Origin of the sequence: Halorubrum sp. GN12_10-3_MGM (genome assembly GCF_005435235.1) — an archaeon.
GTDB classification, from domain to species: domain Archaea; phylum Halobacteriota; class Halobacteria; order Halobacteriales; family Haloferacaceae; genus Halorubrum; species Halorubrum ezzemoulense.
Window position 1 is genome coordinate 1 of sequence record NZ_SGUB01000021.1, and the last position, 57671, is coordinate 57671.

The 57671-nt window shown below is 57.0% G+C and carries 50 protein-coding genes and 3 pseudogenes (1 of these 53 running past the window's edge); 18 read left to right on the plus strand and 35 right to left on the minus strand.

Features of this window, described 5'->3' with window-relative positions:
* Positions 1-10: 10 nt before the first annotated feature.
* The 4 genes from EXE47_RS13915 to EXE47_RS13930 all read right to left on the minus strand — a co-directional run bounded on the left by EXE47_RS13915 (position 11) and on the right by EXE47_RS13930 (position 3237).
* Entirely contained in the window at positions 11-151 is a 141-nt protein-coding gene (locus EXE47_RS13915; protein ID WP_137708469.1) for a DUF2080 family transposase-associated protein, read from the minus strand.
* A gap of 157 nt (positions 152-308) precedes the next feature.
* Positions 309-506: a hypothetical protein gene (locus EXE47_RS13920; protein ID WP_080508721.1), complete on the minus strand. Its 198-nt coding sequence runs from the start codon at positions 504-506 to the stop codon at positions 309-311.
* 155 nt (positions 507-661) lie between these two features.
* Positions 662-1156 carry a DUF3592 domain-containing protein gene (locus EXE47_RS13925; RefSeq protein WP_089309411.1) on the minus strand — a complete coding sequence of 165 codons (495 nt, stop codon included), beginning with the start codon at positions 1154-1156 and terminating at the stop codon, positions 662-664.
* Positions 1157-1605: 449 nt separating this feature from the next.
* Positions 1606-3237 (minus strand): ATP-binding protein, encoded by a 1632-nt coding sequence (locus EXE47_RS13930; RefSeq protein WP_089309406.1) that lies wholly within the window; start codon positions 3235-3237, stop codon positions 1606-1608.
* 83 nt (positions 3238-3320) lie between these two features.
* On the opposite strand from EXE47_RS13930, the pseudogene EXE47_RS13935 reads away from it, so the two are divergent.
* A pseudogene (locus EXE47_RS13935) lies at positions 3321-3449 on the plus strand (IS6 family transposase); the annotation flags it as partial.
* Between the two features lie 834 nt (positions 3450-4283).
* On the opposite strand, the gene EXE47_RS13945 reads toward EXE47_RS13935, so the two are convergent.
* Complete coding sequence (locus tag EXE47_RS13945) at positions 4284-5960, minus strand: ATP-binding protein (RefSeq protein WP_049933025.1); 1677 nt, start codon at positions 5958-5960, stop codon at positions 4284-4286.
* 80 nt (positions 5961-6040) lie between these two features.
* A complete protein-coding gene (locus EXE47_RS13950) occupies positions 6041-7429 on the minus strand; it encodes an RNA-guided endonuclease TnpB family protein (RefSeq protein ID WP_241988225.1) in 1389 nt (462 codons plus the stop codon).
* A gap of 233 nt (positions 7430-7662) precedes the next feature.
* On the opposite strand from EXE47_RS13950, the gene EXE47_RS19385 reads away from it, so the two are divergent.
* Together EXE47_RS19385 and EXE47_RS13965 are read left to right on the plus strand one after the other, a co-directional pair.
* Positions 7663-8247, plus strand: coding sequence for a DUF3592 domain-containing protein (locus tag EXE47_RS19385; RefSeq protein WP_089309408.1), 585 nt, complete (start codon positions 7663-7665; stop codon positions 8245-8247).
* Positions 8248-9623: 1376 nt separating this feature from the next.
* Positions 9624-10025, plus strand: coding sequence for a DUF5684 domain-containing protein (locus EXE47_RS13965; RefSeq protein WP_049933027.1), 402 nt, complete (start codon positions 9624-9626; stop codon positions 10023-10025).
* Positions 10026-10380: 355 nt separating this feature from the next.
* Here the strand turns inward: EXE47_RS13965 and EXE47_RS13970 are convergent, their stop codons facing one another.
* Positions 10381-11907: a DUF6498-containing protein gene (locus EXE47_RS13970; RefSeq protein ID WP_137708470.1), complete on the minus strand. Its 1527-nt coding sequence runs from the start codon at positions 11905-11907 to the stop codon at positions 10381-10383.
* Positions 11908-13029: 1122 nt separating this feature from the next.
* On the opposite strand from EXE47_RS13970, the gene EXE47_RS13975 reads away from it, so the two are divergent.
* Both EXE47_RS13975 and EXE47_RS13980 read left to right on the plus strand, forming a co-directional pair.
* Positions 13030-13446, plus strand: coding sequence for a hypothetical protein (locus EXE47_RS13975; RefSeq protein WP_199237905.1), 417 nt, complete (start codon positions 13030-13032; stop codon positions 13444-13446).
* Positions 13447-13579: 133 nt separating this feature from the next.
* Positions 13580-14335, plus strand: a complete 756-nt coding sequence (locus tag EXE47_RS13980) for a hypothetical protein (protein ID WP_089309343.1) — start codon at positions 13580-13582, stop codon at positions 14333-14335.
* A 92-nt stretch (positions 14336-14427) separates the two neighbouring features.
* On the opposite strand, the gene EXE47_RS13985 is transcribed toward EXE47_RS13980, so the two are convergent.
* The 4 genes from EXE47_RS13985 to EXE47_RS14000 all read right to left on the minus strand — a co-directional run bounded on the left by EXE47_RS13985 (position 14428) and on the right by EXE47_RS14000 (position 17311).
* Complete coding sequence (locus EXE47_RS13985; RefSeq protein WP_049933029.1) at positions 14428-14994, minus strand: PH domain-containing protein; 567 nt, start codon at positions 14992-14994, stop codon at positions 14428-14430.
* On the minus strand, positions 14987-15622 hold the full coding sequence (locus EXE47_RS13990) for a PH domain-containing protein (protein WP_049933030.1): 636 nt from the start codon (positions 15620-15622) through the stop codon (positions 14987-14989). The genes EXE47_RS13985 and EXE47_RS13990 overlap by 8 nt, the downstream gene beginning before the upstream one ends.
* Positions 15623-15931: 309 nt before the next feature.
* The gene (locus tag EXE47_RS13995) at positions 15932-17161 is read right to left on the minus strand and encodes an RNA-guided endonuclease TnpB family protein (RefSeq protein WP_089309344.1); all 1230 of its coding nucleotides are present in this window, start codon (positions 17159-17161) and stop codon (positions 15932-15934) included.
* A 3-nt stretch (positions 17162-17164) separates the two neighbouring features.
* A complete protein-coding gene (locus EXE47_RS14000; RefSeq protein ID WP_137703633.1) occupies positions 17165-17311 on the minus strand; it encodes a DUF2080 family transposase-associated protein in 147 nt (48 codons plus the stop codon).
* Between the two features lie 591 nt (positions 17312-17902).
* On the opposite strand from EXE47_RS14000, the gene EXE47_RS14010 reads away from it, so the two are divergent.
* The gene (locus EXE47_RS14010; RefSeq protein WP_129452611.1) at positions 17903-18463 is read left to right on the plus strand and encodes a hypothetical protein; all 561 of its coding nucleotides are present in this window, start codon (positions 17903-17905) and stop codon (positions 18461-18463) included.
* Between the two features lie 44 nt (positions 18464-18507).
* Here the strand turns inward: EXE47_RS14010 and EXE47_RS14015 are convergent, their stop codons facing one another.
* The 3 genes from EXE47_RS14015 to EXE47_RS14030 form a co-directional block, all read right to left on the minus strand.
* Positions 18508-19002 carry a hypothetical protein gene (locus tag EXE47_RS14015; RefSeq protein WP_049933032.1) on the minus strand — a complete coding sequence of 165 codons (495 nt, stop codon included), beginning with the start codon at positions 19000-19002 and terminating at the stop codon, positions 18508-18510.
* A gap of 157 nt (positions 19003-19159) precedes the next feature.
* Positions 19160-22072, minus strand: coding sequence for a PAS domain S-box protein (locus tag EXE47_RS14020; RefSeq protein WP_089309346.1), 2913 nt, complete (start codon positions 22070-22072; stop codon positions 19160-19162).
* Between the two features lie 1466 nt (positions 22073-23538).
* Entirely contained in the window at positions 23539-23958 is a 420-nt protein-coding gene (locus EXE47_RS14030) for a DUF5518 domain-containing protein (protein WP_080508647.1), read from the minus strand.
* A 180-nt stretch (positions 23959-24138) separates the two neighbouring features.
* Here EXE47_RS14030 and EXE47_RS14035 point away from each other — a divergent pair, with 180 nt between their 5' ends.
* The 4 genes from EXE47_RS14035 to EXE47_RS14050 all read left to right on the plus strand — a co-directional run bounded on the left by EXE47_RS14035 (position 24139) and on the right by EXE47_RS14050 (position 29730).
* Entirely contained in the window at positions 24139-25683 is a 1545-nt protein-coding gene (locus tag EXE47_RS14035; protein ID WP_089309348.1) for a bacterio-opsin activator domain-containing protein, read from the plus strand.
* A 147-nt stretch (positions 25684-25830) separates the two neighbouring features.
* Positions 25831-26175 (plus strand): winged helix-turn-helix domain-containing protein, encoded by a 345-nt coding sequence (locus tag EXE47_RS14040; RefSeq protein ID WP_049933035.1) that lies wholly within the window; start codon positions 25831-25833, stop codon positions 26173-26175.
* A gap of 28 nt (positions 26176-26203) precedes the next feature.
* Complete coding sequence (locus tag EXE47_RS14045; protein WP_080508648.1) at positions 26204-27127, plus strand: CPBP family intramembrane glutamic endopeptidase; 924 nt, start codon at positions 26204-26206, stop codon at positions 27125-27127.
* A gap of 1211 nt (positions 27128-28338) precedes the next feature.
* Positions 28339-29730, plus strand: a complete 1392-nt coding sequence (locus tag EXE47_RS14050; protein ID WP_158413994.1) for a sensor histidine kinase — start codon at positions 28339-28341, stop codon at positions 29728-29730.
* Positions 29731-29764: 34 nt separating this feature from the next.
* Here EXE47_RS14050 and EXE47_RS14055 read toward each other — a convergent pair whose 3' ends face one another.
* The 3 genes from EXE47_RS14055 to EXE47_RS18520 all read right to left on the minus strand — a co-directional run bounded on the left by EXE47_RS14055 (position 29765) and on the right by EXE47_RS18520 (position 32116).
* Positions 29765-30037, minus strand: coding sequence for a hypothetical protein (locus EXE47_RS14055; RefSeq protein WP_089309258.1), 273 nt, complete (start codon positions 30035-30037; stop codon positions 29765-29767).
* 146 nt (positions 30038-30183) lie between these two features.
* Complete coding sequence (locus tag EXE47_RS14060) at positions 30184-31530, minus strand: hypothetical protein (RefSeq protein WP_089309259.1); 1347 nt, start codon at positions 31528-31530, stop codon at positions 30184-30186.
* Positions 31531-31951: 421 nt separating this feature from the next.
* Positions 31952-32116 carry a hypothetical protein gene (locus EXE47_RS18520; RefSeq protein ID WP_155120059.1) on the minus strand — a complete coding sequence of 55 codons (165 nt, stop codon included), beginning with the start codon at positions 32114-32116 and terminating at the stop codon, positions 31952-31954.
* A gap of 511 nt (positions 32117-32627) precedes the next feature.
* On the opposite strand from EXE47_RS18520, the gene EXE47_RS14070 reads away from it, so the two are divergent.
* A complete protein-coding gene (locus EXE47_RS14070; protein ID WP_089309260.1) occupies positions 32628-33665 on the plus strand; it encodes a HAMP domain-containing sensor histidine kinase in 1038 nt (345 codons plus the stop codon).
* A gap of 93 nt (positions 33666-33758) precedes the next feature.
* Here EXE47_RS14070 and EXE47_RS14075 read toward each other — a convergent pair whose 3' ends face one another.
* The 4 genes and pseudogenes from EXE47_RS14075 to EXE47_RS14090 form a co-directional block, all read right to left on the minus strand.
* Entirely contained in the window at positions 33759-34331 is a 573-nt protein-coding gene (locus EXE47_RS14075; RefSeq protein ID WP_089309274.1) for a response regulator, read from the minus strand.
* A 202-nt stretch (positions 34332-34533) separates the two neighbouring features.
* Complete coding sequence (locus tag EXE47_RS14080; RefSeq protein ID WP_241988224.1) at positions 34534-35322, minus strand: DUF4097 family beta strand repeat-containing protein; 789 nt, start codon at positions 35320-35322, stop codon at positions 34534-34536.
* A 614-nt stretch (positions 35323-35936) separates the two neighbouring features.
* Entirely contained in the window at positions 35937-36218 is a 282-nt protein-coding gene (locus tag EXE47_RS14085; RefSeq protein ID WP_049933141.1) for a helix-turn-helix transcriptional regulator, read from the minus strand.
* A gap of 142 nt (positions 36219-36360) precedes the next feature.
* Positions 36361-36720: pseudogene (locus tag EXE47_RS14090) on the minus strand (zinc ribbon domain-containing protein); the annotation flags it as partial.
* A gap of 156 nt (positions 36721-36876) precedes the next feature.
* On the opposite strand from EXE47_RS14090, the gene EXE47_RS14095 reads away from it, so the two are divergent.
* Positions 36877-37407, plus strand: a complete 531-nt coding sequence (locus EXE47_RS14095) for a winged helix-turn-helix domain-containing protein (protein WP_049933140.1) — start codon at positions 36877-36879, stop codon at positions 37405-37407.
* A gap of 21 nt (positions 37408-37428) precedes the next feature.
* Here the strand turns inward: EXE47_RS14095 and EXE47_RS14100 are convergent, their stop codons facing one another.
* On the minus strand, positions 37429-38649 hold the full coding sequence (locus EXE47_RS14100; protein WP_089309263.1) for an acyl-CoA dehydrogenase family protein: 1221 nt from the start codon (positions 38647-38649) through the stop codon (positions 37429-37431).
* A gap of 199 nt (positions 38650-38848) precedes the next feature.
* Between EXE47_RS14100 and EXE47_RS14105 the strand changes: the two genes are divergently transcribed.
* Positions 38849-39916 carry a phosphotransferase family protein gene (locus tag EXE47_RS14105; protein ID WP_089309264.1) on the plus strand — a complete coding sequence of 356 codons (1068 nt, stop codon included), beginning with the start codon at positions 38849-38851 and terminating at the stop codon, positions 39914-39916.
* Between the two features lie 29 nt (positions 39917-39945).
* Here EXE47_RS14105 and EXE47_RS14110 read toward each other — a convergent pair whose 3' ends face one another.
* From EXE47_RS14110 to EXE47_RS14140, 7 genes are read right to left on the minus strand one after another with little or no spacing between them, the layout of a single operon-like run.
* Positions 39946-40755: an SDR family NAD(P)-dependent oxidoreductase gene (locus EXE47_RS14110; protein ID WP_089309265.1), complete on the minus strand. Its 810-nt coding sequence runs from the start codon at positions 40753-40755 to the stop codon at positions 39946-39948.
* Complete coding sequence (locus EXE47_RS14115; protein WP_089309266.1) at positions 40752-42401, minus strand: long-chain fatty acid--CoA ligase; 1650 nt, start codon at positions 42399-42401, stop codon at positions 40752-40754. Before EXE47_RS14115 ends, EXE47_RS14110 begins: the two co-directional genes overlap by 4 nt.
* Positions 42394-43107, minus strand: a complete 714-nt coding sequence (locus EXE47_RS14120) for an ABC transporter ATP-binding protein (RefSeq protein WP_049933134.1) — start codon at positions 43105-43107, stop codon at positions 42394-42396. The genes EXE47_RS14115 and EXE47_RS14120 overlap by 8 nt, the downstream gene beginning before the upstream one ends.
* Positions 43104-43877 (minus strand): ABC transporter ATP-binding protein, encoded by a 774-nt coding sequence (locus EXE47_RS14125; RefSeq protein ID WP_049933132.1) that lies wholly within the window; start codon positions 43875-43877, stop codon positions 43104-43106. The genes EXE47_RS14120 and EXE47_RS14125 overlap by 4 nt, the downstream gene beginning before the upstream one ends.
* The gene (locus EXE47_RS14130) at positions 43874-45052 is read right to left on the minus strand and encodes a branched-chain amino acid ABC transporter permease (protein ID WP_049933130.1); all 1179 of its coding nucleotides are present in this window, start codon (positions 45050-45052) and stop codon (positions 43874-43876) included. Before EXE47_RS14130 ends, EXE47_RS14125 begins: the two co-directional genes overlap by 4 nt.
* The gene (locus tag EXE47_RS14135) at positions 45049-45942 is read right to left on the minus strand and encodes a branched-chain amino acid ABC transporter permease (RefSeq protein ID WP_049933129.1); all 894 of its coding nucleotides are present in this window, start codon (positions 45940-45942) and stop codon (positions 45049-45051) included. Before EXE47_RS14135 ends, EXE47_RS14130 begins: the two co-directional genes overlap by 4 nt.
* Before the next feature lie 16 nt (positions 45943-45958).
* On the minus strand, positions 45959-47284 hold the full coding sequence (locus EXE47_RS14140) for an ABC transporter substrate-binding protein (RefSeq protein WP_049933127.1): 1326 nt from the start codon (positions 47282-47284) through the stop codon (positions 45959-45961).
* Positions 47285-47482: 198 nt separating this feature from the next.
* On the opposite strand from EXE47_RS14140, the gene EXE47_RS14145 reads away from it, so the two are divergent.
* Positions 47483-48844: an NAD-dependent succinate-semialdehyde dehydrogenase gene (locus EXE47_RS14145; protein ID WP_089309267.1), complete on the plus strand. Its 1362-nt coding sequence runs from the start codon at positions 47483-47485 to the stop codon at positions 48842-48844.
* 93 nt (positions 48845-48937) lie between these two features.
* On the opposite strand, the gene EXE47_RS14150 is transcribed toward EXE47_RS14145, so the two are convergent.
* From EXE47_RS14150 to EXE47_RS14160, 3 genes are all read right to left on the minus strand, one after another.
* Complete coding sequence (locus EXE47_RS14150; protein ID WP_089309268.1) at positions 48938-50611, minus strand: hypothetical protein; 1674 nt, start codon at positions 50609-50611, stop codon at positions 48938-48940.
* Positions 50612-50871: 260 nt separating this feature from the next.
* Complete coding sequence (locus tag EXE47_RS14155; protein ID WP_089309269.1) at positions 50872-51762, minus strand: DMT family transporter; 891 nt, start codon at positions 51760-51762, stop codon at positions 50872-50874.
* A gap of 720 nt (positions 51763-52482) precedes the next feature.
* A complete protein-coding gene (locus tag EXE47_RS14160; protein WP_089309270.1) occupies positions 52483-53835 on the minus strand; it encodes a restriction endonuclease in 1353 nt (450 codons plus the stop codon).
* Between the two features lie 116 nt (positions 53836-53951).
* Between EXE47_RS14160 and EXE47_RS19230 the strand changes: the two genes are divergently transcribed.
* Entirely contained in the window at positions 53952-54077 is a 126-nt protein-coding gene (locus EXE47_RS19230) for a hypothetical protein (RefSeq protein WP_255509803.1), read from the plus strand.
* A gap of 172 nt (positions 54078-54249) precedes the next feature.
* A complete protein-coding gene (locus tag EXE47_RS14165) occupies positions 54250-54678 on the plus strand; it encodes a desampylase (RefSeq protein ID WP_089309271.1) in 429 nt (142 codons plus the stop codon).
* 50 nt (positions 54679-54728) lie between these two features.
* Here the strand turns inward: EXE47_RS14165 and EXE47_RS14170 are convergent, their stop codons facing one another.
* The 3 genes and pseudogenes from EXE47_RS14170 to EXE47_RS14180 all read right to left on the minus strand — a co-directional run bounded on the left by EXE47_RS14170 (position 54729) and on the right by EXE47_RS14180 (position 56686).
* Positions 54729-55001 carry a hypothetical protein gene (locus EXE47_RS14170; RefSeq protein ID WP_241988221.1) on the minus strand — a complete coding sequence of 91 codons (273 nt, stop codon included), beginning with the start codon at positions 54999-55001 and terminating at the stop codon, positions 54729-54731.
* A 61-nt stretch (positions 55002-55062) separates the two neighbouring features.
* Positions 55063-55812: pseudogene (locus EXE47_RS14175) on the minus strand (RNA-guided endonuclease InsQ/TnpB family protein); the annotation flags it as partial.
* Between the two features lie 217 nt (positions 55813-56029).
* A complete protein-coding gene (locus tag EXE47_RS14180) occupies positions 56030-56686 on the minus strand; it encodes a helix-turn-helix domain-containing protein (RefSeq protein WP_089309272.1) in 657 nt (218 codons plus the stop codon).
* Between the two features lie 211 nt (positions 56687-56897).
* On the opposite strand from EXE47_RS14180, the gene EXE47_RS14185 reads away from it, so the two are divergent.
* Together EXE47_RS14185 and EXE47_RS14190 are read left to right on the plus strand one after the other, a co-directional pair.
* On the plus strand, positions 56898-57077 hold the full coding sequence (locus EXE47_RS14185; RefSeq protein WP_049933472.1) for a hypothetical protein: 180 nt from the start codon (positions 56898-56900) through the stop codon (positions 57075-57077).
* A gap of 87 nt (positions 57078-57164) precedes the next feature.
* Positions 57165-57671 carry the 5' end (the start) of a nitrogen regulation protein NR(II) gene (locus EXE47_RS14190; RefSeq protein ID WP_089309273.1) on the plus strand. It continues 561 nt past the right edge of the window, so 507 of the gene's 1068 nt are visible here — the first part of the coding sequence; the start codon lies at positions 57165-57167; its stop codon lies off the right edge, out of view.

Here is a 57671-nt window from a genome sequence, read left to right on the forward strand (position 1 = left end):
AGCGCATTGACTATTCGTCGGGGGTTGAGGTTCGGACGATTTTCACGTCTGCACCACGCCATCGCTTCGGAACGAGAACGTGTGCGCCGTTGCCGGTCGGCTTCACCTCTCCCTCGATGACTTCGTGACCTTCTAGTTCGTGTCTATCCATCATTTGTGTTTAAACATTATTTCAACTTAACTCTATCGGTGAGGTGGTTAGGCAGCGAGTACGAACGTGTTTGAGACGTGATGACGGCGGTGTATCCCCTCCCTACTCGCTCCCGCTGGTCGCTCCTTGAGGAAGGGGGCTTACCGCCTGTATTCTGCTAATACCGAAGATATGCTCCGCTACCGACACAGATCGTGGCGATGAGTAATAATCCACCACTGAGAACACCCCTCAGCCTACCTGAAACTCCAGAGCTTTCGACGATGTTGAACGCCCCTTGAAACACGATTAGTTGGAATACTAGTAGAAGACTTCCCCCGGAGACCAACAACTGGCTCTTCGAGCTTCTGTCCATAGTTCAGCCAGCATCCGGCAATTGTATAGGTGTTACCTGTACTCTCTGGCTCAGAAACAGATAATGTTCCTAGGTTTAACGCTTACTATTCCTGATCAACAACGAATATATTCTGCTCCACCCCCACGGATTACCCTCAGCGCAGTTCCAGCGTGCTAGAGTTTCCTTACGGCGGAAACCGCGGCGAAGAGGGTGAATAGTCCACCGAGTACAATCGCAATGATCGGTGCGTTCGACGTTTGATTTTTCAAAAACGCATCTCCCGGCTCGTCGGGAGAAACATATGCGGTTGTCTGTGCCCCCTGTTCGTACTCCTCAATGGCTGATTCGGCGCCCGATTGCGTCTCGTAGTTCTGTTCAAGATCTGCGGGGTATATTTTTGTCCCAGTATATTCATTTCCGTTATACGTGTACTCAAACTCAACCACCGGATCGAAATCGGCGCCCGGATTTGATGACGTTCCGCTATCAGCCTCGATATCGAGTTCGGTGATAGTCGCATCAACCTCGACTGATTCTCGGACTGCCTCCGTCTGTTGAACGTAATCGTATCCTCCGTAGCTGGCGATAGCAATCCCAATGAGGATGTACAATAAAGCACCCTTGAGGCTATCGGGACCCTTAACATTCACACCTGAATCGTCGTTCATACTGTCAATCACCACGAGGCCGCGTACAATGAGGAGAATGTCGGACGTTGCTGCGGGGTTCAGCTGACTGTAGACGCATCTTCTCACACCACCGAGAGCGGTATGACAGACGAAGTAGCGATACCCGCTGTATGCGTCGTCCGAATGTCCGAGTGTTCTGTCGGAGGACTGAATACATCAAGTCGTCTTTCAGACACCTAGTAACTAAAAATGCTGGCTCTGTTAAAAACCATTCAGCAGATGATATATCGTGATCCAGTCGTTGTCAATTTGAGTTGCTAGGGATAGCAGCCCCACTCTGTGAGCGCAGAGTGTGGGCTATGTGCCAAGAGCGGAACGTTTGTCGGCCTCGTATAGGTATCTCGATAAGAGAGACGGACACCGTGGTCCAGGTGGCCCAGGCTGCTACGACGCTTGATACACCTCACCCGAATGCTCTCTTTTCATTGTCACACGTCGGAGACTTCCACGTCTCTGAGGACAACCTCAACGGCTGTCCCGCCGAGATCACTCTCATCGAAGGAGAGTGACCCGCCCATGCTCTGGACGGCCCAGTTGGTCCCCCAGAGGCCCAAGCTACTGGCGTGTTCGAAGGGGGTCTCGACGCCCCCCTCGATCACTGCCCGCTCTGACTCTGGTATCCCTGGACCATCGTCCGCGACGACAAGACGGACGTCCGCCCCGGTCCGTTCTACACGAACCACGACGCGTGGGGACTCCCCGTCGTTGTGTTCGACTGCGTTCTCGACGAGGTGATCGATCACGTATCGGCACCGTTCCGGGTCGATGTTTACCGTCACGTCGGGGGCAGTGAGGGTCACGTCGGCGTTTACACCAGCCGTTGCGTCGGCGACAACATCTTCGAGAAGCGGCCGTAAGCTGACTTCGGTTCGATCGGCCGCGGACCGCTCCATGAGATCTTGGACCCGCCGTGCCTCCGCGCTCAGTGCGCTCAGTCTGTCCGCGCCGTCGACGGCCGGGGCGAGGTCGGCCTCCTCCGCGTGCGCCCGTATCACGTCCAGTTCGTTCCTGACGTTGTGACGGAGGATGCGGTTGAGTACCGCCAGCCGCTGTCGCCTGATTTCGCGGTTCGTCACGTCGATCAACATGACGGTGTAACCGAACGTCTCCCCGTACTCGTCGACAAGCGGCGAGACGCGCGGTTCGAACTGTCTGTGGCCCGTCGTCGTCCGGCAGGTGATAGTATTGAGTTCGGTCAGGGATGTCACCGAGTGATCCGTGACATCGGCCAGCGTCTGTGCGCCGCCGAACATTCGTTCGGCCGGTTCGTTCACTCGGACCACCCGTGCCCGGTCGTCAAGGACGAAAATCGCCTCGTCGGTCTCTGTCAGTGCCGCCCGCTCACCCAGTCTCCGGGTCGCGGGGACGCGAGTCACGACATCATAGCGAAAGATCCCCAGCGTGAGGCTGGCGGCGACCACGAGAAACGTACTCCCGATCAGCACGTCGTTCAACAGCGGCGTCGTAGGACGGGTCGTCTGAACGGTAAAGATGAATCCGGCGATCGGTATTACGACGAGGAGACTCTGTACCGTCGACAGTCGGTCGTGTCGATACGTCGCGACGACAACTCCCCCGATCAGTGCGAACACGAGGGTCAGGAGTACCAGTGTGGCCACCGACTGTGCCGTTTCGAGCGTCTGGAGCGCCTCAGTACCCACCAGCGAGGTCGTGATCCACCCCTCCTGTATCAGTCGTCCCAAAAGGTTCACACCGACGAGGATAGCCACGGCCAGCGTCACCGCGAGTACTCGTCTAGGTGTGATGTACCGCCCGATCCCGATGTATCGTGCTGCAAACGTCATCCATGGAACCGCCAGAAGTAGGACTGCGGACCCCAGTGGCAGGTTCTCGAGTGGCGTCACTGCGTGTAGCCCGGCGTATCCGACCCCGAGGAGCGACACCACCCCGGCGAGGACGACGAACGGCCTAGCGAGCCCGGTGCGGGCATCCCCCTGCCGGAGTCGTCGGTACGCCGTCACCCCCACTGCCCCGGCGACACCGCCACTCACCGCTGGAATACCGACCCTGAACAGCCCCAGCGGATCGAGTTGAATCACCGTACTGTGTTGGGTGGCTTCAGTATCAAAGCGGTTGTGGACCGACCGTCTCCGGACGAAGCTCAGCAACGCACAGATTATTCGACGACGCAATCTTTCTGGTCGACGGCGCGCTGTGGTTACACGCGCCCTGTCATCGTCACAGGCTTCGACTCCAGCACGTTACACATGGGAATCGCAATGCCGTTGAACGTATGTTTAGTGAGGTAAAATAGGGTGACAGAAGATTTGCCACAACATTTATTTTGTGAATTCAGATCTGAATCACCCGGAGAAATGTGCCTGCGCATTGAACACCGGGAGTTCTACTAATTCAGGGAGACATTCGGATCGTCGTGCGAGATACAGCGCGCGAATCTCGCAATATTTACCTCTCGGTTCCTGCGGTGGAATCGCGTAGCACAGAACACGTTCCACTGGGATCATACTAAGTCATTATTTTGTATCTTTAGCAGGTACGCATCAACTATGGTCCCCTACATCAGCAACGTTCTGTTTAACGAGCCACAAGGTCGCCCCAATTCACTCATCCAGTTTGGCGCGTCGCTCGCCTTCTTGTGTATATTCGTGTATGGTTGGAGTGTCGGCGAGGCTGGAGGAGTCCCGTGGATGCTATTTTTTATCGTCGGAGCTGCGCTGTCCGGAACTGCTGAATCTCTTCCAAAAACTCGACGACGGGCGGCTGGTCTATTGCGTCTCACAGCCATTCTCGTATTTGTCTGTCTTCTCGCCATTATCTTCCTCGCTCCGGAGTACATCATTGGGTAATGGAAGGTCGACTTTTGAATTCACAGTAGTGAGGCTGATTGTTAGATTACTGCCGATACGCTAAGCCACGTGGGGTTATCCTACTGAATTCACCCTCTGTATCTCGCAAGACGTTCTTGACAGCATTAGGAGAGGTATAGTCCGAATCTGGTCTGTAAGTACCCTTTACTGAGCGATTCTGAAGGATTCTACACAAACTAGGACCCAGTACAATATACTACCTTCTGAAAGTTCAAATAAAGCCGCGGTCGGCTAAGGCTCCAGCATCAATACGCCTGTCACCGATTATGGCTGCCGTCTGAGTCTTGCGGCATCGACTCTCTGTTCCGATAAAAACGAACGACTACGGTAGTGCCTGTGGTACCAGTAGACTGGAACTCAAGTTCAGCGCCCAGTTGGCTTACGGCCCAATTGACGAACCAGAGTCCGACACCCAGTCCGTGCTCAAGTTGTGTTTCGCTCGATTCGGTCAACAAGTCTCGCTCTCGGTCCGGGATCCCAGGACCATTGTCTGCGATGCGGAGCTGTGGGATATCATCAGCTGTCGTTTCGACCTCGATATCGACTCGTGCGGGGTCGTCTGAGTGAACAATAGCGTTCTCGACGAGTTCTGTCATAAGCCGTCGCACAACAGTTCGATAGGAGGTCAATTGTAGCCGCTCCGGAGCAGTGACTGAGATGCTGCTATCCGGGTAATCATCACGGGCCGTTGCGGCGACTTCGTGGGCGACCGCAGCAATATCGACCGTTGACGGGGCGCTAACGCTATCGGTCATAACTGCTTCAGCCTCTCGTGCTTTCCGGCTGACCGAGGCAAGCTCGCTGGCACTATTTTGAATCGCTGTCCGGTGCGTGTCGTCTTCTACGTGATCCGCATGCGCTAAGATCACGTCGAGTTTGTTCCGGGCGTTGTGTCGAAGCACGCGATTGAGTACTGAGAGCCGCTGTTCACGGGTTCGCTGATCGGTCACGTCCCGGAAGACAATTGTCCGCGCCACGGGTTCCCCGTCGCTGTCACTCGTGTCGCGTTCGACGTCGGAGACCGTGTACTGAAACTGACGTCGGCCCTTTGTCGTTTGGAGCGAGACAACCTCAGTTGTACCAGCTGATAGATTTGTCACATCGAATCCGTCTACGGCCGCGCTGACTGGTGTCCCGATCACGTCTCGTGTCGCCCACCCAAACAAGCCTTCAGCTGTCACGTTGGCATCGAGGATATTTGCTTCCCAGTCGACAACGACAACCGCCTCCTGGAGCGATTCGACGACGCGTGACCGCGCGACATAATCTGCTTTCGGGAACCCCGTCAATACCGGATAGCGTTGAATCGCAACGGTAAGTAACACTCCCGAAACTAACAACCCGCCAGTGACTCCGTCGATGATCAAACTCCCGTCAAGCCAGCCCCCGATAATGTATGGTGCTGAGATTGCTCCTAGCTGGATCCCAACCTGTGTTCTTGAAACACGGCCGTGGTTCCAGCCGTACCTGAGGAAGAGAAACGCCGCGTAGGCGTAAATTATGAACAATAATAACAGTTCAGTACCGACGAGTGACGCGAGTGAGCGACGGATCTCCTCCCGCGTTGGGTCACCCTCGAACGTGGCTGCTGCCCCAATCAGCGGGAGCGCAAGGAGAACAAACAAGCCCCCTCGGAGGGAAGTAAAGCCTGTCTCTCGGCCGATATACCCAAGGACATAGACCAGCCATATCGCGGGGAGAAACACGACCGGGACAACCTGCGCGATAGCAGCCAAATTCGATCCGACCCCCCATGCGTTCGGAAATTCAGAGATCAGCGAGAGCAGTGCCCATAGTAACAGACTGCCGCTCATGAGCGCAAAGGGGACCGCATTTGGGGGGGACCGATCCTTCGCAGTTTGCCACGTTACCCACGCCAGGAGGCCTACGGCAACGAGATCAACGGCAAGTGAGGGTCCTAATGAGAGCAGCATTGGTGGAGGGGATTCGCTTTCGGATTTTTAGATGGAACAGCGTTGAACCGCTGGGCAGTTACTGATGTCATTGCGCTCACTCACGCTGGTTGTTCAAGCGATTCATCCATAATTTCATCATACCCGTTACTGGCCCGGAAACACAGATATGTCGAGTGGTATAGCCGGCTGTGAACTACCCTACCCAACTCGCTCACGGCGCTGCCGTTCGCTTCGTTGAGCGTAGGGCTTTCGCGTGGACTCCCGTTCTGGCCATCGCTGGCAGGCTCGTAATCCCCGTTCACGTTCAATCTCCCGCGATTCAAGCGCACGTTTACGGGTGCGCCTCCGCCCGACGACGTTTGCCCCGAGCGGAGATGCTTCAGGCCGATGTTCTTTGCCGCGTTGTAGTCGGCGTGGGGTGAGTATCCGCACTTGAGACACTCAAACACGTCCGGTTCGTTCGAGGCGGGGCGGTTATCCTCGTGAGTGAACCCGCACTTGGAACACCGCTGGCTCGTGTACGCGGGACTCACCTGTTCGACCGAGATACCGACCATTTCGGCTTTGTACTCCACATACGCGCACAGCCGGCGGGAGGCCCATACGTGGAATGTCTTGGCATTCGGCATTCGGTCACGAATCCCAGTCAGGTTCTCGAACGCGATCACGTCACAGTCGTGTTCGACGGCTTCCGCGACGAGTTCTTTCGAGACGGTGTGTAAGAAGTGGTCATAGCGCCCCGTCTCGGTACGTCCAACCGACTGGATGGGTTCGTGGGCGGCCCGGGTTCCACATCGTTGGAACGACCCGCGCCGCTTTTCAAACTCGCGGTGCCAGTGGTTCAGCTCTGCCCCGTTCCAGAACGTGCCCGTGGAGGTGACGGCGACGTTTTCGATGCCGAGGTCAACGCCGAGGACTGTGTTGTGCCCGTCGTTACCGTCATCGGCAGTCTCGAACTCCGCGTCCGCCTTTGTGCGGGCGTGAAGGTGGAACTCGTCGTCGCGGTAGTGTAGTTCTGCGCCCGTCACGTCGTAGTCGTCGTTGAACAGAAACTCTGAATGAGGCGTCTCGCGATCCCCGTCGGGGAGAACATATCTGGCGGTGATACGTCCCGCAACGGTCGAGAGCGTCGCGTGGTCGTCGTTGAACGTCGCACATCGCTTGTCGTAGACGAGCGTCGGGGCGGAGAAGTGCGGCTTTCCCGCGTAGTCACCCTGTTTCCAGCGTGCGACAACGCTCTGGACGGCGGCGGCGGCCTTGTTGCGAGCGTTCTGGACGAGATTCGCTTGGAGCCTCGTTTTGGCCCGCACGTCGTCGTAGGTTTCACGCTGGAGTTGGGCTTTGCTCGTCGTCTTGTACTCACCTTGCCAGGCGTGGTCAACGACGTAGTTGGCGGCCCACAGGAACTCGGAGATGGTTTCGTGGAGGAGGGCGGCGTCGCTGTCGGCCACGTCGAGTTTGACGGGGACCGTACGACGTACCTCCATCCGTAATTCAGATGTTACGCTAAGTCTTTATGACAATACTGTTTTTGGAGGAGAGTTAGCCACGTGTAGAACGTGGTAATGACGGAATCATGTCGGTTCCCTTCCCGACCTACTCACTCTCTTCGGTCGCTCCTTGAGGTCGGGGGCTCCATCTTGAATTACGCTGACTGCTGTTGCTGCTGTTGAAACACTCCGTTCAGGCTTATTGGTTCCAATAAAAACAATCAGGTGAAATGCAGTTTACTCTCCGTGGGGTGGCTGTCACGGTTACGCCGCTGATCCTTCTCGCGCTCATTCTCGGACTCGGCATCGCTGGGTATGGAGGATATGACTACGTCCAGCAGTCGGACGCTGTTGACGATGCTGTCGCTGTCGAAACAACTGTTGTTGGCACCGATATCAGCAGATCTGATGGGCGTCGCTTCTACTACCGCATCTCAGTTGAGCACACCTACGAATATCAGGGGCGTGAATATACGAGCAAACAGGTGTTCCCAGGCTCAACGCGGCCGATATACACCGTCCGGAGTGACGCTCAACGTAGTATTGAGCCATATGAGCCGAATGAGACAGCGACAGCCTACGTTACCCCCGACAACCCTAGTGGAGCGTTTCTCAAGCGACAAACGGTATTTGCTCCATTCAGATTCATTGGTTTTGGGAGTCTTCTGGCGCTCTTGACAGCACTTCATGCGATTGGGGCGCGTAATCCTGGCCAAAATGTAGGGATCAGTCAAACAACTGGGCGCGAGCCAACTCGATATGACACGGTGTTCGGGTTTAATCGAGACACACTGTCTCGAGTTACTCAGCTTTGAACGTTGTCGTGTTGACACTATTTGGCCCGAAATCGGAGGGAAAGACGTTCTACGAGGAGTTTACGGTATCGGCCGAACTGGAGAGTGATTCACAGAGGATAATGAAGGCAGCGTTCACGGCGTTTGAACCTCTAGTGGAGAGTGGAGCGTCTCCGGCTGAACTCCCTTTTCCATGCTCACACCGTCTCAGCCGCCATTTTCGGTCGATTAAGTGTTAGATACTCAACGTTCAAAGCTGAGGAGTTAGTAAGCGTCTCATGTTGTTTACACCAGCTGTGTTTTTCGTTTCTCTCGTGACTATAGTGGTACTTCTGTTGAACTCAGAGGGGTCATCAATACAGGTCAGTGTGGCTGATCCAGTCGGATTCGCGTTCCTTGCGGCGCTTCTATCTGGTTTAGGATTTGTCTTTGGGCTTACACTATATGGCATTTGGTCATTTACCGAATACAGACGACTGCGTGAACGTATTCCAGACCCACGGCCACCGAGTCCGTTCCGACATCCGTCTCGCCTCGTTACAATCATGTACTCCCGAGACGAACTCAACGCCTATGGCCGTCGAGTGAAACTGACCGGCTTCGTGTTCACACTCATCGTGTTCCTCATCGGTGTCGTCGGGTTCGTGCTCGTGACGGCGTCGTAATAAAAAAAAGAATTAGCTCGATCGGTACAACGAGAGGAGAGAGGATATAAATAGGAATGTACCGACGGCGATTAATGCGGCCCCTATTCGTATTGACTCTGTAATGTTTGTCGCTCCGACAACCGTCATCGCGATCCCGACCACACTCAGCAGAACCTTCCATACCGCGTTTGGGACCAACTCCAGCAATAGTTCAAAAATGAACTCTAAGATATCATCTATCATGTCTATTAATCACCACGACGGTGCCTAGTCCGTCAGTTGGCAATAGTGCTAGGTGGTAGATCCAGTTGCTTGTTTTTAATTCTGTGTTCACCATTTCAACCTCTCGGCTCTGTTGAAATTCTTAGCAGTTGGTACAAACGGGCTGTTAAATACAGGGCGCGAGTCTGTCACCCATCTACAGACTGGGTGGTATGACGGTTGTACAACCACCATGGAATATGGAGTACCATTGCTAAGAGAACTGCCACGCCAAGCTCCAAGAGAACTCCATCAGTAACTTGGGACGCAAGAAAGACTGTAGTGCCAGCTATGACGGCAGTTATGATCCGACTCGGATTCCAATTGAGGAGGGCAGACTGAAGCGCGGACATTACTTCCTCAGTCGAAAGCTACGAACATATGTGTTCTGGAAGTTTGGGTTCGGTATGATAACTATTCCAATGGTCGTAATTCAGAGTGTGAAACGGTGACTTGGATTTTTATTAATATGGAAGAATTCATTGACTGATGCGATCAGCGTTGAGTTCATCAGTTTCGATACAAGGAGCCAGTAGTACCAATATTGAATTGTTCGTTACACTAGGACTCATTATTTTGATTTTTGCCGGATTGTGGAAAGTATTTGAGAAAGCTGGGAAACCGGGCTGGGCTGCGATTATTCCGATATACAACCTCTACGTCTTAGTCAAGGTGAGCGGAAACGCATGGTATTGGTTTGCTCTGTTCTTCGTCCCAGTGATCAATTTCTTCGCCACGCTGAAAGTTAGTATCGATGTCGCTGGCAAATTCAATAAGGGGATTCTGTTCGGCCTCGGACTCACGTTTATTTCATTCGTCTTCTACCCGCTTCTCGGATTCGGTGGCTACCAGTATAACGATGCCACTAGCTCAACGGAGAGCATGGCCTAACACTCAAAATCTCATTTAGGCCCAACTGCGCCGTGTTTCTCCCGATGAAACGCTGCTACGGGCTTGATACTATTCCCAGTATTAGATACAGGTAGCCGCCGGCCGGAGGCGGTCTTGAACAAATATCCGGTCGCTGGGCCTCTCCCATCGCTCACCTCCCCCCCAACGGATGGAAGGCTCACCTACTCCCCCCGCGACGCTTCATTGATCACCCTCCGCTGGAAGGACGGCCCTCCACCCCGTCCACCAGTACTATCATTCGTCAAGTAGATGTATCTAGTACCGACACACCACCAATAGAGGTTAGTGTCCCAAATTGGTGGAACCGCAGCCTAACACTGGAAGGCCAACAGCATTAGTTATTGCTGATCTGGTAGATTATAAGTCCGACGAGCGGAATCACAGTGAACAGAAATACGAAGACACCCGCTGCTGCGCCGCCTTCAAACTGAGCAGCTATCACCAACGCAATCAGTGAGACGACTCCGAACAGAGTCATCGACACAAGCGACATACGGGGTGCTGTACTGTCTAACCGCAGCAGTTCGATACTAACTTCCACCATGGTGTCTGGCTCGTCTGTATTCGCATTCCAATTGACACCAGCGTCACTGTCAGCGGTACTCACGTCGACAAGAGAGTCCGTGATTGGGGTCGTATCTTCGAGTCGTGGTAGCTTGGTCGGTCTGTCACCGCGGTCAACAAGTACCGTCGAGGTGTCTAACCACCTGTCGACGGCGTCACGTTCGATTCGGACCTCATGATCAGCTAGCGATTCGTACCGCCAAAGAGGGGTTTGAAACAGGGTATCAGTCGCAACAATGGTGTCCGAATCTAGCCGGTATTCAACACCAGCGTACCGGATCCAGTAGTCAAGATGGATGAGACTAAGCGGGACGCCGGTCCCGAGAAGCATGATGCCACCCGCTATTTGGGTAGCACCATCAAATACAGCAAGTGATGCGGCGAGAAAGGCGAGTGGTGTCAGCAACCATAGTCCAGGGTGTGTCCGGAAATGTGAGGCCGTAGGCAGTAGCCGTCCCGACAGCGACGGCCGCAAAACTGTGGAATTTCCTGATAGCGTTGTCTCAATTGTCTCACGCTCCGGGGGACTGTATGCGTCTCCACGACCGACAAGTGACCACAATCCCGCACCGAGACGGCCATCGTAGTAGTATTCTGCGAGATCGGTGAGGAGCCTAATTGAGACTACCACTGCGACGAGTGGTCCCGTCGCAACCCGTTCAACCGCACGAGAGGTCTCTCCACCCCCGCCGTTAGAGACAACCAGAGCTGCGGTGAGCAGCGCGATGATGCTCGCGAGGAGTACTGTTGCGCCTTCCGTGACGACACTCTGAAGAGCGGTTGCGACGTTGTGATCTTGGTAATCACCATCTCGAAAGTACGTAGTGGCTGTTCGCCATCCTGCTGTGATGAAAATTCCAAACGCACCAGCGATAAGCCACGACGAGATGTTGGCATCCGGATTCACATTTGCTACGGGGCCGACAACTAATGCCCCGACGAATAGCCACAGTCCGATGAGGATCGGTACCACGAACAAAAGTGTCGGAATCGTCAGTAGTCGGACGTTAGCACCGATCAGCGGGACTGAAATAGAGGTCTTTTTTGTGGCAATCGCCCCCAACAGGATTGGATCCCCATTCCGTTCCATTGGCCGCCCGGCAAACGTCGCTCGAACAACCGCCCAAAAACAGACAACACCGAACTCAAGCCAATATAAGGTCAGCAGTTCTAAAACCGATAGGTTGAACACAACAATCCCGACAACCGGAACCAGATTCGCCACAAGGAGGGCCGATAGTTCGGGATCCGGGAGGCGACTATCCCCCGTATTGTGAGTTGTGGCTGCTGAGCTCATCTACGGATGTGGTGACAAAGCGACCCGCTGCGCGTACCCTGGGCGTGGAACACAGACCCCTCAGGATCAATCACAGTTCTGTCTCGTGACTTTTGAACAGATGCTGTGGAGGGCATTCATGTACCTAACCGGTAGCGGATATAATAGTAGTAAGCCATTGTTGCTCGAGTCAGTGTTGATCACTGAGTACGGATTTATATCGACTGAGAGTACTCCCAATTGAAGTGAGGATGACAAAGGCCCCAACCACGACGAGCAGCCCTCCGAGGATCGGCTCAGATGAATAATAAAGCAGCCAGCCTATCGCAATGTTGGTACTGGCCAGTCCGATCGGATAGAGTGTCTGTTGTAAGTACATGGCTCTCAACGCTATTGTTACTGAGTTGCCACAGGTAGCACTGAAATATCTGTACCGAGGGGGCGACAAGCAGCGTGATTTCCGGAACTAGCTCCTAAATGACCTCTCAATCGTCGAATTGAGTGTTCTGTTCCCGACAACAGCCTGTCGAGGGCTCTTTCGCGCCAGTGCTCACAGATGCTGAGTTCGGGTTGCTCGTAGAACCCGTGCCTCACTGGGATTGAATACTGAAATACGCGCACCATCGTCTTCTGTAGTATCTGTGCGCTGGTTCTCCCTGTAACCAAGAGCTGATAATACAGACCCGACGAGAAGTACCGGTCTAAGCATACAGAGTGACGTGTTCCCTCTGCTGATATCATGGGATCCCCCTGATCACTATGTTACTCCCGTTGATTCGGGTGGTTGAGGATCTAAGCTTTGTGGACTGTCGATCTCTGGCTCTGCCACGAAGCCGTTACTCGTGCCCAAAGGGGATATTAGAATACGAATACATTTTTCAAAATAGAACGACAAAATTCTTGGCCATAATTAGTTTTACCAATGTCGCGTTAAAGACAGGTCGAAATTGGCCGGGGGGCTTCGCTGTCTCCTATATCTCACACCGAGCTTAATCCGACCGGCTAGTGACCGCCTAGCGCGACGGTCCGTGGCGCAATACCTCTACTTTCCGGGTACAAACTCTCCTTTGTGCCCGGAAAGTCCGCCTCTGTGAACGCAAGATTCTCGGCGCTGCTTTACCGGTTGCTACGCTAGGCGGGTGTGTGGACATGACGCCACAACTACGCGAAATCGTACGCACGGAACTGTTACGAAGTATCGTCTGGTTCGGAGCCGGACTCGTCGGCTGGCCGCTAGTGACGATGGAAGTCAGTTGGCTCAACCCGACACCCCTGACGGTCTTCGGACTTCCCGTGATCACCTGGGCCGTGTTGACGGCAAGTGCTATCGGAGTCCGGAGCGTGACCGAATCGGATCTTTGTGTCCAGACGACAGGCGGAATATCCGTGAGCCTCGCCCTCGGGATCATGCTCGGGGGTGTCGCCGCGGTGTATCTCGTCACAAGAGGTGGTTACTCCGCTCAGTGGATCACGCTCAGTTACGTCGCGGTCGCGGCCGTGACTTCCCTCTGGTACTGGTACGTTCACCCGACGGACAGGGGCTCGACAGCGACTACCTGACGCTTCGGGCCAGTCTCAGGGTCTCCGAAGCAGTTTCAATTGCTGAAACAGCACCGCACCGCCCTGTGGCCCCAACAGAGCAAAACATACAATTTGACTCGATAAGATGTTGTGCGTGACTGACTGATAACACATGGCCCTCCCACCTTGGATAACAGAAAAGCTGCCTCAGGACAAGCGGGTAAACACCAAACTCACCCGCCGCCACGTCGTCGAAACGATGTATCGAGCAGATCGGCCGTTCTTTTCGCTCCAGCAAATCCAACAGCAGATCAAGCCAGACGTCTCTAAGGTGACGCTCCGGAACCGGTTAACAGAACTCGAGGAAAACGGAGTCGTCACGACGGAGTCGTTCGCTGATTCACTAACCTTGTATTATCTCAACCACCCTGAGTCGGAGTGGCCGCTATCGCCGGAAGGAAAACAAGCGCTGACAGCCGACAAGACTACTTCGACGCATCCCCTCCACGAATTCCTTAACCACCCACGCGTCCGTTCAATCTTCCGCGAAGAGCTCTTTCGGAGCATTGGCTGGGTGGCACTCGGGATAGTCGGGTGGCCAATACTGCTCAGTGAGTCTCCACAGTTACCGGTCAATATATGGACCGTGTTCGGGCTCCCAGTCTTGACCTGGGCGACACTTACTGTGGCGATGGTCAGCGTCCGGCTGCTGACAGGGAGCGACATTCAAGTTCAGTCACAGGAGGGATTACATGTCGTCTCACTATGTGGGATTCTATTAGCCGGATTCTGGGTAGCGTTCGCGATTTTTATTTTGAACTGGCCGCCACTGCCGACAGTCGGTGTGTATCTGCTTGCGACAGTTTCCTACTTGATCATTTATAAACGGGTTGTCCTACCGGAAACTAATCTTCCGGTCACCACGTGATCTCTCGCCGACGCTGCTCGCGCTGGCGACGTACAGTAACTGACTGCCTTCAATATTGGCGACAGACCGTTTGAGACCCAATGTGAACTCTCTTATTCTCCGGTCACAGGCTCACTATCATCTCTGGTGGGCGCCACCGTGGCGCGGATTTCACGGACAAGGCTGAGGACAGATTCCCACTGCTCTCGAGACCCGGGGATTGCGTACTCTTCATTACCCATGTACTCCGCGAGCGTCGTCTGGACGTTCTTCGGGTTATCAACCCGCCGAAACTCTAGGTCGCGTCCTCCGGCGACCTCAACGGACACTTTTCCATAACCGAAAAACGAGCCTGTGACGGACTGAGAAAACGAAGTGTTCTGGATTTTATCGACATGGACACGACGAACGGTTCGTCCGAGGACGCCCCGCTTTGCCCATACTGCTCGGGTTGTCAAGAGATACTGCGTCCGTCGTACCCTGAGTAGCCCCCAACTGAGAACCGCAACGCCGATGGGCACCCCCGCTAACAACCAGAGGTCGACGCTAACAGCGCCGACAAGGGCAAACACAGAGATGGCGGTTCCGACGATTATGTCTGGAAGAGCCGCTGAGAGACGCGGGCGACCCTTCCAGACAACGCGTTCATCGTCGTGTTGATACCACCAGCTGTCACTCATCTGTGTTACTTGTGTCAGTATGGATTGCCTCGTCAGTAGACGGGGCAGTCGAATCGGCCTGGGACCCGCTCTGGTCGTCGGCGACCGCCTGCCGAATGACGCGCAGTTCCGCAAGAATCGAATCAAGAACATCCTCTTTCGTCGAGTCAGACTCGGTCTGCTGTCGGCTGTCAATTTCCCTAGCGATCAGTTCCTGAACTGCTGCTGGGGCAGGGATACTTCGAAACTGAAGTTCGATCCCGGACCCGCCCGCTGTACTAACGTCAACGGAGCCGTATCCAAAGTACGAGCCGAGCGCCGACTGTGAGTACGAGATGTTTTGGACTTTGTCGAACCCAATCTGTTGGACGTCACGTGAGAGTACCCCACGTTTGCTGTAGAGGCCACGATTGGTGACCACGTAGTTCGTATTGGTGTACTGAAGATAGGACGCAGCAACGATCGGGATGCCAATAAGGACGAGTGACAGCGGAATTCCGATGATAAACGCAGGAAGGACGCTGTACTTGTGCGGGGTACTCGACCACTGGATAGACTCGCCGTCTTCAAGCGTGAGCCAGTCGAGATCCAGGTCTGAGGAATCCGTTGAACCGTCTCCCGATATGTCTTGGAGGGCCGTATCAGACATACATTATCCCAGATCACCGACCCTCAAAATAGTGGGGAAATCCACGGTTCGGAACGCAGTGTCGCAAGAGGTAGCTGAACGGGTATCGAGGAGACGGAACACGACGCCAAATGCCTGGCCCCATCGCTGGCGCCGATCGGTCAAAAACCGTCCCAGAAGCCAGTGGAGAGCGCGAGAAGTGATGGGCGATCCCACCAGACTATGCCACGGCGATGGGATATGCTCATCAGTCGGATACTTATCTGAATACCGCCTCCGACCGGCGGCACCCTCAACGGTGTACCCTTTCGAATGGTGAACTACCCTACCCTACTCACTCACGGCTGACGCCGTTCGCTCCTTGAGGGTAGGGCTTCCTGTTTCCATGACGCGCTTTGCAGACACAACGGTGTCCACAGGGAGCGCAGTCTCCACAGGCGTTGATTCGGAGTGAACCACTCCTACGTCTTCGAGGCCGCGAGAAAGGACGTTCCACGCCGCATTCGCATCTCTGTCCGCCTCAAACCCACACGCCGGACAGGAGTGTTCACGGACCCACACCGGTTTGTCCGTCTTGACACCACAGGACGCACACTCTTTCGTCGTATCTTTCGGGTCAACCGAGACGAAGTGCGTTCCTTCACGCTCGCACTTGTATTCGAGCATCCGTAGAAACGTCCCCCACGCCGCACCTGCTCGGTTCCGTGAATTACCGGGGAGTTCGACCAGCCCCTTCGCATCCAAGTCCTCAACAGCCACCAAGTCGTACTCGGTGGCGTAGTAGTTCGACAACTTGTGAAGGAAGTCTCGTCGCTTTCGCTTGAGATCGGCGTGTCGCTCGGCTACGATCTGCCGTTGTTTCTCCCAATTCGCAGAGCCGTGTTCCTTCTGCGAAAGGTCACGCTGTCCGCGTTCGAGTCGTTCGCGCTCATTGCTGAAGTTGGGGCTTTCAATAGCGTACCCATCGGTGTCGTGGGCGTACTTGAGAATCCCCACGTCGATACCAACGACCTTCTCGGGCGTCTCTGGTTTTTCAGGTGTGCTTTCCCCCACATCGATACCGAACGTGGCGTACCACTCGCCCGTGGGTTCTCGTTTGACCGTGACCTGTTTGATGGTCGCATTCTCGGGGATGTCGCGGTGGAGATGGATCGGAATCTCACCGATCTTGCTCAACCACAGGACAGACCGACCACTCGTATTCTTGAGTTTGGAGCCGGACTGGTTGTAGGTGAGCGACTGATACTCCCGAGGAGATTTCCACTTGAGCATCCCCACGGCGCGTCCGTTCTCCTTCTGCGCTTTGAGCATGGAGAGGTTGTCGTAGACGCGCTTGACGACCATCTGGAGAACTTTCGAGTGAACGTCCCCGAGGTCGTCCCACCACTCTTTGAGGGCGGGGAGCTGTCCTTGTATCTTGTATCGGGTGGGGATGTCGTCTGCCTCGTTGAGCAGGTAGAGGACGTGGTTGTAGAGTTGCCTACAAGTATCAACGTGGTACAGAAGCGTCTCGGCAACGGCTTCCGGCGGGTCGAGTCGATACTTGTAGTTGTATTGCATGGCCTATTCGTCTGGGTCAGGGTTGGAGACGCGGACGACTTTCACGTCGGCCCCGCGCCAGCGTTTGGGCACAATGACGTGGGCGCTATTTCCTGACGGTTTTGCGGTTCCGTCGAGGACTTCTTCGCCTTCAATTTCAAATCTATCCATCGCTAATGTATAGACTTTGGATAAACATAAGAGTAGCGGTGGGCCTGTGGGCCGAGTGTCGGGGATGTATGAGAACTGTGCGGCGTTGACGAGACGCCCAGCGTCTCGTTCGCACACCAGAAATCTCCGATTTCTGGGGACGCTGTATCCCCTCCCTACTGCGCTACTCGGTCGCTTCGCTCCCTGCGTTGCTCCTTGAGGAAGGGGAATTAGCGCCTAAATCCAGGTAATTGGAGCTTCAGTAGGGGGGCCAGCGGTAGGTTCGCTCATCGCTGGCGATCATAGCATCCCGATACTGCTCATGGCGATCGGTGGGGCTGGAATGCTTGCCACTGCCGGCTACGAATTGCTCCGAACCGACCCAGAGGAGTTTAGTGCCTCTGCCATCGTCCTTCTCGTGTTGGCTGGTTCCGCCTGTCTGTCCTTTCTCGGAACAATACTCTCTGCGATAGGCAGTTTCTGAGTGGTCTGCACTAACCGCGGCTGGTCAGAAAATATCACTTTGTAAGGATTTTAACAGAGTCTCCTCACCGTGTTTCTCCGCCCGAGACACGGACTAGGAAGTATACGGGAGACGACCGATATGCCGGTATGACAGACGACGCCTCAACGGGTGGGCCTAGCTCCGAGGTTGACCGAGCCACGTCACACTCCGATACTTACTCGGATCGGGCGTACACGTGGCTTTCACGGAACGGGATCTACGTCTGGGCCGGGATTTCCGTAGTGGCAATAGCGCTCGCAGCACTTGCCGTCCCGATTTTGGCCTTCGGGTCATTAGCAGCGATCGGCGGAGAAGGGTCGATCCTCGCTGGCGGAACCGCCATCGTTCTCTTCTGTACTGTCTTGCTACTCGGTTTGGCAGTCGTACTACTCAGCTACGCATACTTAGAGGTAGATCGTCGGGGGATCCCGTTCGTCGGAGACCGCAGTACGCGGACGCTAGCATATGATAGCATCCGAACGATAGAGACGGTTGCGGCGGGAACGTTCATTGGCGGACTCCTCACAATGGTCGGACTAGCGGTTTCAGTGGGTAACGTTCCGACAATACTCTCAGTTACCGTGCTAGCTGCCGCAATCGGGCTTCCAGTAACAGTGTTAGTACACGCAGCCGGGCGCTTTGTGTTGTTTGTAGTTGACGCGAGCTAGGAACCCGTTATCAAATGAACCTTCGCGAAACTCCTTTGCCTCGGTTAACCGGTCTCGTTCATCTGCCCGAGATCCGAGAACGACTCTCCGACTCGAAGCGCGATTGGTTCACTTTCATCGCTCGAGCCAATTGAAATAGCGACAATTTCTTCTTCAGTACTAGTAATCGAAAATCGCTGATTCAGCTCTGAAGTACCTGCGATCACGGTATCGGCGAGCTCCAAGTCAACTTGGTACTCGCCGGTGGTGGTCCATACGTCGGCGTAGGCGACGATATTACTATTACCGTCTGACTCGGTCGAGGGAACGTCGAACGAAGTATCGAGGACCGTCTCGCCCTCGGGATCTACGACTTCGATCGACCCGCTGACCTCCTGATTCAGCTGGTTGAGGAGGTTGACCTCTTCGAAGATTCGGTTGCCGATCGCATTAAGGACTGTCGAGCAGCCGGCGGTGGACGCTACAGCGGCACTGGCACCGACTGCGAGGGCTCGACGTCGCGTGACGGAGTCGAATGACGAACGCGTGTGTTGATTCATCGTTGAAGGGCGTATCATCGTTGGCATTGTTGTAAATTAAAGCTGTCCGGAGTGTTTCTAGCGGTGAATCGGTCGATGAAGTGCTTTTGGGACACCGCTGTGATTGCGTCCGAAAACAGGATCTCACGGTTCTGCTGCGTGTAGATACCGGTGACCGTCAACGCAGTACGTTTGGCAAAGAAAGGTGAACGACAGTTCCGCCATCGGCGGGGCGCTCGAACTCGATACCGCCACCGAGTTGCCGAACACCCCAGTTGACAAGCCAGAGGCCAATTCCGTGATTGTGCTGGAACGGCGACTCACCGTCGGCTCGGAACGGAGTAAGTACACGGTCGGGGATGCCGGGTCCGTCGTCACGCACCGTGATTTGCGTCTCGTCATTGGCCGTAGACGGCGTCGTCTCAATTTCGACTTCCGGGGAGTCCCCACCGTGTTCGACGGCGTTCTCGACGAGCTCGCTCAAAACTAGCCGAAAAACAGCTGTATCAGCCGGTGCGGGAGCCTCCGCGGAAGACAGTTGAATCGCCGCTTCGTCGTGAGACTCACGGAGGTCGGCGACGATAGACTCCAGTACCGTTCCGACCCTGCGATCTTCGGGGTTGTCGTTGTCCTGAAGCATCTGACTGGCAGCACGCGCCTTACCGCTCAGTTCCAAGAGGCTGTTCGCAATGTCGTGAACGCTTTCGGCGTATTCTCGGACGACCTCGTCTTCCGCCGTCTCCTCAATTGTAGCCGTGTATCCCAAGACCGCGTCCATGTCGTTCCGGACGTTGTGTCTCAGTACACGGTTCAATACTTGAACCCGCTCTTCGCGGTCGCGCCGTCCGGTGACGTCCCGAGCGATAGTGACCACACGCTGCTCGCCGCCAATCTCTGTCAAGGTCGCGTTGACCTCAAGCCATACGACATCGCCGCTGGCGGTCCGCAACGCCCACTCGATGTCCCTCACCGGGTCACCGGATTTGGCCACGTCGCGGACAACCTCCCCGATTGTGTCCGCGTCGAAACCGAGTGCCGTCGCCGTCACCTCTTCTGGGTCCATATCGATGATCGTGTCGTGGTCATATCCCAGGAGCTCACACATGGTGTCGTTGACGTCAACCAGCTCCGCAGTCTGCGGGTCGTAGACTCCGATTACGTCCGTCACACCGTTGAAGATCTGTTCGAACTCTCGTTCGCGGCGCTTCCGCTCCGTGATATCACGCTGGATCGACAGAACTCGCTGTTCACCACCGATCTCGGCCGTCGCCAACGTGACCTCGATCCATGACTGCTCTTCGTCCGGCGGGGCGAGTTTCCACTCGATGGTCTTCGGTTCACCCGAACGGGCCACAGTCTGAATCAGTTCTTTACCGCGTTCCGCTGTGTACCCGTCCTCAGTTTCGCTGAGACCCTCGATACCGAGGTCGCGAATACGCTCGAGATCGTCGCACCCCACGAGCTCGTGATACGAGTCGTTCACACTGTCGAAGGAGAGCGTCTCTGGGTCGAAGATGGCGATAGCGTCGTTGACTCCGTTGAATATCTGCTCGTACTCCCGCTCGCGGCGTTTCTGTTCTGTAATATCACGCATCAGCGAGAGGACACGTCGCTGACCACCTACGGTCGCGACTGTGAGGTTCGCTTCGACGAGACGGTTGTCGCCCTCAGCGGTCTCAATTCGCCACTCGACTGTTTCATCTTCCTCGGTTTCGCCGACGTCGGTGATAAGCCGTCTCGCGCGCTCATCGGTGTACCCCTCCTCGGGAACACTGAGGTCATTGATTCCTTGTTGAAGAATCGTGTCGTAGTCGTATCCGAACAGTTCGACGTAACTGTCGTTCACGTCGACCATTTCACCCGTGTCAGGGTCGTGAACTGCGATCGCAGTGGTCACGCCGTTAAATATCTGCTCATACTCGCGCTCGCGGCGTCGCGTATCGGTAACGTCCCGAATGACTCCGACGATCCGATCGACGGCACCGCCTGGACCGCGGCTCGGATAGCCGCGTACCTCAACCCAACGTGTCTCACCGCCAACGCGGAGTCTGTGACTGAATGTGTACGGACCCGACTCCTCCTCGCGGATGTGTTCGCTCATAGCGATAAGATCCGAGCGGTACGCCTCGCGGTCCTCCGGATGAACGGCGTCGAGAACGGCCATCGGGTCGTCATACAGGCGTTCGACCGGTTGGTCGAACAAATCCGCGTAGGCCTCGTTGATAAAGAGAACCTCCGAGAGGTCCGCACGTGCCAGATAGACGACCTCATCGATATGAGTCGATATCTCGCGGAACTGACGACGCTGGCGTCGACGGTCGGTCACGTCCGTGGCGGTCGCCAACACCAGTTCCTGATCGTCTATCGTGACTGTCGTCAGCGTCGCTTCGACCCAGACGTGTTCGCCGTCAGCCGTCTCAAGCGGCCATTCGATTGGACCGACCGTTCCGCTCTCCGTCGCGGAGGTGATAACCTCCATGGCAGCGGCCTGATCGTACCCGTCGATACTCGCAGTGTAATCGCCGACCTGCATAGAAATGAGTTCCGCTCGATCATACTTCAGCAACTCACAGAGCCGCTGATTCGCATGAATCAACTCTCCCGTCTCGGGGTCATGAAGTGTGAGTGGCTCAGAGACGTTGTCGTAGATGGTCCGATAGTCGGGAGTCGGCTGTACCTCTGTCGCGGTAACCGCTCGCTTGAGCACGGTCGTCGGAGATTGTGCGAGCAGTTCCCACGGGAGATACTCCGTTACACCGGCCTCAAGCGCCTCAGCGATTGATGCCTCTGTAGGGGCGACGTACACCACCGGTGGGGCGGAGTCACGGGTGGCGTTCTGGACCACCCAGTTGCTGACCCCGGTCAGTGACGCGGCTGTGTCAGCGTCTGTCCGGTCGGCGCTGCCCGACTCAGGTGTTACCGCGGCAACCACACAATCGAACTCCTCAACTGAGCCGGGAGCGTCACGTCCGGCAGGCACTATTGAAACAGCCACGTCAAGCGAATCCTGCGCGTCTTGGAGGGTCGTTTCGACCGACGCTGGCCCCACCACGCCAATTGTCGGGTGTCGTTGCGTGAAGCCCTCGGCCATTTTCTCTGTGAGTTGAAGTTTATAGAACAATAACGCTATGGTCGTGCTACCGGTTGGTTGGGCCGGTAGACGGCTAATTTATTGAACCCCTTGGCCGCTGATAGTTTGTCGAGGCTGTGCTACATACAGAGCGCGTATCTACCCCGAGACGCCCTTTCGATAGCCTTTCCGAAGAAGTTGCCCCGTACCTACGACAGTAAGTACTACTGCGCCGGTTACAACCGCTGAGTGGACGATTTTATACGATGGAAACGGCGTGTATCGGCCGAGAATGAGCAGCGTTGTCGCTATTATCCACAGAATATACAATCCGATACTAGTTTGATGAAGCGTCTTGCGGATCATTGGTCTTTGGAAAGCAGTACACCTCTTTTTACAAGTGTCGTGGACAGTTGTCGCCAAGATAGAAGTAAGACAATCGCCCAGAACACGGTCCAGATGTTCACAAAGAGCGGTGAGCCGAGTAGCCCCTCACTAGCCAAGAACCCAGATGCGAGCAGTGGGTTTGCGATTCGCAGTACGACAATTAAGAATAGAACAAACGGAAGGAGAAGCATCCCGGTAAAAATGATCCACCGCCGTTGCTGTGAGAGCACACTAGCGGCTCGGTATAGTGGGGGACCGATAAGCAGCAGAACGATGCTGAGGCCGATAGCGAGGCGCACAGTTGGATCAACAGTCGGGAAGGCTCCACGCAGGATGACCATTTCGTCACCCCCGGACTGCGCCACAGTATACAGCCGACCGAAGGGCATTGTCGCGAAAAGAAGGCAAAATCCTGCGGACCGTTTGGCCGGTGACTCTGCCGGATTCAGTAACCGATACCCGATCCACATCAACCCGTAGCTCCAGAGGAGTCCTGCGAGCGGTGCTAAAACAATCTCGGGCGTTTTCGAACAAGCGAGCTGCCAACTGTTGAAATTTCGTGGGCCCCACGCACCACAGATGAGACGACCGACCCCCGTGTGCGCGATCTCGTGGATCTCGTTGTGTACGAAGAGCAACGCCACGAACGCGACTGCCCAGCGGCTATCTCCGTTGAAAACTAGTGGTTGCTCAGAGTTCATCGACGGTAGCCGACCCACGGCACTGTTCCTCCGTTAGAAACGGTCTGTCCATACCGAGCTCATATGATCTTCGGGTGACAGCGGCACAGTAGTTAGCTCGATTGGAATCACAGCGACCCGCGTAACTTATCAAGTAAAACACTTTTTTGCGGAGAGGCGATCGCTGATGATGTTCCAGCGCCATGTGTTTCTATACGATGGTTGGGTTAATAATGGCTAATAGGGTGTTTCAGGAGCAGAAACGTACGATTCGGTAGGTGAATCTGACCTGATAAGAAGCGGGGTGAGCGAACTGTAAACCTGAAGTTCCTACCGGTCGGGATTCCTCCGCGTTCACGCGGAGGAGGATGTCAATAACAACGCCAGGAGCAAACCAGGCGAACAACGCAAATCAGTTGATCACGATGGTTGGTCGACTCCGAAACCACCGACACTGCTTGCTGCCCAGCCACCAATCCGACCGAAAATCAGACCGAACACCGGCGAGAGACACAGAAGCATCACGACGGCGATAAGGAAGAACACTGTCGTGTTGAGTGACCATGCTACGCTCGTGGCTTCTGTAAGCATAAATCCAGATACCGCAACTATACCGCCTAGAAAGCCAGCACGGAGCCCAACAGCGTCCGGTTCTACCGACCGCTTAGCTGCGATCGCGCCAGCGATCATTGGCCCAACTATTATCGCCCCGCCACCGGCGGTCGCTTCAGAGTTCGGAAGCCAATTTATTACAGCAGTTGCGGGTAGTGAAGCTATGGTTCCGAGAATCACAACGTGCCAGACCTGAGGAATTCGACGGCCCCGGGTGTTCGAGGGCATACGCTGTATTCTACAACTGTACGTATAATCCACTTCGTGAGTTGCTGACTCTGAAACGGCGACAGAACAACACCGATATTAGTGACCGGGATATAAGCTTGTAAACTGCGGTTCAACCGGACGACACGTATATACTGGCTGACGGGAAAACATCGATAGAACGAGGAGGCCCCTACGTGAATGGAGTTGGAACATCGTCTCGCAGAAGCACCGATAGGAGTTATCACCGTCCGAGACGGGATGGTGCGCGCGTGGAATGATCAGGCGGCCGATATCCTCACAACCGACACGCCTGACGGTGAGCCGATTGCTGAGGTGTTTCCCCAGTCGGTCGAAGGGTCGCTCACAAAGGCGTTTGAACGGACATCGGTATCTGATGTAGCATTCGAAGAGTACTATCCAGAAGTCGACCGCTGGCTGTCAGTGTCAGTTGTTCCTGATGACGATGCGGCAACTGTCTACATTACCGACATCACTGAAAAACGCACCAACAAGCAAACGATCGAACGGCTTCGTTCGGAGTCTGAGCGGGCCGAGATGGTCGATACTCTGATCGCCGACGTGCTTGAGGGGTTGGTCGGAGCTACGTCTCAAGACGCGATCATGGAGACAATCCGGGACCAACTGGGGACATCGGACCAGTATCGGTTCGTATGGACTGGTGAGTGCGCTGTCGACAGTGACGAGCTGGTCATCACCGGTGTTGGGGGTGAGCAAGGAGAGCTGTTCCCGGCTCTCCGTGAGGCGGTGAAGCAGGGACAGGCTACCCCCGAACGGCGAGCAGTCGAACAACAGCGCCCCGAGTTGGTAGAGTCGTTAAGCGAGAATCCGTCAGTCCCGGACGCGGTTCGTGCCGCTGGGTTCGCGGACGGAGTCCAATCGGTGTTCGCGCTGCCGTTGGTCTACGGCTCCAGCGTGTACGGCGTCGTCGGTGTCTACGCGGGAACCGAAACCGCATTCAGCGATCACGTACAGGCCAGCTTTGAGACGCTCGGCGAACTGGCCGGGTACGCGATCAACGCGACACAGAATCGGAAGCTGTTGTTTTCCGACACCCTCACCGAAGTTACGTTCGGACTCACGGAGAACTCCCCGCTGGTACGTGTGAGCGACACCTGCGACGCGGAACTCGCGCTTGAGGGGACCGTAATGCCGAGTGATACTGGTCTCACGTGTTTCTTATCAGTCACGGGTGCCGATCCGGACACCGTCGTTGAGACCGTCGAAGCGGTTCCGAGTGCTCAGGCCGGTCGTGTGGTCCGTCAGTCGGACACTGAGCGCGGCCGGATTCAGGTGACGCTGGGTGAGGAAGTCCCGCTCGTTGCGGCAATCAACCGTGGTGCGACGATACAGACGGCGGTGTTTAACGGCGATGACAGCCAGCTGATCGTCGAACTGTCTCCCGACGCGAACGTGCGTCGGCTGGCAAACGTGCTCGGTGATGACGGACCGACACCCGTTCTCGCACGACAGGACAAAACCCGCTCACCGACGACCACGCGAGAATTTCGAAACGAACTCAATGAACGGCTTACTGACCGACAGGCGACCGTCTTGCGAACGGCCTATCTCGCGGACTACTTCACGTCCCCGCGTGGAAGTACGGCCGAGGAGGTTGCGACGTCGCTCGGCATTACCGGATCGACGCTGCTCCACCATCTCCGGGCGAGCCAGCGCAAGCTGTTGGACGCATTCTACAACGAACACGAGGATAGTAGCGGATAGCGGTCGCAATTCGCCGTGTCACGCCCGATCGACATGCGCCCGATTGCTCTCACACGAAGGCGAGTCTGGATAGTTAGATATCCTCGCTGCGGAGACTCTGAATACTGAGCATATTCCACCAAGTGTGTTCCGTTACATCGTCATCACATGGCAGTGCGACACAAGTCGCGCGGCGAGCAGACTGAGGAACCGACCGACGAGCTATCGACGGAAGAGCTACTCAACCTCTTCGGCGACGAATACACCCGGCGAGTGTTCGAGGCGGTTTCCGAACAGCCTCGCGGCGGGCGCGCCGTCGCGCAGGCCGCTGATGTTTCTCGGCCGACGGCTTACCGGCGTCTCAACGAGCTTCAGGACGCCGGATTGGTCACGAGCGAGTGTTACGTCGCATCCGACGGCCATCACCGAGAGCAGTTCAGCGCCTCCGCACAGCACCTCTCCGTGTCGCTCGACGGTGGCGACATCGAGGCGTCGATCAGTCTGAGCTGCTAGGACCGAAGGAAACGCTTGGTCTGCCCAGATGAGTACACGCTTGCGGCCAGTCAGTCGTATCGGGTCTGAGGTCTCGATCAGCGGGGCGGCGGTGCGCGTAGTTGTGACAGCGGTAACGTTCATCGCTACACTTGCTGCTGTGGGGCTGGTACTCGCGCAATTCTCAACGCCGGACGTGTTGACCAACCTCCCAAATCAACTTCCCACGCTCTGTGGGGTAGCAGCGGTGATACTCGTCTTATACTATCTGTTCGGAACCAGTCCCGCCGCGTACGGACTCTCTCTGGGTCGACGGTGGCTCGGTGACTTCGCCGGCGGTGCCGTAATCGGCGTGCTGTTTCAGGCCGTTTCGACGGCCGCGATTCTCGCTACCGGGAGCGGGAGGATCGTTGGTTCGTGGTCAATGGGAGTCTTCAACGACCCCGTGACCGTCGGACTCGCGATCGGAGCGACGGCCGCTGCGTTCGTTATCGTCGGGTTGTGGGAGGACTTTCTCTTCCGAGGCGTACTGATCCGTGAGCTCGTTGTCGGGTTTACGTCTCGCAGGGTCTCAAGGCCGGCTGCCACGGGGAGCGCGGTCGTCGTATCGGCTCTCGTGTTCGGAGCGCTTCACTTGAACGCTGGCGCGGCGGGACTCTCAGCGTCGGTCGCCGTGACACAGGCGGTGGTTGGGGGGCTGTATTTCGGCCTCGCGTACGTCCTCACCGACAGCCTCGCGCTCCCAGTCGGCATCCACTTCTCGACCAATCTCTGGACGACGGTCGTGTTCGGGCAACCGGAAAGCGGATATCCAGCGGCGTTTCGGCTCACCCGACCGTTCGATCTCAGCGCCGACCTCATCGTCGTCTTACTTCTCCCGACGGCCGTACTCGTCACGGCGGTTGTTTTGTGGGTTCGCGCAACGCGGGGGGAGATTTCAGAAGCGTCACTCCAGAGAGTCGGAGAACAGTGACATCAATTTCGAACAGACGATTTGTATGACGAACGAACAAGCCGCACTTCGGTCATATCTCCGTTCAGTTCGTACAGCACTCCTCGCTGTGGCAACCGCAGTTCTCACAGCAGGGCTTGTCATCGCCGGTGAAGACGGACTAGGATTTCCGATGTTTGTTCTCACGCTCTGTATCTGTGCGTATGCTTTTGTTTCGCCGCTACTTGGTAGAGTATAAGCGGATAGCACGCCGTGTGCTAACCGGATAAGGTTTCGACAAAATAATTTCATCAAACGTATGAATTGATCGTACCATGCTCGCCACGGTCGGGGGTGTAAATGTTACTTTGGGAATAGTGCTGCTACTCATCGCAGCTCACACCAGCCGACAGTATTCGGGGGTGGGCACACGGAGTTTTGTTGCTTGTATAGTTGGGCTGGGAGTGTGGACAGCCGCTGGCGGCGTCAACGATATTATAGAGACGGCAAGGCGAATACACCCGCCTTTAGGCGGGTGATGAAGCCGACATGGTGGGAAGCTATCCACTAGCCGAACGTCTGTACAGAGTTTCACAGACGGAGATTTAATTGACAGGCCGCTCTATGCGAAGGTAGGAATCGGTCGGAACGGAGCGGATTCCGGACCGTCCTTCAGAGGCGGCCTGTCCGCCCGCGTAACGAGACAGTATCTGAAAGGGTAGTCGGTGAACGCTACATCCTCGAAGGGTGTGTCTGTGCCGACCGCTCAAAGCACGCGACACGATATCCCCAACTCCGCTGACGCCTGCTGGCGCCCCCGTGGCAAAAACAACATTGGGACGCCATACATGGTCGAGGATAGGGGTAACGGCGGCTTGGCACCGCCAGCAGTCCACCACATCGACGCTGTGGGACTACCCGTGCCCGAAAGGTGTGGTAGTCCGGTGATCGGACTGGAAACCTGAAACTCCCACCGCTCGGGATTCCTCCGCGTTTACGCGGAGGAGGATGTCAATAGTGTCTACGAATTGGGGGCGTCCAACGGAGACGGCATGTCGTCGGCGGTGGAGTCAACGCCGTCGATCATCGCGTTCGGACTCCAAGGGCCCAGGATCGCAGAGTGGGTGCTTCAAACGGTAGTTCCAGTGTTGTATGCTCTGTTTATTCTCGCGTATACGACTCAAACGGACCGCCGCGAGCGGCTATTGTTGTTCGTGCTTGTTCCATTCGGACTACTGTACACTGGTGGAACCATGTCCTCTACACTAGTCTCACTAATACTTGATAACCTCCCAGCTGGGTTCAGCGAGATGCTACTTCCTCTCCTACAGTTCGCTATATCAATCTCCTTCTTTGTAACTGGATCAATCGTGCTGCTCAGCCTTGGACAGTTGTGGCGAACGCTACACCGATATCAGCACGTCTCAACGCGATTGACACTAGGTCTAGCGGTGATTGTGCCGCCGGTATGGTTCGCAGAGAGGTTCTTCATCGCCTTGGCTGAGACTCCGCTAGCGAGAGCAGCCATTCCCGTCCCGTTTGTGATCCTGTCGACGTGTACAGCGTGGCTGGCAGTCACCCGATTCGGGCTGTTTGAGGAGATACCAGCGGCCTTGGCCGTCGCTCGACAAGACATCGTCGCCGAAATGCCAGACGCGGCCATCACAGTCACGGATGGACATTCTATCCTTGACTGGAATGCTGCTACAGCAGATCTGTTTGAGCGGGAGTTTAATACAGTAGTCGGTCAGGACCTTGCCACCATACTGCCGGATACATTCGACATCAAGCGGTTACTCGCGGGGGGACAGACAACGTGTCGGCTGCCAGGCAGCGATCGCGTGCTAGAAGCCTCATCAAGCCGGATTACCGACAGCGACGACCGCACACTTGGGCACACCCTGATCTTCCGCGATATAACAGACAGCCGACAAAATGCACGTCGTGCGGAGGTTCTGAGTCGCGTGCTTCGGCACAACATACGAAACAGGGCTGACGTGGCAACCGCGCACCTTCGACAGTTGACCGACAGTCCCACTCCCGACACGGCGGACAAGATAGCGACGACGGTCGAGGAGGAACTGTCGGCGTTGCGTGATCTTGGAGGTACTGCCCGCGAGATAGAGTCAGTGTTACAGGCCGACAAGCGTACGGGTAATCGATCCGTCGAGGAACTCATCCGTCACGCCATCGAGGAGGTCCAGCACGCAGAGGTCGTCAACGATGGCCACGAGTGTGCTGGTGGCGTCTCGTCCGTCCCCGTCGTGATAGACACACCACCGGCAGAGACACGCGCTAACGGGGAGATTCTGATACCAGTCATTCGTGAGCTGGTGTCGAACGCAGTCGAACACGGGGGGTCCGCTCCGGAGCCGCATGTCAGCGTACGGGTGAAGGAGACCAGCGATACCGAGAGAGTAGATCAATGGTGGATCGATGTCGCTGACAGCGGCGCCGGGATCAGCAACCACGAGGTAGAAGTGTTCGAAGACGCTGAAGAACAGCCACTACAGCACGGCAAAGGCCTCGGGCTCTGGCTCGTCTGGTGGGGCGTCGACCGGCTCGGCGGAGAGGTCTCGTTCGATATCGACAGGGGGACGACCGTCACCGTCGAACTGCCGGGATCGCTGCTCAGCTACGAGTAATATTCTCTGACTAGTTGCGGTCAGTACAGGCCACTCAGAAACTGCCCATCGCAGAGAGTATTGTTCCGAGAAAGGACAGACAGGCGGAACCAGCCAACACGAGAAGGACGATAGCAGAGGCAGTAAACTCCTCTGGGTCAGTTCGAAGCAAATCGTAGCCGGCAGTGGCAAGCATTCCAGCTCCACCGATCGCCATGAGCAGTATCGGGATACTACGATCGCCAGCGATGAGCGAACCTACCGCTGGCCCCCCTATTGAAGCTCCAATTACGACGAATGAGCCAGTGTAGATGTACAGATCTTCCATAGGTGGTATAATGACACGTGACTAATTGTAGTTTGGATACGATGTCCGTCTTGTTACCTTTACGGTTCTCATCGACCGGCTGTTTTAGATAAACATCTATCTGAAGAATAGGGTCTCAACAAAGCCGGTGAAGTCGTTACGGCTCGTCACGAATGGGAGCTGAGCAGTTCACCGGCACGCTCGGGATCCGGAACGAATGCGATCGATGACCTCGGTTCCTGGGCGGAGTCGCCGTCCTTAGAGTTGTAAGTCCGATCGAAAAACACCGTTCCAGCGTCCAGCCAGAGCGGACTTCCGAACAGCCCACGCTCGACCGAGACGTCCCGGACACCGTCGTATGACGCCGACCACTGTGGTCGTCCGAGGTATCGGTCGTACGCCACCACTTTGGACTCGTAAAATTCGTATTCGACGCCGCCGAGCGCCAACAGCAAATGTACCGCACTTATTGTCGAGAGGCTTCCAACGAGACCGAAGAAAATCGCAGCCAGGCTCGCGGACACGACGATAGCACCGTCCAACAGGGCATAAAGGGCGAGAACGATCAACCCCGCTATACCCACCCGTATCGTGAGCTGTCTCCAGTGGCCGAAGCGGTTATCGACGACACCACCAGTCGTCATCGCGTTCACCACTCCTGCGGCGAGGATAGAGGAGCGAACCGGCGCCATCGTCTCGCGAGGTTCTCCATCCGGGATCGACGACTGAGACGGAACGGGTACGTTCTTTTCCGGTTCGGAGTCCAACCACCCTTGAGATATCGTTTCATCGTTGCGGTCGGACGTCGAGTCCGACTGCCAGCCCTCGGGGCGAGCACGCGCCGCGTACCAACCGTAGGCGAGCCGAGACACGATTAGCACGGACGCGGAAACCGTCATCCCAGCACGTGTTATCTCCAATCCCTCGCCGGAGAGGGTCGTAAGCGTCCACCGAGAGACGAGCCATAACAGCCCACCGTAGACAGCGAATATCAGTACTCGCTTCCGGGGGACGACCGCCGAGGCAGAGATGATCTCGTGGCCCTCTGAGGCCACATATGCCCGCAGCACCAGCCACGATTTCGTCGCTGCCGCGACGAGACCCCCACCTAATAAGAGCAGTGTAGCCGGCGAGCGCCACAGCTCTCTGGGGATGTCGACGGCGGCGACGTACGCCGTTGTGCTCGCTGAAAAAACAAGTATGAACACGGCTCCCCAGACCACCGGAATGTTTCGAAGGTGAATTCCCGGAAGGCGGTCAGTAACGGCGATTGATCCACGCTTGTGGGATAGAAGCCGGAACGGACGTTGAAAAAGAGTCGACTGACGATCCGGTTCGGGCTGCGAGAGCAGCTGTTGTACCGTTGTCCGGAGGGTCAGAAGGAGGAGATCAATCCAGTACAAGACGGTGACGGCTAGCAGCGAGAGGTGTCCGTACAGGAGGACGAGCACTGCGGCGACGGCCTCGACGCAAGCTGACCCGAAGAGTATTCTGCGATCCCCGATCAGACGCATGGATGGCATGACCCGAAACGTTCGAAATCGCGTACAGACCCGCGTTGGCGGGTGACGTGTGAGTCGGGCGTAACGCGCGATATCGGTCGAACGAGCAAGCGAGTGGCGGCATCGTTACTCGAATGCGCACCGACAGACGTGTCGTCGGTGGAGGGTGTCCTGATACCAACGACGGGGTCACAAAACGGTACAGCGATACTGGACAGCAAGTCGGGGGTGAAGGGCGCTACCGGTAACGCGTCTCGCACGGACAATCATAACTCGACGAGTCAAAATAAGTGTGGGGGCATGTCTCGCGACCCGAAACATCGAATTGTCCAATATGACGAGACCCTGCGAATTTTCCTTACACGTGAATTTAATCCCACTGTGGGTGAACCCCACGACTTTAGCCGTGAGAAGAGGTCAGAGCAGCATCTGATCACTCCTCTTTTCGACTAATAAGCTGTGGAATAAGCACACCAACGACAATCACAACAGCGATAGTTATCCATGTGGGCAAGTCGGTGAAGCTACTCATTGACACGAGAAGGATAACTGTAGCTACCCCAAGCAGAATCATCACCTCATTTTCGTGCGAGATCATACCAGTTGAGTAGCGATTGGCTGAGAAATACAATCATTCTACCGGGTATGATTCTAATTCAGAAACACGCCAGTATCAATATATAATCGCATACTGATGGTCTGGTATGTCGCAATCAGCGAATGTATTCCGCAGTCCGGTCGTCCGTTGGGGGATGCCCGCTATGACGGCCGCTATTATTGTAGCTATCGCGTTCCTCGTTATTGAAGATCAGACACTTAGATTAGCGATGTTGGGGGTTGCCGTCGCTGACTTCCTTGTCACGCCACAGATACTGAAACGCGCTGCTCAGAGCGCATAGCTGGCTCCCAACAGAAAGAGGGTCACTTGATTATAAGAGCTAACATAAAAAAGAGTGTTTCTGGCCTAGAAGCAAGAAATAATGTTAAACAGGTAGCCGGGCCAAAGTGATGATAGGTGTTGTATCGGGTGGTGGTCCAACCAGTTACCATGCGTACTCGCACGGAGAAACGGGCGCGGTAACAATGCCAAATAGAGATGTGAGCAACCGATGAGTGATGGTCGTCACACGGCGATTCCGTTACGTGAGTTTCCAGACCCTGCGCTCGCATACATCGTCGACGGTGACGATGCTCGCGTGACCGCCGCAAATGACGCCTTCGAGCGGCAGTTCGAACAGGAGCTGGTGGGCGGACGCGTGTCGACGATATTCGACCGGTTCAACAGCTGCGATACGACCGGTGACCGGGAGCCAGTCTCGCATCTCGTCCGCGGCGATCGGATCGGCATCCGGCTGGACGGATACGGCAACCGAGGCCCGTTCTTCGCTCGCGTAATCCCGTCGGATGACGACACCGGGTACCTGGTGTTTTCAGACCTCCGCGAGTGTCCCGACGAAGGCTATTCACCGGGTGTTGATCAAGTGAGCAGCGTTATCAGCCACGACCTTCGGAACCCGCTCGACGTCGCGAAGGCCCACCTCCGGGCAGCAGAGGAGACCGGCGATCCCGAACACTTCGAGTCGGTCGCAGACGCACACGATCGGATGGAACAGATTATCCGTGATGTCCTAACGCTGACGCGCGACGAGGCTGTCGTTCAACCCACAGAGGAGGTCGCAATCGAGACCGCTGCGAGAGACGCGTGGGAGTCGATCGATACCGAACAGGTCGAACTGACGGTTTCGGAGTCGCTGCCGACGGTTACCGCGGACTCCGATCGGCTCCAACGGTTGTTTGAAAACGTGTTCCGAAATAGCGTTGAACACGGTGTCTCAACCGATGAAACGGGTAGCGAACAAACCACAGAGTCACCAGCAAACGGCCATCCGGGCGCCCAAGGCGAGCAGACAGGCGAGAGCGCGACTGTAGTTGTTCACCCACTGGAAGGGGGGTTTTATGTCGCAGACGACGGCCCGGGAATCCCGCCCGCGAAGCGTGACGTCGTCTTCACTCCCGGATATTCAACGCGGAGTGGTGGGACCGGCCTTGGCCTGGCGATCGTCGACCGAATCGTCGAAGCACACGGCTGGAATCTGACGCTCACAGCAGCGGATGACGGCGGTGCGCGGTTTGAAATTACCTTTTAATTGACGGGGGAGCCACCGGAGGCCTCCTTGACTGGTGTAGTTGGGAGACGAGTCGGGTCAGCGATCAGCCCGGGTCGCGGCTCTTGCCGGAGATCAGTACCCTTCGCGCTCGATACCGGTGAACTGATCTAACAACTCGTCTGCGTCGGGAAGTAGCCGACAGATGCGGTCCCGCAAACTGTCGGCCTGCTCGTCAAGCGACGAAAACTGATCGTGGTCCTCGAGACGGTCCTGTGGCAACTCAGCGGCGATAACCGCTCGCTTCGATTCGACTCCGAAGTACTGACCGAGGAGTTCGTATGCGAGGACCTGACACTGCTGGTCGACGGCGGCTCTGATATCTTCACGGTCGACTGGTTTACAGAGGTAGTCGTCGAACGGAAGTTCGAGAAGTTCTAATCCCGGGTCGATGGCGGTCACCATGATAACCCGAGTGTGAATGTCGTGCTCTCGTAGCTCACGGAGGATGTCGTCACCAGATCGATCCGGCATGTGCCGGTCAAGGAGAATTACATCCGGCGGGTCAGACTCGTCGACCGCAGACAACGCCTCGGGACCGCTGTAAGTGACTGTGACATCAGCCACTGCGTCCAGCCGGAGGGCGTACGCGTCGGCGACCTCCTTCTCATCGTCAACGAGCAGCACCCGCGGCCTGTCAACATACATGTCGGCCGTCACGTGGTGTTAGTACTCACTACAGCATTTAATAACCCGGCTTCTAAGACAGTTTCTAGTGGGTGTACACGCCGGGCGACGGTCTGCTTGGTTTCTCCCCATCCCGAAGAGATGACCTTCTACTGGCTACGTGTCACCGACCGGGGGGCGGGGCGGAGGCGAGGTGGGATCCCCTCATCACCCGTGGGAGCGCTCAGGCGCGGATTGTGATATCACCGTCGTCCGTTCTCGCGGTCAGTCGGCTGGTACCTCGTTCGACGGTAGCGTGTAGCTGTGTCTCTGTTCGTCGGTGAACGCGGAACTGTGGGGCTTGCTTCGGCACAGAGAACTCACCAGTGCTAGTGTGAGCAGAGAGGGTCGCGCTGAGCTCCTCACTGAACCGGAGCAACAGATCGCCGGCAGACGACTCAACGAGAGCGTCGTCGGCCACAGCCGGGACATCGGCGGTGATATCTCCGGTCTGTGTCTCCAACGCTGCCACGCGCATTGGGTCACGCACCTGAATCGTTCCCTCCAAAGTCGTTGCGGAGAGGCCGCCTTCGGTCCCATCGACAGTGATGTCTCCTTTCGTTGACCGAGCGGCGACCTCACCGCGCGCGCGATTGACGGACACGTCACCCTCGGGAGCCTCCAGTGTCGCCCCGTCGGTGACTCTGACGCTCGTCACGTCCCCATGATTGGTGTGAAGCCGATGAACCGCGACGCTGGGTGGCACTCGGAGCTCTAGGGCGACGCGGCCACCGCCTAGACCGAGTAACTGCGGTTCGTCAGTTGTGATCTCCAACCGATTCTCGACGATCTGTACACTGGTGTCGAGCTCGTTGAGGGAGACGCCGCCGGTGGCGTGTTTCTGCGAAACGATTTTGATATCGTCACGAGGCTCACCGATGAAGGCGATATCGCCCGTAGCCTCAGTCACGCTGAGGGCCGCGACTCTGGACGGATCGACCGTCCGAGTATCACGGGTCTGTTCTCGTTCCATTTGGCGGACGGATCCGCACCCGGCAAGAACGCTGCCCACACCGACACCAACCGCACCCAGCAGTCCTCGGCGTGTCGAAATGATGTCCGCGAGTCTACGTTCGGTCATGGTGGTAACCGATCGGAGCAGGGAGGGGATCACGGCGCAGGGGAGCGGTTGGCGATCCAACGCACAGCGGGTTCTCTTCGGCACGGGAACGCGAGGACCAGTCGGAAGGCCACATACAATAGCCGACATTCATCACTACAATCAAATATAGAATCGTATCCGTTTCTGGGCCTGAAACGGTCCCGAAATGTCATACAAGATCTGTCGGTTTAAGATGACTTTCCGAGCGTCTACGGCCATCATGCGAAATATCAACGTCGTCAAGCGTTGGCGCTGGCGACTCGTTTTGTGCGGTAGCAGGTTGAACAAACGGAACAAAGGCACTTGTCGTAATCACCACCGCTAAGAACACGGCACTAGTCGCTTGCTGTTAGGGGTCTATTTTGAGAATACCTAATTACTATACAAACCAAGATTTTTCTTCTTAAACGACACTCATAACGAGTGTGACAGGAATCACCGGTTGTGATCTGCGATTAAGAGAAGTGAGTCTAGTGTAGCAGGTTTCAGCTGTCGTGAGTGATGTACTCAGCCTCCCAGTCGGCTCTCGCCTGGATTTCTCTTTCGCCGCGGCGGGTGAGTGAATACTCATTGGTGCGCTTGTCCCGCTGGCTTTTCTCAACAAGCCCTTTCTCAACAAGGGTGTCAAGATTGGGGTAGAGCCGGCCGTGGTGGATCTCTTCTTCGTAGTAGTCCCCGAGCTCATCTTGAATTGCCAGCCCATGTGGGTCATCAAGCCCGGCGGTTATGTACAACAAGTCACGCTGAAAGCCCGTAAGATCGTACATACCTTGATATCTGTGTTCTACATTTAAAAAATTATTATTCCATATAAATCTATCAGTCAAACTATAGCTGCTGGGCCGTTTCCTTGCCGATTGACTTCCTCCCACGGCTGAAGCCGTGGGATTCCTCCGGTGGGGATGTTGGCTATGCCGAACCCACGGAAGCAAGTTTCCCGTCGTCTGGGCTCCGGTTTGTGCGCTCCTCGTTGCGACTTGCCCTCTCGGGAGAGTGTGATACTCCCGACCAGTTGTGGTCGTCCCACCTGAGACGCACGGGCCGAACTATCGACCCAGCTTCAATTTCGTCAGCCTGTTGTTCGAGGAAGGTGCGAGACGCGCACAGGTCTGCGTGGGCTTCGTGACTACACGGACACCGGAATACGTCACCGCCCCGGTCGGTGTCGTCCTGTTCACCATACGCCGGGCAGGTCCGGATTGTATCGGCTTCTGACCGCATCTCGACGGTGATACCGTATTCCCCGGCTGTGTGTGACAGGCGTTCGATTGAGATTGATGGCGCAAAGGCCGAGCTCGATTCCTAAGGACTCCTAGAGGGCGTCAGCACGGAGCAATCCCTAGAGAACGCACCGGTCCTGTGACGGAACCTAGCCGCGCGCAGTCCAAATACTGATTAGCATGACGATTCCACATATACGGAAGAATGCCCGAGAAGCAGACGGATCCCGACTGGAATATCTCCGAGCGGGACACGCTTATTCTACGGGAGCTTGCGCGCGACCCACAACTCACCTCCCGTAGCCTCCGAGACCTCCTCGAAGAAAAGCACGGCATTGACGTCTCCCATGTGACCGTTAGCGAGTCAATCCGGCGAATGCGGAAAGACGGCGTGTTCCGCGAAGCACTTGTTCCAAACGAGGAGAATCTCTTCTTTTCGTTGTTCGAGTTCCAATTTAACCCAGAAGGGTTCGAAGAGAATTGGCGAGAAGCACTCGAACACGTCCGATCAAGCCGCCATACCTTCATGTACTTCCTCTCGGATGGCGATTACCAGTGGAAGACGATCATGATGTTCGAAGATCGCGAACAGGAGTCAAAGTGGATCCACGATTTCTACAAGGAGTACGGAGAACTCATAAATAATCTTCGTAATTCCGTCGTGACGAACGTCCTCAAGTTCGGGACCGACCCGGAGTTGTTCGAGGTGTTCCAAGAAGACAACGGGGAGGAATGACGACCAACGCTCGTTGTCAAGTCAGTCGAATTCACCGAACCGAGTGACAGGCGCTAACTCCTCAGTGGGTGGATCCTCAAAGGCATCACGCGCGATCGACCGCCGGTGGACCTCATCGGCCCCATCAACGATCCGGAACTGCCGGACGTTCTCGTGGAACCGGGCAATCGGCAGGTCGTAGGCGATCCCGTTACCGCCACAGAATTGGAGGGCGTCGTCAATCGCCTCCTGGGCCACGTTCGCTGCGAAGGTCTTAGCCATCGCCACCTCGATGCGCGCTTCGTGACCATCAGCGATCCGTCTGGCGGCGTGGCGCACCATCGTCCGGGCGGCGTGAAGCTCGGTGCGGCGATCAGCGATTCGGAACCGTGGCCCCTGTTTCTCCGAGAGCGGTTCACCGAACCCTTCCCGTTCAGAGAGATAGGCGGTCGCAATGTCGAGCGCACGGTCGGCCATCCCGCCGTATCGCATACAGTGAGTAAGTCGAGCCGGACCAAGCCGCTGTTGTACGAGCTTGAATCCCTCATTCTCTTCGCCGAGCGTATTCTCAACCGGCACTCGAACGTTGTCAAACCGGATTTCGGCGTGTGTTGTTCCGACTAAGTCTTCGCCAAGGTGCGGGATATTCCGAACGATTTCAACGCCGTCAGTGTCAGCGGGCACCAAGATAACCGAACAGCCGGCGTATGGATGTGCCTCCTGGTCAGTACGGGCGAAGGTCAACAACAGGTTGGCCTCAAGACCACCAGTTGTCCACCACTTGTGCCCGTTGATGACCCACTCATCGCCGTCCTTCTCCGCAGTTGTTCCCAGCATCTTCGGATCCGATCCCCCGCCCTGCATCGGCTCGGTCATCGCGAACCCGGAGTCAATCTCGCCAGCCGCAAGCGGACGGAGCCAGCGCTCCTTCTGGTCGTCAGTGGCCGCGATCTCGAGGGTATGCATGTTCCCTTCATCCGGTGCCGCACACCGAAGCGCGGTTGGGCCGAGTAGGCTTCGCCCCGCCTCCTCGAACACAGGGAGCATCTCACGGAATCCGAGACCAAGTCCGCCGTACGCTTCGTCGACTTGCGGAGCGTAAATCTCTCTGTCGCGTGCGGCGTCACGCAACGCTTCGATTTCAGCTGGTGGGACCGGTCCCCTACCAAGCCACTCGCGCTCGACAGGAAGCACCGTTTCCTCAATAAATTCCCTGACGGCGTCGGCGACCTCGGGTCCACGTCCGATATCGTTGTACTCCATACCAGATATTGATTAGCAATGTAAATAGTGGTTCCGGCTATTACCCCAAAAAGCTATAATAAGCGAAGCTGATCTCCAAGTCAGCGAGAAATTAATTTACAATGTTAGTCGAATATCCCGTTACCAATAAATCCGTTCGCTTGGAGAACAGGCCAACGCAGTCATCGCTCGCCACGCATCGAATGGGGGTAGAACGGTCGTGACTGATACTAGCTATCTTGACCGGCTGGTTGACGATGACGCGCTCAGTGAGTACCTTACCGAGGAGTTCGGGGAGGTGGATACGTTCGACGTTGAGCGACACGCAGAGGGGCACTCAAATGAAACGCTGTTCGTCACGTGGGGCGACCACGAACTGGTGATCCGACGACCGCCGCCCGGTAAGACGGCTGACACCGCCCATGACGTACTCCGCGAACACCATGTCGTCGACGCACTTTCCGGCACCGGCGTTCCGGTACCCCGGACGTTGCGCGCTTGCGACGACCCCTCAGTGCTCGGAAGCGACTTTTATCTCATGGAGCGTGCCGACGGCAGCGTATTGCGAGACGCCGAAGCAAGTCGGTTTGCCAATCCCGACGCACGCAAGCAGATCGGAACCGAACTTATCGACACGCTTGCGGCTATCCACGCCGTTGATTACGAGGCAGTTGGACTTGCCGAATTCGGTCGCCCAGAGGGATACACAACTCGACAAGTCGAGCGGTGGACGGAGCAACTTGAGTGGGCCTTTGGGACAACGGAGTCTGTCAGAGAAGTTCCTGACCTCGTGGCTGTCGGTGAGTGGCTCGCCGACAATGTCCCAGATGACCATCCAGAGACGCTCGTCCACGGAGATTTCAAACTCGACAATGTGATGTATGGGCCAGGGACACCGCCAGAGGTCGTTGCTGTGTTCGACTGGGAACTGTCGACGCTCGGTGACCCACTTGCCGATCTCGGATGGCTGCTGTTGTTCTGGTACGATGAGGGTGACCCAGACCCGGCGATGCCAGATTTAATGTCGACGTTCACAGCTCGCGAAGGGTACCCGACTCGCTCGGAGGTAATCAATCACTATGAGACAGCAACGGGACGTGAGTTCGTTCACGAGCGGTTCTACCGCGCACTCGCAGCGTACAAGATGGCTGGGCTCGGCGAGATGTTTCTCGCGAGGCACCTAAATGACGATAGCGACGACCCACTGTATCCAAAGATGGAAACACAGGTTCCCGAGCTCGCGTCGCGGACACTCGCGTACATCAACGGAGAGACGGAGCGGCTGTAGTCCCCATTGACCATTGTCACCCAGCCGTCTCACCGTGCGGTCCAGCCACCGTCCGCAGCGAGTGTTTCGCCGGTAATGAAACTCGCTGCGTCGCTTGCGAGGAAGACGACGGGGCCGGCAATCTCCATGGGGTCGGCAAACCGGTCAAGCGGTGTCCGGTTGAGGATCGACTTTCGAAGCCGTTCGTTCTCCTGTAGCGTTTCAGTGAGGTCGGTTGCGACGTAGCCGGGGGCAACCGCGTTGACCCGCACATCTGGTGCCCAGTCCATCGCTACGCTCTTTGTCAATCCTACGAGGCCGTGTTTCGACGCGACATATGGATGCTGTTTCGGCAGGCCAACCTCTCCCGCAACGCTCGCGACATTGACGACACTGCCACCTGCTTCCCGGAGATGGGGGCCGGCAGCTCGGAGCGTTCGAAACGATCCTCGCAGGTTCACGTCGAGAACACTATCGACCGCAGCGGACTCAATTTCAGTCGGGTCACCAAGCGCGTCTCCAGGGTTGAACCCGGCGTTGTTGACGAGGATATCGAGCGAATCAAACGCTTCCACCGTCTCTTCAAACAGCGTTTCGACGTCATCACCATCGGTCACATCGGCGGTGATGCCGCGGGCTTCGACACCTAGATCGCGGGCTTGGTCGGCAACAGCCTCAACCTCAGTAGCTGTCCGCGCCGAGGGGACGACCGTGGCTCCCGCAGCAGCCATCCCGAGAGTTATGCTGCGTCCGATGCCGCGCCCGCCACCAGTGACAACAGCAACCTGGTCCGAAAGGTCTGGAAGGACATCCACTGGTGCCATGTCAGCTCCGGCCGCGGTCGTATCATCAGTGGTCATTGGCCACCCCCATCGCCAGGCGCATACGGGAGTTCCGGCTCCTCGATGGTTTCTCGAAGCGTCTTCTTATCGAATTTCCCGGTCGCAGTTTTCGGAATCTCCTCACGGATCTGGACGTCGTCTGGAAGCCACCAGCGTGGGAACTCCTCTTGGAGGAACGTCCGGACAGACTCTACGTCAATCTCACAGCCCGCTTTCGGAACGACAAACGCCAACGGCCGCTCCTGCCAGCGTTCATGTGGCGCCGCAATGACGACCGCCTCGGCAATGTCACTGTGTGCCATCAAGGCGTTCTCCAGTTCGATGCTGGAGATCCATTCACCGCCGGACTTGATGACATCCTTTGCCCGGTCAACAACTTCGATGTAGCCGTCTTCGTCGACGGTGGCGATGTCCCCAGTGCGGAGCCATCGGCTCCCGCCGTCATCTGCTTCGACGAAGTCCGTCTCGTTGGCCTCCGGTCGGTTGTAGTACTCCCCAACAACAGTTGGACCGCGAACAAGCAGCTCACCGAACGCCTCGCCGTCCCATGCGACTGACTCGCCGTCATCCCCGACAACTTGCATCTTGAGGCCGGGTGAGAGTAACCCCTGCTTCGCTCGTTTGTCGAGAGCCGCTTCGCGGCCGTCGGTGGCAGTCCCGGATGTCGGCCGGGAAACTGAGCCGATACTCATCGTTTCGGTCATCCCCCACGCGTGTTCGATCGTCACCTCATATTCGTCTTCGTAGCGTCGCATCACCTCCCGTGGGGCAGCACTGCCGCCAACGATGATACGCTCAAGCGAGGATAGGTCACCGCCGTGCTCATCTAGGTGATCAAGGACATCGATCCAGACTGTCGGGACCCCCGCAGTGAGCGTCACCTCCTCAGACTCAATCAGATTGACGAGGTCAGCGGGATCTGGAGACGGCCCTGGGTAGACCTGCTTTGCGCCGGCCATCGTCACAGCATATGGGAACTCCCAAGAGTTCACGTGGAACATGGGGACGACCGGCATCACAACGTCGTCCTCAGCGACGTTGAGCGCAGCGGGCGTCATCACCATCATAGCATGGGCGTAGAGCATCTTGTGGGTGTACTCAACACCCTTCGGCTTCCCTGTCGTCCCAGAGGTGTAACACATCCCGGCTGGATCGTCTTCCGAGAGCGGTGGCCACGACGCTATGGGATCTGTGTCCGCGATCAAGTCTTCGAAGGCCGACAGCGGCAAGTCTGCCTCGGTCTTCGGCACCGTGTCATCCATGACGACGACCTCGCGTACCCCCTCGATACGGTCCCACAGGCGATCGAGGATCGCCACGGCATCACGGTCAACAATCAGTACGTCGTCGGCGGCATCGTTGACGATGTACTCGACGTTGTCGTCCTGTAACAGGAGATTTACCGTATGGAGCTGCGCGCCAGAGAGCGGAACCGCATAATACGCCTCGAGATGTCGGTGGGTATTCCATCCAAGCGTCCCGACTCGATCGCCGGACGTGACACCGAGATCGGCCAGCGCGGCCGCAAGCCGCCGGACACGATCGCCAAAGTCGGCGTAGGTGTAGCGATCGATCCCATCGTGGGTGCGTGAGACGACCTCAGTCTCGGGGAAGAGCCGAGTGGCCCGCCAGAAGAACGGACGGAGTGTAAGCTCCTCAGGCATCGGCAGTCCCCACAGAGAGGTACGTCTCAAGCAGGTCCTCTCGGTCCCGAATCTCATCGACCGTCCCATCGAAAACAATCTCTCCAGTATCCATGATATATCCCCGTTCGGCAAGTTCGAACGCGAAGTCGACGTTCTGCTCAGTCAATAGGACGGTCACGTTCTGTTCAACAACAGTCTGGACGATTTCTTTAAGATCGTCAACGATCACCGGCGCGAGCCCCTCCGTCGGTTCATCAAGCAGCAATACATCTGGTGACTGGACAAGCGCGCGAGCGACCGAGACCATCTGCTGTTCGCCGCCACTGAGGTTCCGTCCGTTGCTATCACGGAGATTGTCAAGCGCAGGGAACAACTCATACATCTCTTCAACCGGCCGCGGATCGCTTGCTAGGTTATGTGCCAAGCGAAGGTTCTCTTGGACGGTCAAAGTGGGGAACACCCGGCGATCTTCCGGCACGAGCGAGATTCCCAGTCCATTAATCGCATCAGATGAGAGTCCCGTAATCTCCTCGCCACGATACGTAACAGAGCCGGACCGTGGGGGAGACGCACCAATGATCGAGCGCATGGTGGTCGTTTTCCCTGCGCCGTTGCGTCCGAGTAGTGTCACTACCTCGCCTTCGTCGATCTCTAGCGAAACCCCGTGAAGGACGTGGCTGTTCCCGTAGTACGTGTCGATTTTGTCGACTGTGAGTATCGTCATACGCTATCACTTCCGAGGTATGCTTCGGTTACCCGTTCATCCGCCAGCACATCTTGTGGTGTCCCGTCTGCGAGGATCGCTCCCTCGGCAAGCACGACAATTCGATCAGAGATGTCAGTGACGACATCCATGTTATGTTCAGTTACCACGAATGTTGCGTCGAGGTCCGCATCGAGTTCCCGGATCAACGAGACAATCTCCGTGACTTCAGTCGGATTCATGCCTGCGGTGGGCTCGTCCATCAGGAAGACGTTCGGCTCGATAGCGAGCGCCAAGGCGATCTCGACGGTCCGTTTTTCGCCGTGACTCAACGTGTCGCAGGGTGTATCTGCGATGTCTGTGAGCCCAGTGAGCTCCAGTATCTCCTCGATGTCGGCCTCAACGGACTCATCACCAGTTGCCCGCGAGCGGAAGTCAAGTCGGGTCCCTTCGTGGCTGATCCGAGCCACACGGACATTTTCGCGGACAGTGAGCCCTTCAAAAATATTCGTTATCTGGTACGACCGCGAGAGTCCTGCCTGCGCAACTTCGTGCGGCTCCGCATCGGTAACGTCAGTAAGTTCGTTTTGATCGCCGCTTCGAAGCCAGATAGATCCGCCCGTTGGCTGGAGCACACCAGTAAGGAGATTATAGAATGTCGTCTTTCCAGCTCCATTTGGTCCGATGATACTGGTAATTTTGTCGTCGTCGATCTCGATAGAGACGTTATCGACGGCGGTCAGTTCTCCGAACTGTTTGCGGAGATCGTCTGTCTTGAGGACGGTTGTCACGTGTCATCACCTCTGTCAGTCGCCATGTTATCGTTGCCCGGTTCGTCCTCGTGATCTGACGCAGCCGAGGCCTGTTCACCGGGGTCAACGGTATTCTCTCGTCCACCAGGGTCACTGTCGTCGTTATTGCCGAGCACTCGATCGCGGAGCAGCAAGAGGCCACCAACAGCACCCTGCTTGAAGAACAGCACAACTGCGATGAGCAACGCGCCGAAGAACAGCTCCCAGTAGGCCTCCAGAGCCGGGAAGCGACTAATCGCCCACCGGATGTACAGGAAGATAAATGCGCCCACGAACGGGCCGTAAAAGTAGGTCGCACCGCCGATGACGGTAGCGATAACGGCGATTGCGCTCGTCGACCAGTGGGTCAGTCCTGGAGAGGCAACGCTGGCGAGCCCCGCGCGAAGGACACCTGCAATTCCGACGACTGCTGCCGAAATTATGAACGTCATCCAGCGGTGGTGGCTCGCATCGATCCCGAGCGCGGCCGCCCGGTCAGGACTCTCTCGGATCGCCTTACAGATGGTCCCAAACGGTGAGTTGACGATGCGCCATACTCCGTACGTTGCCGCGACCACGGTAATGGTCGAGATTACGTAGTAGATCCGCCTGCCACCAATCCGAAGGCTTGTACCGCCGAGGTCTACAGTCCCGAGGAGAACAATGACCCCGTCAGTACCGTTTGTCAGTCCCGCCGGATCTTGGATGATGAGCGAGTAGCCCAACATCCCAAACGCAAGGGTGATCAGAGCAAAGTAGATCTCCTGTAACCTGACACTGAGCCATCCGACAGGCACAGCGACGATGATAACGAGTACGAGGCCGACAACGCCACCAATCATGAACGTGACGAGCGGCGAAATTCCGGTACCGACAATATCAGCGATCATCGGTCCTAGGTCTCGCAATACAATTGCGATCCCGTACGCGCCACCCGCGTAGAACAGGCCGTGGCCAAACGACAGCAGACCGGTGTACCCGTACAACAGGTTGAACCCGAGCGCGAACAGCGAAACTACGAGGAAGTCGGTGAACAGGTAGACTTGGAACGGCGGCGCAAAGGTGATCAAGATTAATGCGAGGGCTCCAAGGACGCCAAACCGCTCACGGGTCCAGCCCTCGGCGACAGCGGATCTAAACCGGCTAACCCGACTGCTGGTGTCGGTCGCGCTCATTCGCCGATCCCCCCGAAGAGTCCCTCAGGACGGATCAGCAACACGATCACCATCGCAAGGAATGGAATCGCGATGCTGCCGGCACTGATAAACTGCGGGCCGAGACTCTGCATCATGCCGATGAGCATCGCACCGACGAACGCGCCGCTCATTGAGCCGAGGCCGCCGATGACCACGACGATAAACGCGTCAATGATCACCTGATCACCGAGGGCTGGGCTGGTCGACTGGAGCGGTGCGGAGAGCGCTCCACCAAGGCCAGCCAGCACGCTACCGAGGAAGAAGACCCCAGTGTAGAGCCGCGGCACGTCGACACCGAGCATGGCTGCCATCTCACGATCTGAGGAGGTCCCTCGGACCAGCGATCCAAAGTACGTCCGCGTGATGAACAGCCACAGTCCGATGAGCACCGCGACAGCCAAGCCAATGACGACCAGCCGGTACGCGTTGAACGTACTCCCGCCGAACGTCACAGAGAAGTTGAACACGTCTGGCGGATCGATCGAGTACGATCCCGACCCCCAGATGAACCGGACTGTCTCGTGAATGACGAGTACGAAACCAAACGTGACTATCAGCTGGTCAAGGTCAGAGTCGACACGGTCATACAGCCGCCGGATCGCAGAGAATTCGATCACGGCACCAACGATACCAACGGCTAAAGCGCCCACCACAGCGGCGATCCAGAAGTTGTCAATGACGTTCGAGACCACCGCTAGGGTGACGTACGCACCGAGCATGTAGAACCCGCCGTGTGCGAAGTTGAGCACACCGAGTACGCCGAAGATGAGACTCAGCCCAACCGCAATTAAAAAGAGGCGACTCCCGAGGCTGAGCCCGATGACAACGTCAGAGATACCGATCAGTGGAACGAGTGATGTGAGACTCATAAAAACGGCAAGAGGGTTAGATACCCGTCGGCAGGTCAGAGTCGCCGAGTGCTTCCGACAGCACGTCGGGACCCGCCTCGTATCGGTTCACCGGGTCGAGGACGTTACTTTCCCACTCATCGTCATATGTGACGGTGCCCCAGACTGACGCGACCGTCGCTTGGTTTGTCTCGCTGAACTGGTACTCACCGACTGGGCCCGAGTGCTCCATGCCGGTGAATTCGTCGACGAGCGCGCTGGCCTCTGTGCTACCGGCTGATTCGATCGCGTCTTTGTACAGATAGAGCGCGCGGTATGCTCCCTCGGCATTGTACGTTGGGAGCGTGCCGTACTCCTCGTAGTACGCCTCACGGAACGAGTTGTTCGTCTCTGAGTCAGGGACGAACGGATCATACCGGGTGGATGCGTACTCTCCCTCCGGGAGGGGGCTGCCGTCGCTGGGGTAGTCCGTCCCCATCCCGACACTGAACAGCGTGTGGTCGATCTGGTCGAACCAGCCGGCGTCCTCAGCCTGCCCGATGAACGTTGTGAGGTCAGCCCCCCACAGTGGGGTGAGTACCGCGTCAGGGTCGGCGTCGAGGATGGAGCTAATAAATGGCGTGTAGTCACTCGTCGCCAGCGCCGGGAACTGCTCGGCCGTGAACTCAGCCTCGACACCGAGTCCGTCACAATAGGCCTGGAAGTAATCCCACGTCTCGTACCCGAAGGCGTAGTCTGGCCCAATAGTGGCCCATTCGGTGGCATCGAGTTCCTCGGCAACACGCGCTGCGCCGTACACGTCTTGTGCGAGACTGTTGGAATCGCGGAACACGTACTCGTTCCCAACGGAGTCTTCATGTTCACCCTGCGGCGAGGTGACGAACGGGGTTGCCGCGTGCGTGATCATGAACGGGACCTGAAGTTGGGAGATTTGTGGCGCAACTGCCTGCGCAACGCCACTCGAGTCGAGCCCAAACAGTCCGTCGACGTTGTCCTCTTGGACAAGACTACGGATCTGCTGGATTGCCGTGTCTCCGCTTGCTTCGGTGTCACGGACAATCACATCGACCTCCCGCCCGTCGATACCGCCGTTGTCATTGATCCGCGACTGCGCAAACTCAATTCCCCGTTCTGCCTCTTCGCCGTACAACGAGGCGAACCCTGAGAGGATGTATGCGGCACCGAGCGTTACGGGCCCACTGTCGCCACCACCGCCTGAACAGCCGGCGAGTGCGACCGCCGTCCCCGCACCGGTCGCCTGTAGGAACCGTCGCCGCCCAATCGGCGATTGACTTGCTGAACTCGTCGGTGTCTCCCCAGTCTGCTTTTCCTTGTTTTCGTCATCCCCAATTTCGGTTTCCATTGTTAACAATCGTCCGTGAGTGTCGCTCACTACATAAATGTGTAGGTCCATGACACACCATCCCTTTATCTCGGTTCTGTGTTCCGCTAAACACCCCAGTACAGAATTAGATCGTCAGTTCTGAGTGCCGGGCCGGTTACCTGAGCAGCTATCAAACGTGACCAATGTTAATGTACCTGTGTTGCGTTCCCAGATCGCATGGATGTAGTGAATCCAGCAACGGGGGCTCGTGTTGAGACATACGACGATCACGATGAAGACGACGTTGAAGCGGCCTTAGACCGGTCAGAACAAGCATTCAAAGACTGGCAGACCCGCCCGCTTCGGGAGCGAGAGCAACTTCTGGCGAACGCGGCAGAGGTGCTCAGAGAGAACAAACAGGAGTACGCCGAGACGATGACGCGGGAGATGGGTAAGCCGATCTCACAGGCGGTTGGCGAGGTTGAAAAGTGCGCGTGGGTCTGTGAGCATTACGCGGAACACGCAAGTGCGTATCTCGAAGCCGACCACCATCCGAGTCCTCCGGGGTCGGAAGTGAAAACCGAACACGAACCGCTCGGAACTGTCTTAGCGGTGATGCCGTGGAATTTCCCACTCTGGCAGGTGTTCCGCTTTGCCGCACCGTACCTCACCGCTGGAAACGTGGGGATTCTCAAGCACGCGTCGAATGTACCTGGGTGCGCGCTCGCAATCGAGGAAGTGTTCCAGAAGGCCGGGTATCCTGATGACGTCTTCCAGTCGCTGCTGATTCCATCGGATCTCGTAGATAATCTCCTGACGGACAGTCGGGTTCGGGCCGCAACGCTGACAGGAAGTGGTCCAGCTGGACGTGCGGTAGCCGCGAACGCCGGTGACCAACTCAAAAAGACCGTCCTCGAACTTGGAGGGAGCGACCCATTCGTTGTCCTCGACGATGCGGACCTATCGGCTGCGGCTGAGACAGGCGCTTGGGCGCGGAATCTAAACGGTGGTCAATCGTGTATTGCCGCGAAACGGTTCATCGTCCACACGGACGTATACGATGAATTCCTTGGCTCACTGACCGACGAAATGGATTCGCTCGTTGTGGGAGATCCCGCAAACGAGGAGACCGATATCGGGCCACAGGCCCGAGAAGATCTTATGGAAACTCTTCATGAACAGGTCACCGCAAGCGTCGAGGCTGGAGCGACGCTCGTGACTGGCGGTGAGCCTCTCGACAGAGAAGGAGCCTTCTACCCGCCGACCATCTTGACTGATCCCCCGGAAGGGTGTCCCGTCGACACGGAGGAGACATTCGGCCCAGTAGCTACGGTTTACGAGGTTGACGACGAGGAGTCGGCGATCACCAAGGCTAATGACACACCGTTTGGACTCGGAGCCAGCGTTTGGACGCAGGACCGCGACCGCGGTGAACGTGTGGCAAGCCGTATCGACGCGGGCTGCGTGTACGTGAATCAGTTGGTGAAGTCCGACCCACGGGTTCCGTTTGGCGGTGTCAAGGACTCAGGCTATGGCCGGGAACTCTCCGAGGCTGGGATCAAGGAGTTTGTCAATCGCAAAACCGTTTGGATCGAATAACATCGGACAAGTTGGGTAGCGGCTTTTAGGGGTGCCTTCGTCAGGTGGACAGCATGCCGAAGTCAATAGCGCCCACATTACCGAGCCATTTCCCTAACTGCCGAGGGCTTGAGCGGTCGCGTTCTCTGTACCAACGGAGGTGTTCGTGGGTGTCCGTATTTCGAGCGATTCGTCGTCGTACACTCTCATGGTCTCAATTACAGTACCGTTCTCGGCAACTCGTTGGACGATAACCGTCGGCGTCTCCGTAGGCGTCACTGGGTCTGTTTCGGTAGGATTCTCGACCGGTGTCTCGCCAGCGAGGAACTGCGAGATCGCGTCAGTCTCTTCGAACGAATCGACGTTCCCGGACCGTGCGTCTACAAACGCGACGTACGCGATCCCGCTGTTATCTTCGGGGACGACGCGCACTTGCCAATACTCTCGATCGTCGATGACTGTGAGAATGGGTTCGGCTGGCGAAAAGCGGTCCCAGTCTGTCTGTGGCGCTGATTGCCGCACGAGATCTGCTGCTCGCTGTGGGCCGAACAGCGAGTCAGTTGGGATGTAGCGTTCGAAGGTTCCGGTTTGGCCGTCGATTGTCCACAACTCTTGGAGACCCTGTGCGTCGCCGTACGGTTCGACAGCAACAACGTACTGCGGCCCCGACTCAGAGAGAATGAAGAACGGCTGGTCGTTTCCGTCTCCGGGAAGCGGCGCGATCTCGATTTCATCTTCGTGGCTCGTATAGGTGTTGAGGATTCCATTTCGGTACTTCGTTGCCGCGACCGATTGAAGCGCCAGTTTCTCTGGATACAGTTGCTGAGTGTCAAGGATTGGGCTAGCCGCAGCCTCAGAGGGAGAGAGCATGTCGATCGAACCGCTTGGATCAATGACGGCGACGCCTCCCCAATGTGGTGTCGAGTGTGGTAACGGCGTCAAGTGGAATGTGGGCTCAGTGTATGGGACGGTGATGTATTGAGTCTCATTGTGGATGACCATCTTCGGATCACCGTAGTCCACGAGATACGCCTGCGATTTGAGGAGCTTCCAGCGGTAGTTCCGATAAAAGATCGTTCCGACGCCAGTTTCGAGCTCGCCGTCTACGGACCGTACATTCGCCTGCTGAGTTGTCATATCGACAAGGACAGTTCCGGCTTGACGCTTTGTGATCGTGTTAAATAGGCCATCCGGAGCGAGCGGAGCAGCCCAGTAGGGAGTCCCATTCACCACGCTGATATCGGTCTCCCCGACGCGGTACTGCGGCCGGTTGAGTGTGTTCGATGCGTACCGTTCGGCGACCGCTCGCGTGACAATTCGGGGATTGTCGGCGTCAACATCGTCGAGTTGCTCAACAGTAGCCGTCTGGCTCATTGTTTGGTCGCTTAATGTGACGCCAGCGACTGCGTTAGCGACGGGCATCAGCGCGAACGCAGCGATCACGACGACGACTACACCGACACGAAGTGGGGTAATCGTGTGGTCGCTGCTGGAGAGCGTGTTGATGACGGTCTCAACGCGGTCGCCCGCACGTACGGTAACCCACGCCGCGATACTACCAGCAATGATGCCAAGCAGCAGTAGCGGCGTCGTATACACCGTGTAGATGAGGCCATGGAGCCACGGCCGGAAGAACCAGCCGACGGCAACAGCAAGAATCCCAACAATGCCAAGCGGAATCCACGGTGGCGCCGACTGGTCTTGATCCGAGTCATCTGATGGCCAGTCGGCCAGATCGGTATCGAAGGGTTGTTCGTCTGAATCATCGGATGGAGGGCGTTCTGACATTCGTATGGGGCGTGAAATTATGATCTTGAACCTTGTATGTATGAGTTGCGAACCAACCCGCAAATTAGGTAGTAACTTCGCCGAATTACGAATTGACACAAATTCTACCAATAAGTAAGATCTTATCCTCGCTTGGGAGGGAGGCGATCCACTCAAAATCGGCTCGTGAGATGATCCTTTGATCGTGTACCGCACTTGCCAACCACTGGGACCCCAGCGAAGTGTTCGGAAGGTCTCCCGAAGTCACCAATCACGCACCACTATGTTCCACGCAATGTCCGCCACTTCGCGGCGACGAACCCTGCCACGATGAACCCGAACCCGGCGACGGTCGCCGGCGTCACTTCCTGCCCAAGCACGAGCCAGCCGGCCAGCGCTGCGAACACGGGGATGACGTACTCAATGAAGCTCATCTCGATGGGTCCGAGGTCGTCGAGTAACGTGAAATAAAGCAAGAAGCCGCCGACGCCAGCAACGGCAGAAAGGTACGCAAGTGCGGCGAGTGCGGACGGGGTCCACGTGGCGGCCGCGAACGATTGACCGGGGACTGCGATCACAGCGGCGTGGAGCACGACGGCGCCAATAGCCATCATCCACGCCTGCGTCGAGAGGAACGGCATCGACGGCGACCTGCTGTGCGTGACGACCGCGGCGACGGCGAACGCAAGTGCGGACGCAAGCACGAGCGACACTCCGAAGACGCTGTCCGCGAGATTCGCGGGGTCGGGATCAGCGATGACGACGACGCCAACGAATCCAAGCACGACGCCGAGTCCGGTGGCAGCGGTAAACTCTTCCTCAGTAGAGACGAGCCGCGTGAGCGCAGGTGTCACCACGGGGACGAGACCCAACAGAACGGCCGCGACACCGCCCGTGACGTACCGCTGGCCCGCGAAGAGGAATGCGTGGTGCGCACCGATTGTGAGCGCGCCACCGACGAACACGTAGACGTAGTCGTCCCGAGTATGGGGACGGATATCCGCATCGGAGGCAACCACAGCGACGAACAACAGTGCGGCAGCGATGTCGAAACGCACGGCCGCAAACGGCACCGCAGGGAGATCAGCCAGGCCGACGTCCGTCGCCATGAACGCGGTGCCCCAGACGGCACACAGAAGCAAGAATCGGCCGGCCGTCCCGTAGCGACTCATTCACGAGGAGGTCGCCGCCAACAGCGAAATATCCGTCGGACCGCGCCAACTCTCGAGTGACCCGATGCGCCTAGCGACGGCGTCGACTGCGAAGTAGATGTAGACAAACAGACCTCAACGCTGGGTTAGCGCCCATCAGGGCTTCTAGGGTGATATAAATACCACCAGTCTAGGTGATCAGCAAGCCCGTTCAGATGACCCCGCCGTTGACATCCTCCTCCGCGTAAACGCGGAGGAATCCTGAGCGTTGGAGATTTCAGGTTTACAGTTCCACCGAACTCCGACACGGTGAGAATCCGTGTGGGGTTCACGGACTGTGACGGGTGGGACTGCTGGGAGTGCCAAGCCCCCGGTACTCCTATCCTCTATCGTGTTCGGACTCCCGGAGTTGTTTTTGCCTCGGGGAGTCCGGCAGACTTCGCTGGACTTGGAGTTACTTTCTGTGGTGCGTACAGCAGTCGGGCACTGCGTCGGTTCATTATAAGAACCGACCGTTCACCCAACTGGTTCCGATTACTGTCTCATTGCTTGGGGCGGACAGGCCGCCATCGTAGGACTAACGGGAGTCGCTCTGTTCCCAGTCTGATTCCTATCTATACGTGGGATTGCCTGTCGCTTTAAGATGCGGATTACCAAATCTCAGTGTGGCTATTGTAGTGTAGATTGACTCCGAGTTGTCGGATTCATCCTGCGGCTGAAGCCGCAGGTATTCTCCTTGATCTATATAACGAGCAGTCCAATGATGAGCAGCAGCGCCGCGACCACGCTGCCGCCCGCCAGTAACGGGTTCTCCATCGCCTTCTCGTGAAGTGGCATCTCGGCGTATTCCTCGCGGAACGTCTCGAGATTCTGTTCGCCGTAGAAGTACTTCGGCTTCAACGCGAACCGTTCGGTCACCGCACAGCCCGTACAGACCGGCTCACCTTCCACCCGTTCGGTCTTGATGTGGCTGCGGCAGGCGATCGCCCCGCAGTTCGGACAGTAGGTGTAGGTCTCGTCGATACCGCTCGTCTCGCAGTGGACGCACCGATGAATCCCGTCCTCCAAGGTGACCCGTGAAGGGCCAGCAGCATAGTATTCGTACGGATACGAATACTCTTGTAGCTCGGTCGTCTGCCGAACCTCAGGGAGATACACCGGCTCGATCGATTGCACAGAGATATCCGAGAGATTCGGCTTACACGTCTTGTTGTAGGTGACGTTGTTGTCGCCGGTATAGGTCACCGTCGTCGTGTGATAGTCCTGAAGCCGGTCAACAGCCCACTCCTTGTACTCTGTTTGGGTCTGCCCAAATCGGCGCTCCTCGACGTCGTCGAATACCTCGGTTAACTGTCCAATATCGAGGGGGACCGCCGCGTGGAAGTTCTCGATGACTAGCGTCGCGACGTCGTCGTCGGCCACCTTCGGATGTCCACGGTCAGCGTGGACGACGAACTGTGTGCGATCGTTGATCCGGTGGATGACGCCTACCGATGTCTCGAAGACAGCGTTCGTGTCCGCGGTGACCGCAACCACCGGGCGGAACGTCACCGTCGAATGTGGCTCCGGAAGGTCGGCGGCCTCGATGTTCTCGATGTCACGGAACCTCTCCTTGACGGGGGTGTCGACATCTGTTGCCGGATCGTGGGGACGTAGCGTCTCGTCACAGAGAATCTCAATGCGACCGTTATAGAGATCAAGCCCGATCTCGTCGGCGATCTCCCGGAGAGCCTCGCCGTCGAGCAACTCGATTGGGTGGGGGTCGTCGTTCTGTTGGAGTCGGTTTGTGTACTCCTGAGCAGGGTCCGTGAACCGGCCAGTCGTGACGACCATTCCGCGTTTGGGGCCGTCAAAGTCGAACGTCGCGATCGCCGAGTGGAGCTTCTGGACGACTGGCCGCCCGACCGTCCCCGTGTGCTTACACTCGACGACGATTGCTCTCCGTGTTCCGTCGATGACTTCCTCCATCAGGACATCTCGGCCCTCGTCAGCTGTCTTCTCAGCTTGGCGGACGTTCTCGTAGCCGAGGTTGCGGAAGACATCTTCTATCAGGTCCTCGAACTCGAACCCCGAGAGGTCGTCCAGTATAGCCATCCGACTGTGATTAGACAGTATCTTGTTATAACGCCTCTGTACGCGCACAGTCAGCAGAATCTCACCGTGATCCAAGCCGCACTCGCCTACGACGAGGCCAGCCACCAGCTCGCGGTATGAACAGGGACGACGGTGCCGGCGAGTTCGATCCGATCTGTCTCCCGGCGCTTCAGTGTATTCGTGACTGCTGGCTCGAACCCGAATCGCTCGTCGGCGACGACTACGAGATTATCACGTTCTAAACGGTTCGGCGCGCTCACCCGACACAACGCTGACTCGGAGACGGCGTCAACTCCGCGAACAGCACCCCTATTTTTGCGTACGTCATGTCCTCAATGACCGCCGGTTCTCCTGACTCGCCTCCCCTCTTGCCGGTCGGAACGGACTTATCCGGACATCAGGCTATCTCAGGGTATGATCAAACTCACGCGGGCAGCGTACGATGACATCATGTATCGGGCGTACAAAGGCGGCGAGGCAGAGATCTGTGGCGTGCTCGCTGGCGAACACGGCACTGACGGTGACAAGAGCGTCGTCACAGGGACGTACGCTGCTGAGAACGTCGCGGAAACACCAGAGATCCGCTACCTGATCGACCCCGAAGAGCAGCTTGAGCTGATTGAGACCGTTGAGGAGGCGGGTCTTGACGTGGTCGGGTTCTACCACTCGCACCCGACCGGACCGGCGCACCCGAGCGAGACGGACGCCGCACAGGCCACGTGGCCGGACCACTCGTATGTCATTTGCGCACTTGACGGCTACCCCTTCGTCGGCTCGTGGCGGTGGCGCGACAACGAAGAGGCGTTCGAACAGGAGACCGTCTCGATCCGAAGCGAGCGCTGAACGAACCCCGCAGACGGCGAGTATTCTCACAGCACTCGGCACGCGGTCTCTCAACGGGAAACGGCGAGACCGGCGCTACGAACCATCCGCGTCTCGGAAACTCCCCGGTTCGCGTCGCCCCAAACCGGGTCGGAGGGAAGCCTCTTACTCGATCGCTTCGATCTCCGGTTCGGCGTCGCCACCAGCGTCAATCGCGCAGGATGCCTGTACCCCACGTCGTGGACGGACTCGATGGCCGAGTCATCGCCACAGACCGGGCAGTCGTCCTGCTTGGGGATCTCGACCTTGTCGAACTCCATGTCGAGGGCGTCGGAGAACAGCATCGACCCGTCGAGGGTCTCGCCTTTGCCGATAAGGTGTGTCAACTACCCCACCCTACTTCGCTCACTCTGAGGGGTTCGCTCGTGGAGAGTGGGGCTTGTCCATGAACTCGGCCTCGAACCCATCCAGGTAGGCGGTGAATCCGCCACTCGGCGTCACTGTTCCAGACTTTAGGGCATGCTGACTATTGCCCGTCCAGCGAGACGACTGTTGGCCCCGACGGACATACCGCATCCAGGTGTTCTTCGCCGCGTTGTAGTCCGCGTTCGCTTCCGACTCGCACTTCACGCACCGGAAATCGGTGCGGGTCGCGCGATTCTCCTCAGCTGTGAAGCCACACTCGGCGCACCGCTGTGACGTGTACGGTGACCCGACTTGCTTCACTGAGATACCTTTCGCTTCGGATTTATACGCCACTTTCTCGTACAGCGCTCGGAACGCCCGCTTGTGACCCCACAACGCACCTGTGCGATCGCGGATGTGGGTTAGGTTCTCGAAGGCTATCACGTCGGACTCATATCGGAGGGCTTCGTCCACGATAGCGTTCGACGCTCGGTGAAGTACGTCACGCACGTAGCGAAATTCCCGGCCACTCGACTGTTCGAGCGCCCGATGGGCGCTTCGCGTCCAGGTCTGTTGGAGTCCGGCGCGTACTTTCTCGAACTCGCGGAAGTCGTGAGTCAACTCCCGCCCGGTGAAAAAGAAGGCGGTGCTGGTGACAGCGAGGTTTTGGATACCGAGGTCAACCCCGAGGACCGTCCCGTCCTCGGCGGTGTTCCGCTCCGTACTGTTCTTCTCCCGACGGAAACCGATAGTGATTTTCGAGCATAATGTGAGGGTTCTCCGGCTTCACATCTTTCGCATCGGCGATTCCTTCGATGATTTTCTCAACTACCGTCTTGTCCGTACCGTCACTTGTCTCTCACGTGTCAGAGACCCGTCTAATTCGCAGTTTTCAGTGACCGGCTGTTTCGGACAAAACGTATCTGAAGAATAGAACTTCAACAGAGCTTCACCGCCAGAACCGCGGCTACTCGTCCGGTTCGTCGACCAGCAGCGTGTTCAGTACCAGCGTGGAGATACCGCGCCGGAGGCGTTCGGTGACGGCCTGATCGGAGATGCCGAACGAGTCCGCGAGCCCCTGGGTGGAGATCTGCCGCGGGAGCGAGTAGTAGCCGGCCTCGACGGCGGCCGCGAGGGTCTCGCGCTGCGGAGGCGTCATCCCGTACCACGGACCGGCGTCCGGCTTCGTGGGGTTGTAGATGCGCTCGATCGAGACGTCGATGTCCTCGTCGAGGTAGAACTCTTGAAACGACGAGAGCGCCTCGTGGCTCGGGAACCTGAGTTCGAGCCCCCACGTGTCGGCGGTTCCGGTCGCACCCAGCAGGACCGCGTCCAAGTCGAGGATCCGGCGGAGCAGCGAGGCTTCCGAGGGGTCCCAGTTCAGCGCGTACAGCGTCTCGTCCTCGTGGGTGTCGACGAGCTGGATGTCGTTGACCGAGGGGTGTTCACGGACGGAGCGCTCGAACGTCTCGCGGACTTCGTTCTGGATCCGAACGAACGGCGTGGGTTTCCCGCCCAGCGGCACCATCGTTTCCAGCGTGAGCTGCGTCGGCTCTTCGATCCGGAGGATCCGTCCCAATTCGAATTCGACAGATGGAATAGTCAACTCAACGATAACGCTCATCAGATACAGCACTGTTCTGTCGCAAACGCGTTAAAAACTCGGTAGAAACCTTCTACTGGAGCGCGATTCACCTTGGTGTACCATGTGTTTCGGTAGTATTATCCGTTTAGGAGACCTATCGATAATCGTAGAAACAGACGACTGCGGTCTCTGTTTGCGCGGCGGTGAGTTTCGCGACAGCATCGTATCGCAGTCGAGTGTACGTTTCATCATGACAACTGGCGACTCATCCGAAGACGACATATCGAGTACAGAGGAGTTCGAGGTCGCCCTCGGTCGGGTGCTCTGCGACGCCCTCGAGAACGGCGTCGATCCCCGCGGAACGTGGGAGTATCGGACCGAGGGCACGGGTTCCGACATGGAAGTCCTGGTGGTCGAACTGGCAGACTGACGCCCGCGGCCTCGCCGATTGGTTCTGGTATAAATACCTTGGTAAGCCAGTCCGAAGAGACTGGTAACCGGAGCGTAATCCCCTCGTGTGACAGACGATCCCGACCCCGCGACGAACGCCCTTGATCCTCCGACGAACGCCTCTGAGTCGGGAGACCCCGTGGCCCGTCGCCTCCTCGAAGGCGTCTCCACGCACGCAATCTTCATGTTGAACGCCGACGGGAACATCGTCGCGTGGCCGGCGCCGGCGACGGCGCTCTACGGACACGACGCGACGGCGGTCCTTGACCGACACGTCCGGATGCTGTTCGCCGACGACGAGGGCGAGGCGGACTCCGACTCACTTCCCGGGGACTTCTTCGCGGAGCCGAGAGAGGAATCGGTAGAGTTCGAACACTGGCACCGGCGCGCGGACGGCTCCGTCTTCTGGGGCACCCTGACGCTGTCGCCGCTGCGGAACGGCGAGTTCCGCGGGTACGCGGCGATCAGCCGGGACACGACGACTGCGAAGGAGTACGAGCGGATGTTAGAGCGGCAGAACGACCGCCTCAAGGAGTTCACCGATATTCTCGCGCACGACCTTCGGAACCCGCTG

Bases quoted from the DNA above. Each gene is read 5' to 3' on its own strand.
- EXE47_RS13915 (WP_137708469.1), bottom strand. From the start codon at position 151: ATGGATAGACACGAACTAGAAGGTCACGAAGTCATCGAGGGAGAGGTG.
- EXE47_RS13920 (WP_080508721.1), bottom strand. From the start codon at position 506: ATGGACAGAAGCTCGAAGAGCCAGTTGTTGGTCTCCGGGGGAAGTCTT.
- EXE47_RS13925 (WP_089309411.1), bottom strand. From the start codon at position 1,156: ATGAACGACGATTCAGGTGTGAATGTTAAGGGTCCCGATAGCCTCAAG.
- EXE47_RS13945 (WP_049933025.1), bottom strand. From the start codon at position 5,960: ATGCTGCTCTCATTAGGACCCTCACTTGCCGTTGATCTCGTTGCCGTA.
- EXE47_RS13950 (WP_241988225.1), bottom strand. From the start codon at position 7,429: ATGGAGGTACGTCGTACGGTCCCCGTCAAACTCGACGTGGCCGACAGC.
- EXE47_RS19385 (WP_089309408.1), top strand. From the start codon at position 7,663: ATGCAGTTTACTCTCCGTGGGGTGGCTGTCACGGTTACGCCGCTGATC.
- EXE47_RS13965 (WP_049933027.1), top strand. From the start codon at position 9,624: ATGCGATCAGCGTTGAGTTCATCAGTTTCGATACAAGGAGCCAGTAGT.
- EXE47_RS13970 (WP_137708470.1), bottom strand. From the start codon at position 11,907: ATGAGCTCAGCAGCCACAACTCACAATACGGGGGATAGTCGCCTCCCG.
- EXE47_RS13980 (WP_089309343.1), top strand. From the start codon at position 13,580: ATGGCCCTCCCACCTTGGATAACAGAAAAGCTGCCTCAGGACAAGCGG.
- EXE47_RS13985 (WP_049933029.1), bottom strand. From the start codon at position 14,994: ATGAGTGACAGCTGGTGGTATCAACACGACGATGAACGCGTTGTCTGG.
- EXE47_RS13990 (WP_049933030.1), bottom strand. From the start codon at position 15,622: ATGTCTGATACGGCCCTCCAAGACATATCGGGAGACGGTTCAACGGAT.
- EXE47_RS13995 (WP_089309344.1), bottom strand. From the start codon at position 17,161: ATGCAATACAACTACAAGTATCGACTCGACCCGCCGGAAGCCGTTGCC.
- EXE47_RS14000 (WP_137703633.1), bottom strand. From the start codon at position 17,311: ATGGATAGATTTGAAATTGAAGGCGAAGAAGTCCTCGACGGAACCGCA.
- EXE47_RS14010 (WP_129452611.1), top strand. From the start codon at position 17,903: ATGACAGACGACGCCTCAACGGGTGGGCCTAGCTCCGAGGTTGACCGA.
- EXE47_RS14015 (WP_049933032.1), bottom strand. From the start codon at position 19,002: ATGAATCAACACACGCGTTCGTCATTCGACTCCGTCACGCGACGTCGA.
- EXE47_RS14020 (WP_089309346.1), bottom strand. From the start codon at position 22,072: ATGGCCGAGGGCTTCACGCAACGACACCCGACAATTGGCGTGGTGGGG.
- EXE47_RS14030 (WP_080508647.1), bottom strand. From the start codon at position 23,958: ATGCCCTCGAACACCCGGGGCCGTCGAATTCCTCAGGTCTGGCACGTT.
- EXE47_RS14035 (WP_089309348.1), top strand. From the start codon at position 24,139: ATGGAGTTGGAACATCGTCTCGCAGAAGCACCGATAGGAGTTATCACC.
- EXE47_RS14040 (WP_049933035.1), top strand. From the start codon at position 25,831: ATGGCAGTGCGACACAAGTCGCGCGGCGAGCAGACTGAGGAACCGACC.
- EXE47_RS14045 (WP_080508648.1), top strand. From the start codon at position 26,204: ATGAGTACACGCTTGCGGCCAGTCAGTCGTATCGGGTCTGAGGTCTCG.
- EXE47_RS14050 (WP_158413994.1), top strand. From the start codon at position 28,339: ATGTCCTCTACACTAGTCTCACTAATACTTGATAACCTCCCAGCTGGG.
- EXE47_RS14055 (WP_089309258.1), bottom strand. From the start codon at position 30,037: ATGGAAGATCTGTACATCTACACTGGCTCATTCGTCGTAATTGGAGCT.
- EXE47_RS14060 (WP_089309259.1), bottom strand. From the start codon at position 31,530: ATGCGTCTGATCGGGGATCGCAGAATACTCTTCGGGTCAGCTTGCGTC.
- EXE47_RS18520 (WP_155120059.1), bottom strand. From the start codon at position 32,116: ATGATCTCGCACGAAAATGAGGTGATGATTCTGCTTGGGGTAGCTACA.
- EXE47_RS14070 (WP_089309260.1), top strand. From the start codon at position 32,628: ATGAGTGATGGTCGTCACACGGCGATTCCGTTACGTGAGTTTCCAGAC.
- EXE47_RS14075 (WP_089309274.1), bottom strand. From the start codon at position 34,331: ATGTATGTTGACAGGCCGCGGGTGCTGCTCGTTGACGATGAGAAGGAG.
- EXE47_RS14080 (WP_241988224.1), bottom strand. From the start codon at position 35,322: ATGGAACGAGAACAGACCCGTGATACTCGGACGGTCGATCCGTCCAGA.
- EXE47_RS14085 (WP_049933141.1), bottom strand. From the start codon at position 36,218: ATGTACGATCTTACGGGCTTTCAGCGTGACTTGTTGTACATAACCGCC.
- EXE47_RS14095 (WP_049933140.1), top strand. From the start codon at position 36,877: ATGCCCGAGAAGCAGACGGATCCCGACTGGAATATCTCCGAGCGGGAC.
- EXE47_RS14100 (WP_089309263.1), bottom strand. From the start codon at position 38,649: ATGGAGTACAACGATATCGGACGTGGACCCGAGGTCGCCGACGCCGTC.
- EXE47_RS14110 (WP_089309265.1), bottom strand. From the start codon at position 40,755: ATGACCACTGATGATACGACCGCGGCCGGAGCTGACATGGCACCAGTG.
- EXE47_RS14115 (WP_089309266.1), bottom strand. From the start codon at position 42,401: ATGCCTGAGGAGCTTACACTCCGTCCGTTCTTCTGGCGGGCCACTCGG.
- EXE47_RS14120 (WP_049933134.1), bottom strand. From the start codon at position 43,107: ATGACGATACTCACAGTCGACAAAATCGACACGTACTACGGGAACAGC.
- EXE47_RS14130 (WP_049933130.1), bottom strand. From the start codon at position 45,052: ATGAGCGCGACCGACACCAGCAGTCGGGTTAGCCGGTTTAGATCCGCT.
- EXE47_RS14135 (WP_049933129.1), bottom strand. From the start codon at position 45,942: ATGAGTCTCACATCACTCGTTCCACTGATCGGTATCTCTGACGTTGTC.
- EXE47_RS14140 (WP_049933127.1), bottom strand. From the start codon at position 47,284: ATGGAAACCGAAATTGGGGATGACGAAAACAAGGAAAAGCAGACTGGG.
- EXE47_RS14145 (WP_089309267.1), top strand. From the start codon at position 47,483: ATGGATGTAGTGAATCCAGCAACGGGGGCTCGTGTTGAGACATACGAC.
- EXE47_RS14150 (WP_089309268.1), bottom strand. From the start codon at position 50,611: ATGTCAGAACGCCCTCCATCCGATGATTCAGACGAACAACCCTTCGAT.
- EXE47_RS14155 (WP_089309269.1), bottom strand. From the start codon at position 51,762: ATGAGTCGCTACGGGACGGCCGGCCGATTCTTGCTTCTGTGTGCCGTC.
- EXE47_RS14160 (WP_089309270.1), bottom strand. From the start codon at position 53,835: ATGGCTATACTGGACGACCTCTCGGGGTTCGAGTTCGAGGACCTGATA.
- EXE47_RS19230 (WP_255509803.1), top strand. From the start codon at position 53,952: ATGAACAGGGACGACGGTGCCGGCGAGTTCGATCCGATCTGTCTCCCG.
- EXE47_RS14165 (WP_089309271.1), top strand. From the start codon at position 54,250: ATGATCAAACTCACGCGGGCAGCGTACGATGACATCATGTATCGGGCG.
- EXE47_RS14170 (WP_241988221.1), bottom strand. From the start codon at position 55,001: ATGCTGTTCTCCGACGCCCTCGACATGGAGTTCGACAAGGTCGAGATC.
- EXE47_RS14180 (WP_089309272.1), bottom strand. From the start codon at position 56,686: ATGAGCGTTATCGTTGAGTTGACTATTCCATCTGTCGAATTCGAATTG.
- EXE47_RS14185 (WP_049933472.1), top strand. From the start codon at position 56,898: ATGACAACTGGCGACTCATCCGAAGACGACATATCGAGTACAGAGGAG.